The organism is Streptomyces sp. GMY02, from assembly GCF_019056675.1.
Classification (GTDB): Bacteria; Actinomycetota; Actinomycetes; order Streptomycetales; family Streptomycetaceae; genus Streptomyces; species Streptomyces odonnellii.
In genome coordinates, this window is the sequence record NZ_CP077658.1 from 5,463,889 (window position 1) to 5,521,001 (window position 57,113).

The following is a 57,113-nucleotide window of genomic DNA, read 5'->3' on the forward strand; positions in this document are numbered from 1 at the left end:
AGGCAGCCGAGTGTCCACGCGTCGTCGTAGGTGAACTGACGGAGCGTCAGGCGAGCCTCCTGTGCTTCCAGCTCGGCGACGGTCGGAGCGGAGGCCGGGGTCTGAGTCGGGGCCGGGGCCGGGGCTTGAGCCGGACCCGCGCCCGAAGCCGGACCCGCGCCCGAAGCCGGGGCCGCGCCCGAAGCCGGGGCCGCGCCCGAAGCCGGTACCGAGGACGCGGCGCTCATGACTCGGTCTCCAGGGTGATAACCGTGCCCTCCTGGGCCGAGCGCCGCGCCGCCTCCAGGACCTCCAGCGTCGCCGCCGCCTCGTACGCCGTCACCGGAGGCGCGATGCCCTTGCGCAGCGCGGTGGCGATGCCCGCGTAGTACGCCGGGTAGTCGCCCGGTTCGGTCTCCACCGGGTGGCCGCCACCGGTCAGCGGCGACTCGCCCGCGCCGATCCGCCCCCACAGGGACTCGGGCTCCACTCCCCAGCCCGCCGCCGTGCCCGGCCGCTTGCCCTCGCGCAGGTCCGCCTCCTGCGGGTCGAGACCGTGCTTCACATACCCCGCCGTCGAGCCGAGTACCCGGAAGCGCGGGCCGAGCTGGGCCGCCGTGGCGCTGACGTACAGATGCGAGCGGACACCGTTCGTGTGGGTGACCGCGATGAACGTGTCGTCGTCGGTCGCGGCGCCGGGACGGCGTACGTCCAGCTCCGCGTACACCCGCTCCGCCGGGCCGAACAGGACCAGCGCCTGGTCGACGACATGGCTGCCCAGGTCGTACAGCAGTCCGCCGATCTCCTCCGCCGCGCCCGACTCGCGCCAGCCGCCCTTCAGTTGCGGGCGCCACCGCTCGAAGCGGGACTCGAAACGCTGCACGTCCCCGAGCCGGCCGGTGTCGATGAGCCGGGCGAGTGTGAGGAAGTCGTTGTCCCAGCGGCGGTTGTGGAAGACCGAGAGCAGCAGCCCGCGCGCCTCGGCGAGCGCGGCCAGCTCGCGCGCCTCGGCCGCGCTGCCCGCGACCGGCTTGTCCACGACCACCGACAGCCCGGCCTTGAGGGCGGTCGTCGCGAGCGGCACATGCGTCTTGTTGGGGGAGGCGATGACGATCAGGTCGAGCTCGTTCGCGCGCTCCCACAGCTCGACCGGCGACGTGGCGAACCGTACGTCCGGGAACTCTGCGCGCGCCTGCTCCCGGCGCTCCGGGCTCCCGGTGACGACGGTGTCGAGGACGAGCCCGTCCGTGGCGGCGATCAGCGGGGCGTGGAAGACGGAGCCCGCGAGGCCGTAGCCCACGAGTCCGACGCGCAGCGGGGTGCCGGTACGGGGGCCGGTGCGGGTACCAGTCAAGGTCATGGCACCACTTAAGCAACGGCGTTGCCAAAGTGCAACCACGAGGGACAATGGCGGACGTGGAGAAAAGAAACGGGGATGTCACGGGAGTAGCCAGGGGTGACGCGGCCGTCACCAACGGTGGAGCTACCGGCGGTACGGCTACGGGCCGTGCGGCTACCGACGGTACGGTCACCGGCGGTGCAGGCACCGGTGGCGCGGTCACCGGCGGCACGCTCGCGGGCGGTGTCGGCACCGGCGGTACGGTCACCGGCGGGGTCGGCGCCGGCGGCGCGGTCGGCGGGACCGCGGGTGCCGGGGCCAATCTGCCGGTACTGCGCAGCTACAACGCGGCTCTGGTCCTCGACCTGCTGCGCGCGGCGGGCGACGCGGGGATCAGCCGGCTGGAACTCGCCGAGCGGACCGGCCTCACCCCGCAGGCGGTCAGCAAGATCACGGCCCGGCTGCGCACGGAGGGCATGGCCACGGAGGCCGGCCGCCGCGCCTCCACGGGCGGCAAGCCCAGAACCGTACTGCGGCTGGTCCCCTCCGCCGCCTCCGCGGTCGGCCTGCATCTGGACCGCGACGAACTGACGGCCGTTCTGGTGGACCTGTCCGGTGCCCTGGTCGCGGTACGCACGGTCCCGCTCGACCTCGGAGCGGGCGCGGCACAGGTCGTCGAGACGGCGGCGATCCAGGTCGACGCGGTCCGCGCGGAAGCGCTGCGCGCGGCGAGGGCACGGGCGGGCGGGCGGCTCGACATGCCGGTCGGCGCCGGGCGCGTGGGTGTCACCCCCGGTACCGGGACCGCCGTTGCCCCCAACCCTGGGACCGCTGTTGCCCCCGGCGCCGCGGCTTCCATACGGGCCGGGATCTCCGCGCAAGCGGGGGTACGGCCGGGGATACGGGCGGACTTGGTGGCCGATGGGTGCGACGGCTCGCGGGATGTGCTCGGCGTCGGGGTCGCCATGCCCGGCCCGCTCGACCACCGGGCCGGGGTGCCCGGACGGGTCACCGGGTTTCCGGAGTGGGAGGGGTTTCCGCTGCGCGAGGCGCTCGCCGCGCGGCTTCAGCTTCCCGTCGTCCTCGACAAGGACACCAACGCCGCCGCCCTCGGTCTGGCCCTGCGCGGGGCCGGCGACTCCTTCGCGTATCTCCATCTCGGTACGGGCCTGGGCGCCGGGCTCGTGCTCGGCGGCGCGCTGCACCGCGGGGCCCGCACCGGGGCCGGGGAGTTCGGGCACCAGGTCATCCAGCTCGACGGCCCCCGCTGCGACTGCGGCAACCGCGGCTGCATCGAGGCGCTCTGTCTCGCCGCTCTCGCCCGTGGCGATCTGCCGGAGGCGGCCCGGGTGCTGGGCGCGGGCGCGGCGAACCTCGTCGGCCTGCTCGACATCGACCGTGTCCTGCTCGGCGGCCGTACGATCGCCGCGCACGAGGCGTGTTTCGTACGGGGAGTCGGCGCGGTCGTCGCGGAACGCTCCAGAGGTACGGTCATCCCCGTCACCGCGGCCGGGGGCGGGCCGCACCCGGTCGCCGAGGGCGCCGCGCAACTCGTCCTCGCGCCGGTCTTCGGCCATCGGCGGGAGTCGGAATTGGGATGATGCTGGGCTGATGGGGTGTGTTCATGTGATTTTTCGGCCGCTCGGGGTCGTGGTGCTCCGGACGGACCGCGGTCGCATGGCAGCTTCGACGGGGGCTCGGGTCGTGTCCTGTCCGGGGCGGCCCGGGCACCCGGGCATGTCCCCGACCACACGCCGAGAAACCCCGACCGCATCCCCGCGATCCCCGACCGCATTCCCGAGCACGCCAACGCGCCCCGCGAGCAGCAAAGGCCACGCCACCCATGCGACTGCGTCACGCCCTCGCCACCGGAATCACCGTGGCCACGACGACGATCGCGCCGATGACGGCCCACGCGCTGCCCGCCCCCGTACAAGCCGTACAAGCCGTGCAAGCTGTGTCGCTGCTCGCGCCCGTACCGGCCGTGTCGCTGGTCGCGCCCGGGACGCGGGCCGTGTCGGTGCCCGTCGCTGCCGGTCCCCGGTGCGGCAAGCTCTCCGACCCCGAGTTCCCGATCACCTCACGGATCCTCGGCGGCCCCGACGCCTACCGGCCCGGTGGCGCCGCCGGCACCTGGGCGCTCGAACTCACCAACACCACAGCCCGGATGTGCCGCGACATCCACCCCGTCCTCGTCCTCGTCGACCGGCACCGTGCGCTCACCGCCTCCCAGCTCACCCTGGAGATGACCGATGGCGAGGGGCGCTGGCACGCCCTGCCGCTGGAGAAGACCGAGCGGGACGAGATCATCGGCGTACTCGACGACGGTTCGCCGGGCTTCGCCGTACCGGCGGGCCATACCGTCACCGTCCACGCGCGGCTCGCGTTCGCCGCGAACACCGAGCCCAACAAGGTCATGATCACCGCCGCGGCCGTCCAGCGGCGGGGCCGGGACGGCGACTGGGTCGGGGAGTCCGACGCGTACCGCCTGGCCGTCCGCAAGCCCGAGGGCAAGGGCATCAGCGGTGACGGATCCACCAAGGGCACCGGTACGCGGACACCCGCTCCCGCTGTCGGCCACTCCCACCCCGGCGAACGGCTGCCCGGGACCGGTCAACTCGCCCGCGCGGGACTGGAGGGCGACCTCGTCGGCCGTACGGCGGCGGTGGCCGCGCTGCTGATCGGCGGAGCCCTCTTGGTCGTCGGTGCCCGACGACTCCGTACCGACCCTACCGAGCGGCACTGACAATCAAGCGGCACTGCCCCACCGAGCGCCGCATACCTGCCGTACGAATGCCGTACGAGCCGGGAACCCGTCTGCGGTCACCGCTGTACACCCTCGTTACGCTGGGCGTGTCGGACCACGCAATATTGGCCACCCCAGAGCGGAGAACAATCCAGTGGCAGAGCGCAAGCCGATCGAGTCCTGGCTCACCGACATGGACGGCGTGCTCATTCACGAAGGGGTACCGATCCCCGGCGCCGCCGAGTTCATGAAGCGACTGAAGGAGTCGGGCAAGCCGTTCCTCGTCCTCACCAACAACTCCATCTACACCCCGCGCGATCTCCAGGCCCGGCTCGCCCGGATGGGGCTCGACGTGCCCGTGGACAACATCTGGACCTCGGCGCTCGCCACCGCCAGATTCCTGGAGGACCAGCGGCCCGGCGGTACGGCGTATGTCATCGGCGAGGCGGGACTGACCACCGCGCTGCACGACATCGGCTACATACTCACCGACCACGAGCCGGACTATGTGGTGCTCGGTGAGACGCGTACCTACAGCTTCGAGGCGCTGACCAGGGCGATCCGGCTGATCAACGGCGGAGCGCGGTTCATCTGCACCAACCCCGACGAGACCGGCCCCTCGACCGAGGGCCCGCTGCCCGCGACCGGCGCCGTGGCCGCGCTGATCACCAAGGCGACCGGCAAGGACCCGTACTTCGCCGGCAAGCCCAACCCGCTGATGATGCGGACGGGGCTCAACGCGATCGGCGCGCACTCCGAGACCAGCGCGATGATCGGCGACCGGATGGACACCGACGTCCTCGCCGGTCTGGAGGCGGGGATGGAGACCTTCCTGGTGCTGAGCGGACTGACCGCGCCCGGCGACATCGACCGCTATCCCTTCCGGCCGTCCACGGTCGTTGACTCGATCGCCGATCTGGTCGATCGCATCTGAGCACGTCAGCGGGGAAGTGGCCGACGGGCGGCGCGCGCTGCGGATGCGGACGGCCCGGGGACGCGTGAGTCTCTGAGATGTCGGAGTGGAGCGTCGGCGTCAGGAGGTCCACGATGCGTCCAGGGTTGCTCGCTCTCCGTGCCGTGGGTGCGGCCGCCGTGGTGGTGGCCGTGCCGGTCCTCGTCACCGGCGCCGGCGGCGCCGTCCAGGACCATGACTCCGTACGAGGAACTCTGACCCCGTCGGCCGTGACCCTCGGCGGAGTAGCCGGGCCCGGGGCGGGCCACTGTACGGGCGGTACGGCGACGGCTCACGGATCCTGCCCGGGGCAGCACCGCCCCGGAGACCTGCCCACGCCGTTCGGTCCGGTGCAGATCGGCAGCGGCGGCCCGGGAGCGGACGGTCCGGCGGCGGACGGCCCCGGGAGCGCGGCACGCCCCGAACACCCCGCCGCCGCCGACGAAGTGCGGGACGAATCCGCCGGGCCCGGCGCCCCGCAGGCCGTGGTCGGCCTGGTCCTCGCGGGCGTCGCCGCGGTCGCGGTGGCCTTCCGGGGCGCCCGGCGGCGGCGCAACGCCCGCGACCCGGACCTGGAACCGGACGCGAGCCACGACCGGCGTCCCTGATCCGACGCGGCTGTCGTCACAGCTCGCCCACGAAGCCGCACGATCCGCCGGGCGGATCGGACCGCTGTGCCAGGATTGGCGGTGGCCGGTCCCGACCGGCGGGCAGGGGAGGTCCGGAGGCGCGGGGGGTGCGCGCTCCGGATGACGGTGCGTCAAGGGGGAGTGGATGTACGGCAGTTATTCCGGCCGGGGCGCGCGCGTCCGCGCGGTGCTGAGGGCGGGCGCGGTGGGGGCGTCGGCGGGTGCGGTGCTGCTCGTCGCGGGCTGTTCGTCCGGCGACGGCGGCGGTGCGGACCGCGGTGACGGCGGTACGGAGGTGCCGCCGATCGGCCAGCGCCCCAAGGCGGAGGCACCGTACTGGGTCAACCCCGACGGCACGGCGGCCCGGCAGGCCGCCGGGTACGCCGACCGGGGCGAGACCGTGAACGCCGGGCTGATCAGGAAGATCGCCGAACAGCCGGTCGCCGAGTGGATCGGCCCCGACACCCCCCGGACTCAGGCCAAAGGTTTCACCGAGGCGGCGGCGAAGGCCGACCGGGACGCCCTGCTGGTCCTCTACAACATCCCGCACCGCGACTGCGGCCAGTTCTCCAAGGGCGGCGCCTCGGACGGCAACGCGTACCGGGCCTGGGTCGACGAGGTCGCCCAGGGCATAGGCGACCGCCGCGCCACCGTGATCCTGGAGCCCGACGCCGTACTGCACCTGGTGGACGGCTGCACCCCGGAGGCGTACCACGAGGAGCGGTACGACCTGCTCAAGGGCGCCGTCGAGCGGCTCAAGCGGCAGCCCGCCACCTCGGTCTACGTGGACGCGGGCAACGCGGGCTGGCAGTCGCCCGACGCGCTCTTCGAACCGCTCCAGCGCGCGGGCATCGCCGCTGCGGACGGCTTCGCGGTCAATGTCTCCAACTTCTACCCGACGGACGCGAGCGCGGACTTCGGCAGGCGGCTCTCCGAGAAGGTCGGCGGCAAGCCGTTCGTGATCGACACCAGCCGCAACGGCAACGGCCCGTACACCGGCGGCGATCCGGGCGAGACCTGGTGCAACCCGCCGGGCCGCGCCCTCGGTGAGGCGCCGACCACCGACACCGGCGACCCGCTGGTCACGGCGTATCTGTGGGTGAAGCGGCCCGGGGAGTCGGACGGCGACTGCAAGGGCGGCCCCAAGGCGGGCGAGTGGTATGCGGAGTACGCCCTGGAACTGGCGCGGAACACGAAGTAGCGCGGCTACGGGATCTCCACCCACACGCCCTCGGACGGCGTGCCCTTCGTGTCCGTGACGAACAGCATGTACCAGCCCGACGGCACCAGCGCCCTGTTCTTCGGGACCGTGACCTCGATACCGTCCGCCGTCTTCTTCAAGTCCAGTGCCACCGAACGCTGTTCGACATCGGTGACATGTGTGACCGCGCTGGGCCGCATCAGCTTCGCCGAGGCGACCGCCCCCGGATCCGCCGTTCTGAACTCCGCCGTCCCGCCCCGCTTCACACTCTTCGGCCCGCCCGAGAGCACCGGCCGCTCGTCCCGGAAGAGATACGGCGGCGTATAGATCTCGATGCGCTGCTCGAAGACGCCCGGCCTGGTGTTGGCCTGGTCCGAGTAGAGCGGGTCCGAGCCGAACACCATGACCCGGCCGTCGGGCAGCAGGACCGAGCCCGAGTGGTAGTTGCGGCCCACCGCCGGATCGGCGACCCGGTCGTACGACGCCGACTCCGGGTCGTACAGCCGTGCCTGGAGGACGTCCGAGCCGCCGCGCCCCCGGTAGTCCTCGGAGCCGCCGGTGATCAGTACGGAGTCGTCGGGCAGCAGCGAGGCGCTCGGATAGCGGGTGCCCTTCTCCAGCTCCGGGCCGTCCGTGAAGCGCGGGTCGCGGGCCTTGAGGTCGACCAGCCGGGACTTCTCGCTGGACTTCTCGGACTCGCCGACCCCGCCCCCGCCGATGACCATGAACTTCTGGTCCTGGGCGGGCGGCAGCATGACCGTCGCCGAGGTCTCCATCCGGTCGGGATCGCTCAGCCCCGGAATCTTCTGGAATTTGTTCGTCTTCAGATCCCAAATGCCCGGATCACGGCCGACATCGGCCGGGCCGTAGCCGGCGTTCGAGCCGCTGTAGAAGAGCTTGCCGTTGTCCAGAAGGAAGATCGCCGGATAGGTGGGGAACTTCCTGATGATTCCGGTGTACTCCCACGACTTTGACTTCGGGTCGTAGATCTCGTCCTTGCCGGGGACTATCTGGCCGATCTCGTCGAGACCCGACAGTGCCAGTACCTTGCCGTCCTCAAGGGTGGTCAGCGTCGGATACCAGCGGGCTTCGTTCATCGGGTCGACGGTGATGTACTTCTCCGCCAGCGGATCGAACTCGTAGGCTTCCTTGATGCCCTGGAAGTCCTTCTTGTCGAGCGCGAGTTTCTGCGCGATGCCATAGACATTGCGGGCGTCGGAGCCCTTCATGCCCTGCACCCGGTAATTGTCCTCGGTGCCGGTCTCGTATTTCTTGCCGGACTGGCGCGCCTCGACATAGATACGGCCCAGACCCGCCTCGGTCCGCAGGAAGGCGCCGGTCTCCGGATCGAAGATCTTCTTGGCCTTCTCGACCAGAACGGGGTCCTTGGAGACAAAGGTCCTGCCGTTCTCCTTGCCCGTGAACATCGTGCCCGCGGGCAGGGTGACCGGCTTGTCCGGGTCCTCGTTGTGGACGATCATCAGGCCGCCGGCCTTGGTGACATCGCCCTTGAGCTTCTCGTACCGCTTGGTGCCGCCCGCCACCAGCAGGTTCCCGTCCGGCAGTTGGGTGTGCCCGGAGCAGAACATGTCCTTGGGCGTCGGGATTTTCTTGTACGTATTGGCCTTCGGATCCCAGAGGATCGACTCGAACTTCCCCGCGTCGAAGTTCTTCTGATTGTTGCCGGAGCCCGCGATCAGCAGCACCTTCCCGGTGTGCAGCAGGGCGGCGTGGATCGAGTTGATCCGGAACTCGGACGGGATGTCGAGAAAGTCCCAGTGCCCGTTCTCGGCCTTGTACTCCGGCCGGTTGATCGTGTACTCGTGGTATTTGGCCGAGCCGAACCGGTAGAGCGCGGGACCGTTCACCCCGGCCACCGCGACCACCACCGCGGCGCCTATCGCAATACGGCGGGCGCGGTTTCTGCGGTGGTTCTGCCGGACGGGAATGGCGCTCATTTCTTACGTCCCCCAAGGGAAATCTGCATGGTCTGATCAGTGGCCACGGGCGGGCCCGCGGGCTGCTGCGGTACGGAGGGAGCCGCGCCCCCGGTCGCCGTGTCCCCGGACGGAGCACTGGCGTCACCGCGCCCCCGCCTCCGCCGCTTCTTCCTGTCCTGGCGCATCCCCCAGCGCCAGGCGAAGATCGGCGCCGCCGTGATGAGCATCGCCAGCGACGCCCAGGTGATCATCGCCGGATGGTCGTGCCCGAAGTAGAAGGAGGAGGCCAGCGATCCGCCGAAGACCAGGATGAAGAAGAGATGGATCCGGAAGGTCCCGAACAGCGTGTCGGGGCTGGACGAGTCGCCCTTGGGCGTCACCACGAAACCGCTCTTGCGGCGCAGTACGGCGTCCATCAGCGAGCGCGCGTAGATCGGCGCGGACAGCGCGGACATCACCATGCCGGCCAGCCCGCCGGACCCCTCGGGCTCGTGCGGCGAGACGTTGTGGCGGCGGTTCCAGATGTAGAGCCCGATCTGGAGGGCCGAGGCGTTCCCGTACAGCATCATCCAGATCGCCGGGTCGATCTGCACACCGGAGGCGCCCATGCCCAGGAACAGGGCGCAGCTCAGGGCCGCCAGGATCCAGTTGAGGGCCGACATCGGGTAGAAGATGATCATCATGGTGTAGTTGAAGAGCTTGCCGGGCGGCAGCGTGCCGTACCCACGCCAGTACTGCTTGAGGATCGTCTCGTACGTACCGCGCGACCAGCGGAGCTGCTGGGTGAAGAAGTCGGTCCAGGCGGTCGGGCCCTCGCCGACGGCCAGTACGTCCGGGGTGTAGACCGAGCGCCATTTGTTGCCGGTGCGCGGGTTCCTGGCGCGGTGCATCTCGAAGCCCGTCGCCATGTCCTCGGTGATCGAGTCGTACAGACCGCCGATCTGCTTCAGCGCGCTGATCCGTACGGCGTTGCTCGTACCGACGAACATGGGCGCGCCGTAGCGGTTGCCCGCGCGCTGGATCAGGGCGTGGAAGAGGAACTGCTGCGACTCGGCGGCCTTGGTGACGAAGGTGTCGTAATTGCCGTACACCTGGGGGCCGATGACAAAGCCGACATCCGGATCGCGGAAGTAACCGAGCATCCGCTCCAGATAGTTGGGCATCGGTACGTGGTCGGTGTCGACGGAGGCGAAGAAGTCGTACGCGTCGCCGTGCGCGTCGAGCCAGGCGTTGTAGTTGCCGTGCTTGGTCTTCGCGCGGTGCGCGCCCTTGGGCTGGTTCCACTTCGCGATGCCCTTGCGGGAGAAGTGGTGCACCCCGAGGCGGGCGCAGACCTCCTTGACCGCCGGGTCGTCGCCCTCATCGAGCAGCCAGACGTGCAGCGGTCCGCGGTGCCGGATCCTGACCGCCGCCTCCAGGGTCTTGGTGACCATGGCGAGGGGTTCCTTGCCCGGGACGAAGGAGGTGAGGAAGGCGACGCGGGTGCCGGTCTCCGGTATGACGGGGACGGGATCGCGCGCCACCAGGGTGGCGTGGGCGTTCGAGAGGACATTCATCGTGCGGAACAGCTCGATCAGTCCGATCGAGACGAGCATCACGATGTCGAGGACGAGAAGGGTGTCGTTCTTGAGGTTCGGATCGCGCTCGGTCCAGTGCTGAGGCTGCATCAGCCAGACGAAGAGCCCGAGCGAGAGCAGCGGCGCGGCGCCGAGCAGCAGGGCGGCCCGGACACGGTGCGGCTCCTGCGAGAGCAGCGAGCGGTAGCGGACGGTGTACGGCTTGTCCGGGTCGGGCCGGGTGAGCGGTCCCGCGAGCCGGCTGTAGTGCTCGTAGTCGTACTTGGGGAGCGCGGGCTTCCTGGACCAGGGGCGCTGGCCGCCGCTTCTGAGATGGGAGGGGATCCGGAGCTGGGTGGTCCGGGACGCGTCGTTCTGCTGCGCGCCCTCTGGCGTCGACGTCATGAGTCATCCCCCCGCGAGCACGGTCGCTGCGTGATCGGTACCGACGGTTTCGTCCGGAACGGTCCCCCTCGACCACCGGCCCCGGGCGCGGCAGCCGCGGCCCCGCACTCAAGGACAGAGAACGGCGGCCGTCCGGTTGCACCCGCCCGTGGAGGCATCCCCCTGGGCCCTGTCCAACTGCTCGGGCCGCGTACCTCATTGGCGTCGACGCGCCGGCGTCGACGCGTTCTGAACAGGTTGGCCGACCTGACTCGGGACCGCAAGGAAGAAATATTCCGATTGTCTGTTGTGTACGCGATGTGGGCGGTCAGTGTGACGGATGTGGCGGCGGTGTGGTGGCCGGGCGCATGGCCCCTGCGCCGGCCGGAGATGCGTGAAGCCCCCTCGCTCGGTGCGAGGGGGCTTCCGTATGCGCGTGCGCCGCCAGGGACTCGAACCCCGGACCCGCTGATTAAGAGTCAGCTGCTCTAACCAACTGAGCTAGCGGCGCCTGCTGACCTGGAGGACTCTACCGGATCCGCGGAGGTGGTCCTGGCCATTTGATGGCTGTTACGGCCTGTCGGATTGTCCTTTCTTTCCCTTGATCCGTCAAAATGCGACTTGTCCAGATACCTGAGACACTGGCGCGCCCATCGTGCCGGAAAGATCGCGATGAGTGTGGAGGGGATCGCATGACCGTCCCGGTCTTCGAGGAGTACGAGCCCGCCGCCGACTGTTCCTGTGCCGGCTGCGCCGAACGGCGACGCGACCTGGCGAGGGGCGTACCGGTACGCGCGGGCGGCCATCCGGCCGCACGCGGCGCCCGGCGGGCGCTGGTCCTGGCGACGGCGGGCGTGGCCCTCGGGACGGCGGGGACGGGTACGGAAGCGGCGTGGGCGGCGGGACATGTGGGAGGTGTGACGGCGGCTGCGGAGGTTGTCGCCGGTACGGCGCCGGGGATGGCTGCGGGGGTGGCGTCCGGGGTGGCCGCCGGGATGGCGCCGGAAGTGACGCCCGGGGCGGTTGCAGGGAAGGCGCTCGGGGTGCCGGCGGGGGTGGCTGTGGGGAAGGTGTCCGGGGTGGCCGCCGGGTCGGAGCCCGGGACGCCGCAGGGCGGGAGCGCCCCGCTCTACGGGCGGCCGCTGCCCGGCCCCGGTTCCCACCGGTCCCACGGCGCCCTGCGCAGATCCACCCGGGCCGACATCATCAACCGCGCCAAGCGCTGGGCGAACGCGCAGGTGCCGTACAGCATGGCGAAGTTCTGGTCGGACGGGTACCGCCAGGACTGCTCCGGCTATGTCTCGATGGCCTGGAACCTCCCGGGCAGCGAATGGACGGGGACGCTGGCGCGGTACGGCGTACGGATCGATCACGACGAGCTCCAGCCCGGCGACATGCTGCTCTTCCACAATCCGGCCAACCCGCAGAAGGGGTCGCACGTCACGATCTTCGGTGGCTGGACCGACTACACCCGCTCCCACTATCTGGCGTACGAACAGGCCCAGCCGCACGCCCGCTCGCAGTCCACGCCTCTCGCGTACTGGAGCAACTCCGGCCGTTATGTCCCGTACCGCTACCGGGGGCTGGCCGGGAGCGGCGACGGCAAGGGGCCGGGGGCGAGTGCCGGGACCGGGGCGACGGCGGTGTATCCGGGGACCGGGTCGTTCCGGCCGGGCGCGGTGAACGCGCACGTCAGACGGCTCGGCCGGATGCTGATCGCGCGCGGGGGCGGGCGCTACTACCGGGAGGGCGCCGGGCCCCGGTGGAGCGAGTCGGACCGGCGGGCCACCCAGGCGTTCCAGCGCGCGCAGGGCTGGCGCGGCGCCGAGGCGGACGGGCTGCCGGGCCCGGCGACCTGGCGGTATCTCGTACGGGGCCTGGGCAAGGACATCCCGGCCGGTGGGGGCAAGGGCGGCGGTGCGCCGGCGAAGGCGGGCAGGCCCGGGACGTCCGGGGAGGCCGTGCCGTACCCGGGCGCCCGGCACTTCCGTCCCGGCAGCACCAGCGTGTACGTCGAGCGGCTCGGCAAGCAGCTCGTGAAGAAGGGCTTCGGCAAGCACTACACCTCGGGCCCCGGGCGCGGCTGGACCGAGGCCGACCGGCGCAATGTCGAGGCGTTCCAGCGCGCCCAGGGGTGGCGCGGCGCCGAGGCCGACGGCTATCCCGGCCCGCAGACCTGGCGGCGACTCTTCGCATGACGGAGGCACGGATGACGACGACGACCTCGCACCCGAACGACGAAGGGCCGGCCCCCGCGCCGCCCCCGCCGGACGGCGACCACCCGCCCGAGGCCGCCCCGCCGCCGGCGGGCCCGCCGGTCGAACCGGCCCACCGCTCGGCCCGCTCCCTGTTCGGCGCGGAGGTATGGACCCCGACGCGGACGCTCCGGGGGGACCGGGCGGAGGACGGCGCGGGCGCGTGGGCGGACAGGACCGCGGAGCCGCCGGGGTCGACGGAGACGACGCTGCCGATCGAGATGCAGGGTGCGGCCGGGGCCGATGGTGTGGTTGACGAGACCGGCGCCTTCGACGTGACGGGCCTGACGTCCGCGACCGATACGACGGGTACGGGTACGTCAGGCATGTCCGGCTGGGCCGCTGTGTCGGGCCGGGACGGCGGGCCGGGGCGCAAGGGCATGGGCGTGGCCGGTCCGGCGGACCGGATCGGCATGACCGGCCGAGCGGGCACGGCCGACACGGCCGGTGTGCCGGGCTCCGCCGGGCCAACTGGCCGCACGGGCCTGAACGGTGGCTCCGCTCCCAGGGGCGGTACGGGCACGACCGGCCCGGACGGCCTGACCGGCGCGGGTGGCGCGTCGGGCCCGGCGGGGTTCGACGGCCGGGGCCGGTCAGGGACGGCAGGTCCGGCAGACCGGCCCGGCCCGGCCGACGTGACGGACCGGAACGGCAGGCCCGTTCCCGGCAACGTTACGGGCGCGACTGATCCGGACGGCCTCATCGGCTCGACCGCTTCAACACACCTGATTGACGCGGGTGGTGCGCCCGGCAGGGGCCGCCTGTCCGACGGGACGAGTTCGACCGACGCGGTCGGCGCGAGTGGCGCGGCCGGACCGATGGGCTTGAACGGCTCACCCGAGATGGCCGACCCAACGAGCGTGACCCATGAGGGCGGTGGGACGGACGAGAACGGACCATCCGGCTGGCTCAGCTCGACCAAGACCGACGGCGCCCGGTCCTCCGGCTGGACCGGCCCGACCGGTCTCCATGGCGCAGGACCAAGCGGCTCGACCGGCGGGCCCGTTGCGTCCGGCTCGGCCGGCTCAAACGGCGTTACGAGAACGACGGACCCGGTCGGCCTGACGGGGCCAACTCATGTGGCTGGTTCGCCGGGCGTGCCTGACGCGAGCGGCGTGTCAGGGCTCACGGGCAGTACGGGTATGCCCGGTCCGGTCGACTCGACCGGCGGGGGCGGCGCGCGTGATGCGACTGGCGCTGATGGCCCAGGGCGCGGCGCGGGGAGCGTGCGTGGCGTGAGCGGTGGGTCCGGGTTCGCGGGCAGTGCGGGTACGGCTGGTCGGGTCGGCTCGGCTGGCGGCGGGGTGCGTGGCGCGTCCGGGGCCGACGGCGTGCATGGCGCCTTCGGTGCCGACGGCCCAGGGCCGTCCGGCCTGACCGATGCAACCGGCTGGCCGGGCCCGGCCGATACGGCCGACTCTGGCGGCCAGGCCGACGCCACCGGTCCGTTCGGCGCCACCGGTCCGTTCGGCCGGAACGGCGTGTCTGCGCCGGTCGGCGCAACCGGCCGGCCTGGCTCGGCCGACTCGGTCGGCTTGACCGGATGCATTGGCATGGTCGACTCTGCCGGTCCAAGCGGCCGGGCCAAGTCGGCCAACTCGGCCGGCTTGACCGGTCGCACCAGCACGGTCGACCCCGCCGGTCCGAACGGCCGGGCCGACTCGACCGGCTCTGTCGGTGCGACCGGCTTGGCCAGTCGCACTGGTACCGGCATCGGCACCGTCGACCCCTCCGGCCCGAACGGGACAGCAGGACATGACGGTCAGGGCGGCGGTGCGGCGGACACGACCGGTGCGGACGGCCTGAGCGGCCTCACCGGCCCCGGCCTCACCGGTCCCGGCCTCACCGGTCCCGGCCTCACCGGTCCCGGCCTCGCCGGCCCCGGTCCCGTCGGCTCCGCCGACCCCGTTGAACCCGCTCACCGTTGGAGCCCCCTCATCGTCGGGGAGTCCACCCACGAGATCCCCGTACATCTCCTGTTCCGCGACGAGACGGCCGCAGACGACCCCAAGTCCCCCGGCACCGGGCGGCGCTGGGGGACCGGGGAGCAGCCGCGGGTCAGGCGGGTGCCGCCAGCCGTGCCCGTCGTACCGTTGCGGCCTCCGCCGCCCGTGGATCCCAAGCTGGCCGAGCGGCCCGGGCCCGCGCTGCCCGGGTGGGCCGCCGTGCTCGTCGGGGTGCTCGCGCTGGTCGCGTGCGCGGCGGTCGTGTGGTGGTCCGGGGCCGTTCCGGAGGCCGTGACCGGACCGCTCGGGCTGGGGTCGAACCCCGACCGCGGCATCGGGATCGGCCAGTGGGCCCTGCTCGCGCTCGGCGGGACCGTCACCCTCTTCGCCTTCGGCGGGCTGGGCCGCGGCCGGGTCGGTCATGCCTGGGTGCTCACCCTGTTCGGCGAGTACCGGGGCAGTGTGCGCCGTACCGGACTGGTCTGGGTGAGCCCGCTGCTGCTGCGCCGACGGGTGGACGTACGGCTGCGGCACTGGCGCAGCGAGCCGATGCCCGCGGTCGACTCGAACGGCACCGCGCTGTTCGTGGTCGTGCTGGTCATCTGGCGGGTCAGGGACACCGTACGCGCGGCCCTCGGCGTACAAAACCACGAGCAGTATCTGCGCGAGCAGGTCGAGGCGGCGATGGCACGGGTGCTCTCCCAGCTTCCCGCCGACACCTTCCACGACGAGGCCCCCACCCTGCGCAACGCGGAGGCGGTCGGCGACGCGCTGACCCGGATGCTCTCGGCGGAGTGCCGGCCCGTCGGTATCGATGTGTTCTCCGCGCAGCCGACCCGGATCGAGTACGCGCCGGAGATCGCCGCCGCGATGCAGCGAAGCCGGATCGCAGCGATCGACGCCAAGCACCGGGACAGCGTGCTGACTTCCGTGGTGGACGCGGTGGACGACACGGTGCACCGGCTGACCGCCCGCGGACTGGTCGAACTGGACGATTACGAGCGCAAGGTGCTGGTCAAGGACCTCACCGTGGCTTTCTACACCGGGCGGCAAGGCACCCCGGAGAGGCTGTAATTGGTCTGGACCTGGCTCGTACTTGTTATGGACACGGTCAAGTTCCGTTAATACTCTAGAGCTTGGTCTAGACCGCAGACTGTTCCCCCCTGCACGCGTGCAGTACGGCTCACCGAACTCCCCACGTTCTCTGGAGCGAAGCATGCGAAAGAAGATAGGCGCGGCCGTTGTCGGCCTCGCCGTGGCGGGCGTGTCCCTGCTCGCCACCAGCAGCGCAAGCAGCCATGGCTACACGGACTCCCCCATCAGCCGTCAGAAGCTCTGTGCCAACGGCACGGTGACCAACTGCGGCAACATCCAGTGGGAGCCGCAGAGCGTCGAGGGGCCCAAGGGCTTCCCGAACGGCGGCCCCGCCGACGGCAAGATCTGCTCGGGCGGCCTCGGCCAGTTCGCGCAGCTCGACGACCCGCGTGGCGGCTCCTGGCCGACCACCAAGGTGAACGGCGGCCAGAGCTACAACTTCCGCTGGCAGTTCACCGCGCGGCACGCCACGACCGACTTCAAGTACTACATCACCAAGAACGGTTGGAACTCCTCCGCGCCGCTCACCCGCGCCGCCCTGGACACCCAGCCGTTCCTGACGGTGCCGTACAACAACCAGCAGCCGCCCGCGACGCTGTCGCACTCCGGCACGCTGCCTTCGAGGTCGGGCAAGCACATCATCCTGGCGGTGTGGACCATCGCCGACACGGGGAACGCGTTCTACGCGTGCTCCGACGTCCAGTTCTGAGCTGTTCGGCCCCGGACGCCAGGTTCTGAGCCGTTGGGCTTCAGGGCGTCCGGTTCCGAACAACATCCAGTTCTGACGCGTGGCCGGCCGCGGGCCGGCGTAGTCAGGCCGTAAGAACCTCGGGGGGCACGGCGCCCGCCCGGTCCGCCGCCGTGCGGTCCGCGCTCCCCGAGGCGCGTGTCGTCACCCCGTAGGGAGCGTACGTCCGCCTCGCCCCGCGCACCTCGGCGCGGGGTGCGCGGGCGCAGACCGGTCAGCCCGGGACGGAACCGTCAACTCGGAGCGTTCACAGGGGCGTTCGGTGTCACAGGGGTTTGCCCGCGCCGGGATTTGGGGGACCATTCCCGCGGCGGTCATCGCGCGTAGACCCGTGCGACAGCCGTGCCGTTCACGCTTGCGGCGCTCCATGCCACCCCGGGCAGGGAGCGTGTCCCCCCATACCGCACGGAGGTTGATCCGTCATGCGCAGACGTCTGGCTCTCCCGCTCGCCTCGGCCGTACTCGCCGTCGCCGCTTCCCTGCTGACGGCCACTTCGGCCACCGCCGCCCCGGCGGACAAGCCGCAGGTGCTCAGCAGTTGGACCCAGGAATCCGTGAACAGCTACAACTCCTTCATGGCCGCCCGCAACAACCAGGGCGCCTGGTCGGCGTACGGCTTCGACTGGTCCACGGACTACTGTTCCTCGTCGCCCGACAACCCCTTCGGCTTCCCCTTCCAGAACGCCTGCGTGCGCCACGACTTCGGCTACCGCAACTACAAGGCGGCCGGCACGTTCAGCGCCAACAAGGCCCGGATCGACTCCGCCTTCTACGCGGACCTCAAGCGTGTGTGCGCGAAGTACTCGGGTGCCACGAAGGTGTCCTGCGACGCCCTGGCGTGGACGTACTACCACGCGGTCGACATCTTCGGCGTGAGCCCCATGGTCGACGGCACCCGCTCGGTCGCCTGATCCCCGAGGCCGCTCGACCCCTGAGGCCGCTCGACCCCTGAGGCCGCTCGACCCCTGAGGTCGCTTGACTCCTGAGGTCGCCTGACACAGCAGCGGGGCCCGGCGCCGCGAAGGGCCCCGCTGCTGTGTTGCTCAAGCGGTCCGGCGGGGGTCAGCCCGTGATGATGGCCGGGTCGCTGACGCCGGGGGTGCCGGTTTCCACGTGGCCGGCGAGGCGGCGCAGGTAGCCCTTGTCCTTGTCGGAGACCACCGTCAGGTCGTACCAGCGCTTGGTGCCGTCGAGCTCCACCCGGTGCACGACACGTCCGCCCGCGGGCACCTTGACGGTCGTGCTCCTGCCGCCGTACGCGTTGGTGATCGTCAGACGGCGGTCGGCCTTGGCCGCGTTCGTCAGGGTCAGCACCACGGCCGCGGAGCCGGACTTCTTGTCCGGGCCGTGGTGGGACCCGTGGCCGTCGCGGGTGCCGGGGGCCTCGTGGCGGGCCGTCACCTCGGGGCCGGCGGTGGTGCCGGAGCCCTGGAACGTACGGAGGAAGCCGTTGGGCCCGAACACGGACAGGTCGTACGAGCCCTGCGAGTACTGCGTGTTCCAGGTGTCGGAGAGCTGCTGTCCGGCCCCGGTGGTGTAGGTCCACGGGCCGTCGGTGCGGTTCGCCGAGGTCACCGTGAAGCACACGCCCGCGGAGGCACCGCCGCTGAAGGTGAGCGTGAAACGCCCGGTCGAGGGGGTCGAGGCGCCGTCGGCGAAGGGCGCGTAGGGGAGCGGGCGCGCGGGGCGGTAACCCTTCTCCTGCTTGGGCAGGACGCCGTGCTCGGGCGGGACGGGCCGGTAGCTGGGGTGGCGCTCGTGGTCCGTCGGCTCGTACGCGTCGGTGTCCGGCAGCGGGGTGTGCCTGGTGTCCTTGAGACCGAAGTCGAAGGCGGAGGTCAGATCGCCGCAGACGGCACGGCGCCAGGGCGAGATGTTCGGCTCGCGCACCCCGAAACGGCGCTCCATGAAGCGGATGACGGAGGTGTGGTCGAAGACCTCGGAGCAGACATAACCGCCGGTGCTCCAGGGGGAGACGACCAGCATGGGCACCCGCTGGCCCAGGCCGTAGGGCCCGGCGGCGTGGCGGCTGTCGCCCTTGAAGTGGTCGAGCGAGGTGTCGACCGTGGAGGCGCCCTGCGCGGCGGAGGCCGGGGGGAAGGGCGGTGCGACGTGGTCGAAGTAGCCGTCGTTCTCGTCGTAGGTGATGAAGAGCGCCGTCCTGCTCCACACCTCGGGGTTGGAGGTGAGCGCGTCCAGCACCTGCGAGATGTACCAAGCGCCGTAGTTCGCGGGCCAGTTGGGGTGCTCGGAGAAGGCCTCGGGCGCGGCGATCCAGGAGATACGGGGAAGCTTCCCGGCCTTCACGTCGGCCTTGAGGATGTCGAAGAAGCCGTCGCCGTTCTTCGCGTTCGTGCCCGTACGGGCCTTCTCGTACAGCGCGTCGCCGGGCTTGGCGTTGCGGTACTTGTTGAAGTAGAGCAGGGAGTTGTCGCCGTAGTTGCCGCGGTAGGCGTCGTCGATCCAGCCCCAGCCGCCGGCCGCGTCGAGCCCGTCGCCCGTGTCCTGGTAGATCTTCCAGGAGACACCGGCCTCTTCGAGGCGCTCCGGGTAGGTCGTCCAGTCGTATCCCAGCTCGTCGTTGCCGAGGACGGGTCCGCCGCCCTTGCCGTCGTTGCCGGTGTGGCCGGTCCACATGTAGTAGCGGTTGGGGTCGGTGGCACCGATGAACGAGCAGTGGTACGCGTCGCACACGGTGAAGGCGTCGGCGAGGGCGTAGTGGAACGGGATGTCCTGACGCTTCAGATACGCCATCGTCCCCGGTGACTTGGCCGGGATCCACTGGTCGTACCGGCCCTGGTTCCAGGCCTGGTGGCCGCCCGCCCAGTCGTGGTCGAGCCCGGCGATGAACTGCATGCCGAGGTCCTCGGCATCCGGGTGGAACGGCAGGATGTCCTTGGTGCCGTCGGACTGGTGCCAGACCGACTTCACGCCGGCCGGGGTCATCGGCCGGGGGTCACCGAATCCGCGTACGCCCTTGAGCGAACCGAAGTAGTGGTCGAAGGAGCGGTTCTCCTGCATCAGCACGACGATGTGCTCGACGTCGTTGATGGTGCCGGACCGGCGTCCGGCCGGGATGGCGGCGGCGCGGGCGATGCTGTCGGACAGCGCGGAGAAACCCGCGGTCGCGCCTGCTATCTGGAGGAAGCGGCGCCGGTTGAGTTCGGGCATGAGCGTAGGACCTGCCTGTTCGGGGGGTAACGGACGAAGCGACTACCTGCCAAGGTCACCGACCCAGGGGGAACGACCGGCACCGCCCACTTGGCGCCGCGCGGTACAGGACACGTACAGCGGCCCCCGGACAGGCCCCGCGGCCGGACTTGTGCCACCCTTTCGCGCAGTCCCGTATGGGGTCTCGTGCGCGGTTTCGTACGGGGTTCCACGCGCGGTCCAGAAACGCGAAAGGGCGTTCTCGGAAGTCGAGAACGCCCAGGTCAGTGACCTATTCGCCGGTGCGCCGCCAGGGACTCGAACCCCGGACCCGCTGATTAAGAGTCAGCTGCTCTAACCAACTGAGCTAGCGGCGCCTGCTGACTCGAAAATAATACCCGGTGCTCAGGAGTGCTCCGGACCACGCGCCGAGGGGCCGGACACGGCCTAGAGCGTCAGGGACAGGGCCATCGGGGCCGCCCGGCGGTTCAGGGTCTCGGCCGCCGCGCGCAGGCGGTGCGCGTATTCGACCGGGAGCGAGAGGGCCAGGCAGCCCACCGTGGAGCCCGCGGTCAGCGGGACCGCGGCGCAGACCGTGCCGACCGCGTACTCCTGGAGGTCGAGTACGGGGACGGTCGGCGGGCGGCTGTCCAGGCGGGAGAACAGCAGGCGCTCGCTGGTGATCGTCCGCGAGGTGAACCGGGCGATCCTGTGGCGCGCGAGATGCTCCCGGCGGCCGTTCCGGTCGAGCTGGGTCAGCAGGCACTTGCCGATCGCGCTGGCGTGGGCGGTGGAGCGGAAGTCGACCCACTCGTGGACCGCGGGCGTCAGCGGCCCCTCGGCGATCTGGGTGACCCTGATCTCGCCGTCGATGTAGCGGCTGAGATAGACCGCCGCGCCGACCGAGTCACGCAGCTCGTCGAGGCCCCGCTGGAGCCTGGCCTCCAGGGCGCGGCGCCGGGCGGATCCCGGTCCGAGCAGCGCCGGCGCGTTCCCGAGCACATAGGCGCCGTCCGCGAGCCGCTCCACGTACCCCTCGCGGCACAGCAGTGTGAGCAGGGGTACGAGATGTCCGGGCGGCAGCCCGCTGTCCCGGGCGATCCGGTCCTCGGTCACCCCGCCGCCGTACTTGGACACGGCTTCCAGGACGCGCAGGACGTACCGCACCGAGTGGAACGGCGTGGTCGGCTCCGGCTTCAGCACCGCCGTTCCCCCCTGACAGGTTGTGACCGCAAGCTCACCGCGTACCACGATAACCGCGAACGGCCCGGTACGGGGCGGCCGATGCCAGGCTGCGGACGGCCGGGGCCAGTGAGGCCGATGAGCGGGAAGCGGCTGAGGTCAGAGCACCGCGCCAAGGAACTCACGCGTCCTCTCGTGCTCCGGCGCCGAGAAGATCCGCTCCGGCGGACCGGACTCGATGACCTTGCCCGAGTCGAACATCAGGACCTCGTCCGAGATGTCCCGGGCGAAGTTCATCTCATGGGTCACACAGAGCATGGTGATGTCCGTGGTGCGGACGATGTCCCGCAGGACGTCGAGCACTCCGGCCACCAGTTCGGGGTCGAGCGCCGAGGTCACCTCGTCCAGCAGCAGGATCTTCGGCCGCATCGCCAGCGCGCGGGCGATCGCCACCCGCTGCTGCTGGCCGCCCGAGAGCTGTGACGGCTTCGCGCCGCGGCGGTCGCCGAGACCGACCAGGTCGAGCAGTTCACGGCCGCGCGCCTCCGCGTCGTCCCTGCTCAGCCCGAGCACCCGGACCGGTGCCTCGGTGACATTGCGCAGCACACTCATGTTCGGGAAGAGATTGAACTGCTGGAACACCATGCCGATGTTCTTGCGTATCTCGCGGACTTCCTTGGGGCCCGCAGGAAAGAGCTGGTCGCCGCTGACGGTGATGGTGCCCTCGTCGGGCCGTACCAGGGTCATCAGCAGCCGCAGAATCGTGGTCTTGCCGGAGCCGGACGGGCCGATCAGGGTGACATGTTTTCCCGGCCGGACCGAGAAGCAGAGATTGTCGAGCACGGTGTTTCTGCCGAATCTCTTGGTGACCTTGTCGAAACGGATCAGTTCATCGGCATCCGTGCTCGTGTTTGTGCTCGCGTCTGTTTGTGTGTTCGTGTTCGCGGGTGGAAAGTCAGCGGACAAGACGGCGCTCCAGGGCTCGCATCAGAAGTGAAGCCGGATAGGCGATGAGAATGAAGGCGATACCGACCACGGTCAGCGGTTCGGTGTACTGGAAGGTGGCCGCGCTCTCCAGCCGGGACTGCTGGAGCATTTCCAGCACACTGATCCCGGCGAGCAGCGGGGTGTCCTTCAGCATCGATATGACGTAGTTCCCCAGCGCCGGCACGATCCTGCGGATCGCCTGCGGCAGGATCACCGCGGTCCAGGTCCTGCCCAGCGGCAGACTGAGCGCCGTCGCCGCTTCCCACTGTCCGGCGGGTACGGCGTCGATTCCGGCCCGGTAGACCTGCGCGGTGTACGTCGAGTAGTGCAGCCCGATCGCCAGGGTGCCGGTGGCGAGTCCGGAGAACTGGACTCCCCACTCGGGCAGGACGAAGAAGAAGAAAAAGAGCTGCACCAGCAGCGGGGTGTTCCGGATGAATTCGGTGACGGCCTGGACCGGCCACCGTACGAGGCGGGTGCCGGACCGGAATCCGATCGCCCAGACCAGCCCCAGGGAGAAGGAGAGGAGCGAGCCGAGCACCAGCACCTGGAGGGTGAGGAGCAGACCGTCCCAGAAACGTGGCATGAAGTCCGCGACGGCGGACCAGTCCCAGCCGTTCACCGGGCACCTCCGGCGGTCGTGGTGATACCGATACCGGCCTTGGTCTTCCGTTCCAGCGCCCGCATTCCCCGGGTGAGCAGAAAGGCGAGTACGAAATAGATCACCAGGGTCACCGAATAGATCTGCGCGCTTTCCTGGGTGGCCAGCCGGACCAGATAGGCGGCGAACGACACATCGGCCACCCCGAGCAGTGAGACCAGCGCGGTGCCCTTCAGCAGTTCGATGAGGAGATTGCAGAACGGCGGGATCATCTCGGGCACCGCCTGCGGCAGCATGATCAGCCGAAGCCGCTGCCAGGGCGTGAAGTTGAGCGCGATGCCCGCCTCGCGCTGGGCCGGAGCGACCGAGTTGAGCGCGCCGCGCACGACTTCGGCGCCGTACGCCCCGTACGACAGGCCCAGCGCCAGCACCGCCGCCCACGTCGGGACCAGCGCCCAGCCGAACAGGCTCGGCATCACGAAGAACAGCCAGAACATCAGCACCAGCGCCGAAGTGCCCCGGAAGATCTCGGTGTAGAGGCCCGCGAGAAAGCGGACGGTACGCGAGCGGTGGGTACGGGCCGCGCCGACGGCGAAGGCCACGGCGGTGGCCAGTGCTGCGCTGTACAGGGTGAGTTGTACGGTGATCCAGATGCCGGGCAGCACCCAGTGCGTCCAGAGGCCGGCCGTCATGCGCACAGCTCCTTGGCCGTCAGGGTGGTCATCTCCGACTCGGTGAAGCCGAACGGCCGGAGAATTCGGAACAGTTCGCCGCTCTTCTTCATGGCGTGGATCTCGGTGTTGAAGGCATCGCGGAGTTCCGTATCGGTGGGCCGGAAGGCGAATCCGCCGCCGTCGATCTTCTTCTCGCCGTCCACGACCGGCGCGAACGGTTCGGTCGCCTCGGCCTTGCGGCTCTTCCGCACCACACCGCGCCCGGTGAGCGCCGTGCCCGCGAAGACATCGACCCGGCCGGATTCGACCGCGTTCAGCCCGGCCACCGGATCCTGGAGAATCACGATCTCCTTCTCCGGCACTCCGGCGGATATCGCGTAGTCGATCTCGGCATAGCCGGTGCCGGTGGCGAATTTCGCTTTGGTCCGCACGACGTCCTGGTACGAACGGAGCCCCTTGGGATTTCCCTTGAGCACAATGAACGAGTCGAGCATCTGGTATTCCGGGTCGGCGAAGATGACCTGGTCGCAGCGCTCCTTGTTGATGTACATCCCGGCCGACACCACATCGAACTGCTGGGAGTTGAGCCCGGGAATCAGCGAGGAGAAATCGGTGGCGACGGGCTGGACACCGCCGACGCCGAGGCGTTTGAAGATCACTTTGGCGAGTTCCACGGCCTCGCCCGTGAACTCGCCGTTCTGGTCGATGAATCCGTACGGCGCCTCGCCCGCGATACCGAGCCGCACGGTGCGCTGTGATTTCAGCCGGGCGAGGGTGTCGCCGGTGGGGATTTTGGCGCAGCCGGCGGTGCCGAACGCCCCCGTGGCGCCCAGAACCGCCGTGCCCATCAGCAGGGAACGGCGTCTCAGGAGTCCTGAGAAGGTGTTTTCCGGTGGTGAAGCCATGGCCGCGCGGCTACCCCGGTCCACCCCGGTTATGCGTAGGGGTTCCGGCACTCTTGCCTCAGAGGTCCCATTGGACCCAGTGGTCCCGGCGCATGAACCCAGTGGTATCGGCGCTGCGGTGGTCTTGACTCGGTCGGCCCGACGAGGACGATGAGGACATGACCGACCGATTTGTGACTGTGTCACTGGACAAGCGCGGAGTGGAATGCACCGCGAAACTCCTGGACGACCGGGCCCCGGTCACCTGTGCGGCGGTGTGGGAGGCCCTGCCGCTGGGCTCGGACGTCTATCACGCGAAATACGCCCGCAATGAGATCTACGCGCTGTTCCCGGCCTTCGCCGCCGAGGAACCGCCGCTGGAGAATCCGACCGTCACCCCCATCCCGGGCGATCTCTGCTATTTCACCTTCTCCGAGACGGAGCTGGGCACGGCGTCGTACGGCTATGACGAACAGGCCGTACGGGGACGCCGTACCGTCGTGGATCTCGCCCTCTTCTACGAGCGCAACAATCTGCTGATCAACGGGGACATGGGGTGGATCCCCGGCATCGTCTGGGGCTCGGTGGTCGACGGCCTCGACCGGATGGCCGAGGCCTGCCAGGACCTGTGGCGTGCGGGCGCCATCGGCGAGACGCTGAGCTTCCGCCGCGCGTAGCTCGGCGCATCAGGGGTGGGGTGTAACGCCCCCGCCCCAGCGCCCCGTGCCGGGCTCAGATCCCCGTGCCCGGCGCCGGGATCCGGGCCGCTCCCGACTCGTACAGCGCGTGCGCCGCGCGCATCACCAGCGCGTCCGCGTGCCGGGCGGCGACAAGCTGGATCCCGATCGGCAGCCCGTCCTCGTCCACCCCGCACGGCACGCTCGCGGCGGGCTGCTGCGTCAGATTGAACGGGTACGTGAAGGGCGTCCACCCCGTCCAGCGGCGCAGCCCCGAGCGTGCCGGGGTCTCGGCCCCCGCCTCGAACGCGGTGATCGGCAGCGTGGGCGTGACCAGCAGGTCGTACGACTCGTGGAACCGGCCGAGCCGCCGCCCCAGCTCCATCCGTACGTCCACCGCGGCCAGATAGTCCACCGCGCTGTACCGCGCGCCGAGCGCCCGGATCTCCCGCAGCCCGGGGTCGAGAAGCTGCCGCTGGTGCTCGTTGAGCGGCTGCACCAGCCGGGCCGCGCCGCTGAACCACAGGGTGTGGAAGGCCTCCACCGGATCGGTGATGTCCGGGTCGGCCTCCTCGATGTACGCGCCCAGCTCGGCGAGCCGGCCCACCGCGCCCCGTACGGCCGAGGCCACCGCCGGGCGCACCGCCACCTGACCGCCGAAGGAGGGGGAGTACGCGATCCGCAGCCCGCGCACCCCCTCGCCCAGCGAGCCGCTCACCGCCGGCGCGGGGGCGAGCTGCGACCAGTCACGCCAGTCCGGGCCGCTGATCACATCCAGCAGCAGGGCGGCGTCCGCCGCGTCCCGGGTCATCGGCCCGGCGTGCGCCAGCGTGCCGAACGGGCTGGACGGATAGAGCGGCACCCGGCCATAGGTCGGCTTGAGCCCGAAGATCCCGCAGAAGGAGGCCGGGATACGGACCGAGCCGCCGCCGTCCGTACCGATCGACAGTGGCGCCGCGCCCAGCGCCACAGCCGCCGCGCTGCCGCCGCTGGAGCCGCCCGCCGTACGCGTGCGGTCGTACGGATTACGGGTCACCCCGGACAGCGGCGAGTCCGTGACGCCCTTCCAGCCGAACTCCGGCGTGGTCGTCTTGCCGACGAGTACGGCGCCGTGCTCCCGCAGCCGCGCCACCGCCGGGGCGTCCTCCTCCCACGCCCCCTCGGCCCGTACGGTCCGCGAACCGCGCAGGGTCGGGCCGCCGCGCTGGAGGAAGACGTCCTTCACCGAGACCGGCACCCCGTCGAGCAGCCCCTGCGGCTCCTTCTTGCGCCAGCGCGCGGCCGACTCCTCCGCCTGGCCGAGCGCCGCCTCGGTGTCCACCCGGACGAAGGCGTTGACCAGCGGCTGGACCTCCTCGATCCGCTCCAGCACCGCACGGGTCGCGTCGACGGGCGAGAAGTCGCCCTGCTCGTAGCCGGCCAGGAGCTGCCGCGCGGTCAGGCCGGTGAGGTCCGACGCCGACGCCGCGGACGGGTCCGGCAGGTCGGTCCGGTGCGTGTGATCAGTCATGCATGGGGACGTACCCACGTTTCTTGTCGACCACGTTCGGGAGGGGCTTTCCGGCCGCCCAAAGTTCATACAATTCCACGAACTGTGCGCCCAGCCGGTCCCGCCAGCCGACCGTGTCACCGCTCATATGAGGCGAGACGATCAGGCCCGGGACGTCCCACAGCGGGCTCTCCGGGTCCAGCGGCTCACTCTCGAAGACATCGAGCGCGGCGCCCGCGATCCAGCGTTTCGACACCGCCGCGATCAGATCGTTCTCCACCACGAGCTGTCCCCGCCCCACATTGATGAAGCGGGCGGAGGGCTGCATCAGACCGAAGAGCCGGGCGTCGAACATGCCGCGGGTCGTGTCCGTCAGCGGCGCCGCGCCGATCACCCAGTCGGCCCTGGACACCAGCCGGTCGAGCTGGTCGGGCCCGTACACCCCCGGCCGCGCCGTACGGCCCGTGACGGCCACCGTCACCCCCAGCGCGCGCAGCGTCCCGGCGACGGCCCGGCCGATCGGCCCCGCGCCGATCACCACGGCCCTGCTCTCCGCGACCCGCAGCCCCTCGCGGTGGCGCCAGCGGCGCTGGCGCTGGAGTTCCAGGGTCCCCGGCAGATCCTTCGCCATGGCGAGCACCAGCCCGGCCACATACTCGGCGATCGGCTCCTCGAAGATGCCCCGGGCATTGGTCACGACGGTGTCGGCGGCGATCAGCTCGGGGCAGAGCAGCCGGTCCACCCCCGCGCTCGCGGTGTGCACCCAGCGGGGCCGCGGGCCCTCTCCGGGCCAGGCGTTCCGTACCGCGTCGGACGTGAAGTCCCAGACCAGCAGCACATCGGCGGCCGGGAGGCGGTCCGCGAGACCGGCCTCGTCGGTGTGCTGGATCCGGGCCTTCCCGGTGAGCCGGCCGAGGCGCGGCGGAGGGTCCGCGTCCAGCACGAGGAGGGCGGGGGCTGGCATTGCTGGCATGGGGAGGGGCCCTTCTGCCGGAGCCGGTCGGACGGTCGGTTGCCGCGGGTGGATTTCAGCCCTGGAAATTCCGTGCAACGTCTGAGATGTGCGGATTGACCACGCTTGCACCTGGCTCTTACCGTCGTCAATAACAGGCTAAGGGGGCCCGGACTTGCACGTGTCTTTTCTCGGAGGACCGCAGCCACAGCGTGGAGTGGGTGTGGTCGCTCCTTTCGACTTCGCCCTGGACCGCGAACTGTGGCGCTGGGTCCCGGACGACATCTCGCTGCGGGTCACGAGGACGCCGTACGTACCCGTCGAGGTCTCCCTGGACCTGGCCAGGCTGGTCAGCGAGCACGAGACGCTCGGTGAAGCGGTGCGGGCGCTCGGCGCGTCCGAGCCCGAGGTCATCGCGTACGCCTGCACCTCGGGCAGTTTTGTCGGCGGCCCGGCCGGCGAGCGCGCCATGTGCGAGGCGATGACCCGCGCCGGCGAGGTGCCCTCGCTCACCACCACCGGGGCCCTCATCGAGGCCGTCGAGGAACTGGGTGTGAACAGGATCGCGCTGGTCACGCCCTATACGGAGTCGGTCACCCAGGCGCTGGAGGACTATCTGGCGGAGGTCGGGGTAACCGTGACCGGACGCGCCTTTCTGGGGCTGACACGGCACATTTGGAAGGTGCCCTACCGCTCGGTCGTGGACATGGCGCGAGAGGCGGTCGTCGGATCGGCGGACGCGCTTTTCATAAGCTGTACGAATCTGCCTACGTACGACGCGATCCCACAGTTGGAGGCGGAGCTGCGGATGCCGGTGCTGTCCGCCAACCAGGTCACCATGTGGGCGGCGCTCCGCAGGCTCGGGGCGCGTGCGGTCGGCCCGTACCAGGGGCTGCTGCTCGACCGGAGCCCGGCGGGCGAGGCGCGCCAGGCGGACGAGGCCCGTGCGGTACGGGAGGAGATGCGGGAGATACGGCAGGAGGTGGCGGAGGCGCAGGGAGCGCGCGAGGTGGCAGCGGTCGGGCCGGTCGTGCCCGTCGTCCCGCCCGTGGTGCCCGCCGGGCCGGCGGCGCCCCTGCCGGAGGTTCCCCCGATACCGCCGACAGCACCGGAGCCGCCGCTGACGGCGTCGGAAGGGCCCTCGGAGCCGCTGCCGGACGAGTGACCAGTGAGGAAGGCTGGAGATGACCACCGTCGGATTCCTTTACCCCGGACACTCCGCCGAGGACGACTATCCGCGCATGGAGGCGCTGTTCGGCATCGACATCCGGCTGGCGGTCGTCCATACGGACATCGGTGAGGACGCCCACCGCGTCGACGCCCTGATCGAGATGGGCTCCGCGGACCGGCTGGCGCGGGGGGTGGAGGAGCTGCGGCTGGCGGGCGCGCAGTCCGTCGTCTGGGCCTGTACGAGCGGCAGCTTCGTGTACGGGTGGGAGGGCGCCCATGAACAGACGCGCGCCCTGGCCAGAGCCGCCGGGCTGCCCGCGTCGAGTACGTCGTTCGCCTTCGCCCATGCCGTACGGGCGCTGGGCGCGGAGCGGGTCGCCATCGCGGCCACCTATCCGGAGGATGTCACCGCCTGCTTCACGGCCTTCCTGAAGTCGGCCGGGATCGAAGTCGTCGCGGACCGCGCCAGCGGGATCATCACCGCCGCCGAGGTCGGCACCTGGGGCCGGGACCAGGTGCTGGAACTGGCGCACGCGGGCGACCATCCGGACGCGCAGGTCGTACTCGTCCCGGACACGGCCCTGCACACGGCGGCCTTTGTACCCGAGCTGGAGGAGGCACTCGGCAAGCCGGTGCTGACCGCGAACCAGGTGTCGGTCTGGGAAGGGCTGCGGCTGGCGCAGCGCAAGGTGTGGCTGCCGAGACTGGGCACACTGTTCGGAAGCCGGGACTGAAGCCGGGACCAGCGCAGCCCCGCGGCCCGTCCGGCGCTTGAGGACAGGGCGGCTCGGCCCGTCCGGCGATCGAGGGCGCGACCAACCCCGGCGGGGAATAAACGGAGAGCACCTCCCGTTCTGGCTGCGCACGCGTGTACGCACTTCAGCGCAGGAGGGTCTTGACCGGTGGACGACCACGACACGAGCCGAGGCACGACGGACGGGACCGAGGGCACGACGGACGGGATCCGGGGCACCGTGCGGGGCACCGCCCCCGTACCCCTCTCCGTACTGGACCTGGTCACGGTGGGTACGGGATCCACCGCCGCCCGGTCGCTCCGTACGAGCGTCGAGCTGGCGCGGCTCGCCGAGCGCAGGGGCTACCACCGGCACTGGGTCGCCGAGCACCACTCGATGCCGGGGGTCGCCTCCTCCTCCCCGGCCGTGATCCTCGCCCATCTCGCCGCCCACACCGAGCGCATCCGTCTCGGCTCCGGCGGCGTCATGCTGCCCAACCACGCGCCGCTGGTGATCGCCGAGCAGTTCGGCACGCTGGAGGCGCTCGCGCCCGGCCGGATCGATCTGGGCCTCGGGCGCGCGCCGGGCACCGACGGGGCGACGGCGGCGGCGCTGCGCCGCTCCGACCGGCTCAACGAGGGCGCCGACGACTTTCCGCAGCAGCTCTCCGAGCTGACCCGGTTCCTGGACGACGACTTCCCCGACGCCCATCCGTACTCCCGGATCCACGCGGTCCCCGGCCCGGTCCAGGGCCCCGCCGCCCGGCCGCCCGTCTGGCTGCTCGGCTCGTCCGGCTTCAGCGCGCGGCTGGCCGCGATGCTGGGGCTGCCGTTCGCCTTCGCCCACCACTTCTCGGCGCAGAACACCATCCCCGCGCTCGACATCTACCGCGAGAACTTCCGCCCCTCCGAGGTGCTCGACGAGCCGTACGCCCTGATCGGGGTCGCGGCGCTGGCCTCCGATGATGAGCGCGAGGCGCGCCGCCAGGTCCTCACCGGGGCGCTCTCCATGGTCCGGCTGCGCACCGGCCGGCCGGGGCTCGTCCCGACGCCGGAGGAGGCGGAGGCGTACCAGTTCAGCTCGCTGGAGCAGGAGTTCGTGAACACCTGGCTCACCAATATCGTGCACGGCACCCCGGACGCGGTACGCGACGGTCTCAACGACCTCCAGAAGCGCACGGGCGCCGACGAGCTGATGATCACAGCCAATGCCCATGGCGGCGAGGCGCGGCTGCGGAGCTACGAACTCATCGCGGACGCGTACGGCCTGACCGGCTGACGGGCAGGACCGCCCCGCCTGCCGCCTGCCGCCTGCCGCCTGCCGCCTGCCGCCTGCCGCCTGCCGTTGGGTGGCGGGTGACGGGGGTCACACTTTCTGCGCGTACGTCACACTCCGGGAGCCCCCAGGGCTCTCGGGATGTGGCACAGGGAACGCGAGCAGGAGGAGTGATCAATGTCCGGCACCGGCACCGGCGCGCCGCGCGGCTCGGCGGAGGGCGCCGAAGCCTCACGAAGCGACGCGGGGGAGGCTTCGGAGGCGGCTGACGCGGCGGGCGCGGCGGGCGCGGCCGACGCGGCGACCCAGGTCTTCCTGGACCATCGCGAGCTGCTCTTCTCCCTCGTCTACAACATGCTGGGCAGCGTCGCCGACACCGAGGACGTCCTCCAGGACACCTGGCTGGCGTGGGCGGCCAGGAACCGGGAACAGTCCGGTGCGCCGATCACCCACCAACGCGCCTATCTGGTGCGGATCGCTGTCAACGGCGCGCTGGCGCGCCGGGCGAGTGTGAGCCGCCGCCGCGAGGAGTACGTCGGGCCCTGGCTGCCCGAACCCCTGCTCACCGCCCCCGGCACCGTCCCGCTCACCGCGGGCGCCTCCGGTGCCCCGGGCGGCCCGGGCGGCGACGACACGGGGGACGCCTCGGGCGCGGTCGTGCGTGCCGAGGCGGTGTCGATCGCGCTGCTGGTGGTGCTGGAGACGCTGACCCCGCTGGAGCGCGCGGTGTTCGTGCTGCACGAGGTGTTCGGCTACCCCCACACCGAGATCGCCGGGATCCTCGACCGCGCCCCGGCGGCGGTCCGCCAGCTCGCCCACCGCGCCCGCGAGCACGTCCAGTCCCGCCGCCCCCGCCACCGGACCGAGCCCCGGGTACGGCGGGAGGCCACCGAGCGGTTCCTCGCCGCCGCGCTCGGCGGCGATCTGGACGCGCTCCTGCGGGTCCTGGCCCCCGACGTGACCATGTGGACCGATGGCGGCGGCCGGGTCAGGCAGACCGTCCAGCGCCCGCTGCACGGCCGCGACAAGGTCGCCCGCATGATCGCCGGCGTGGCCGGCCGTACCCCCGAGAACCTCGACGTCCGCTACCGGACGGTCAACGGCGATCCCACCGCGGTGCTGTTCGCCGACGACGAGCCCTTCGCGGTCATGGTCATCGGCCTGGCCCCGGAAGGCGACCAGGTCACCGAGATCTACACCGTGACCAACCCGGACAAGCTCAAGCACATCGACTGAGCGGGCCGCTTCACCGGCTGAGCAGGCCACTTGAGCGTGTCACCGACGCGTGTCACCGCTGTATGTGCCGTGAGCGCGCCGACCGTACGCACGGACCGCAGTCGCCCACACGGTCCCGCACTCGCGCACACGGTCCGCGACCCGCGCGCGGACGCAGACCGCACCCGCACACCCAGACCCAGACCCACCGCATCCACCGACGAGAGGCAATCCCACCATGATCATGGTCACCGGAGCCACCGGGAACCTCGGCCGCCCGCTCCTCGCGGAACTGGCCGCGAAGGGCGTGAAGGTACGCGCCCTGACCCGTACCCCCGGCACCGTACGACTGCCCGCCGGGGCCGAACCCTGCGACAGCGCGGCCCCCGACTTCGACGGCGTGACCGCGCTCGTCCTCAACCTCGCCGCCCTCCCCGGCGGCCCTGGCCCCCTGCTCGCCGCCGCGAAGGCCGCCGGAGTACGGCGTGTGGTCACCCTCTCCTCGCTGGTCGTCACGGAGGACAGGTCCGCGGGCGAGGGCAGCGCCGCCGCGGTCCACCGCGAACTGGAGGCGGCGGTCGAGGCGGCGGTCCCCGAGTGGACCCATCTGCGCCCCGGCGGCTTCGCCTCCAACGCCCTCCAGTGGAAGGGGCAGCTCGCGGCGGGCGATGTGGTGCGCGGTCCGTACGCGGGTGCCTCGACCGCGCCGATCGACGAGGCGGACCTGGCGGCGGTCGCCGTACGCGCTCTGCTCGGCGACGGACTGCTGGGCCAGGCACTGCCGTTGACCGGACCCGAGGGCCTCACCACCGCGCGGCAGGTGGAGATCCTCGGCGAGGCGCTGTCGCGTCCGCTGCGGTACGAGGAGATACCGCCGGAGGCGGCGAAGCGGGCAATGCTCGCACACAACCCCTGGGTGGACGAGGCGGCGGCCGACTCGCTGCTGGGCTATCTCGCGACGACCGTGGGCGGGCCCGCGGTGGTGACCGGTGAGGTGGCGCGCGTACTGGGCCGCCCCGCCCGTACGTACGCCCAGTGGACGGCCGAGCACGCCGCCAAATTCCTCAACTGACCCGGGAGCGGCTCATGTTCATCGCCTTTGTGGTGGTCACGGCCGTGACGGCCGCCGCCAATGTCTTCTCCGCCGTGTGCGACTTCGTACGGTACGAGCGGGTGGCCGTCGGCATGGACGCGGCGGGGGTGCCGCGCTCGTGGATGCCCGCGCTGGGCGTGCCCAAGGCGGCGGCCGTGCTGGGGCTGCTGGCCGGCTTCTGGATTCCGGCGCTCGGTGTCGCCGCGGCGGGCGGGCTGGTGCTGTTCTTCGTGCTGGCCGTAGCGGTCCATCTGCGGGTACGGGACTACTCGTTCGGCTTCCAGTACCCGTTCCTGGTGCTGTCCGCCGCGACCCTCGCCCTGGGACTCGCGGTCTGAAACGGCAGGCGGCCCGGCCTCTTCGGCCGGGCTGGCGCGCGGCTCAGCCGGCCGGCTGAGCGGTCGCGGCGATCATCTCCGCGATCCGTTCCGGCGCCACCGGGCGGGAGAAGAGCCAGCCCTGCCCGGTGTCGCAGCCGATCCGCTGAAGCCGCGCCGCCTGCCCCGAGGTCTCCACGCACTCCGCGGTCACCGTCAGCCCCAGCCGGTGCGCGAGCTGGACCAGCGCCTCGACGATCGTCTCGTCCGCGGGATTCGGATGGACCCCGTCGTCGTACCGGAACCCGCGCACGAACGAGCCGTCCAGCTTGAGCACCGAGACCGGCAGCCTGCTGAGATACGCCAGGTTGGAATAGCCGGTGCCGAAGTCGTCGATGGCGATCCGTACGCCCATGTCGCTCAGCGCCTGGAGCGCCTGGAGGGGCCGGCCCGCCGAGCCCATCACCGCCGACTCGGTCAGCTCCAGTTGCAGCAGATGCGGTACGAGACCGGTCTCCGCGAGGATCTCCGCCACATCCGCGACCAGATCCGAGTCCCAGACCTGGCGCACGGCGACATTGACGCTCACGAACAGCGGCCGGGCGCCGGGGTGGTCGAGCTGCCACCGCCGGGCCTGGCGGCAGGCCGTACGGAGCACCCACCGCCCGAGCTGGACGATCGAGCCGTCCTCCTCGGCGATACCGACGAACCGATTCGGCGAGAGCGTCCCGAACTGCGGGTGATTCCAGCGCACCAGCGCCTCCACCCCTCGTACGGTCCCGTCGGCCATGCCCACCAGCGGCTGGTACTGGAGCACGAACTCCTCGCGCTCGACGGCGGGGCGCAGCCGCGAGGTCAGCGCCTGCCGGGTCATCCGGTGCGCGTTGCGCTCCGGGTCGAAGAGGGTCCAGCGGGCCTTGCCGTCGGCCTTCGCCCAGTACAGCGTGGTGTCCGCGGCCTGCATCAGACCGGTCGGGGTGGTGCCCTGCGCAGCGCGCTCCACGACCCCGATCGAGGCCGAGACCGAGAGCCGCTGCCCGGCCAGGTCGAAGGGGCGCTGGAGGGCGGTGAGCACGGAGCGCGCGAGATCGGCGAGCTGTTCCGTACCGGTGGAGTCCTCGACCAGGATCGCGAACTCGTCGCCGCCGAGCCGGGCGACCAGGTGGCCGCCGCTGCGCGTGTATCCGTCCTGGTCGGCGCATTCGGTGAGACGGGTGGCGACGGCGGCGAGCAGCCGGTCGCCGGTGCGGTGGCCGAGGGTGTCGTTGACGGCCTTGAAGCCGTCGAGATCGAGATAGCAGAGGCCGATCCGCCCTGTTCTGCCATCGCCCCTGGTATCGCCGTAGGCGCCGCTGCGGGCATACGCTCCGGTGCTGTACGTGCCCGTGCCGTACATGCCGCCGCCGTACGGTCCCGTGCCGTACGAGGAGGCGTCGAGCGCCGAGGTCTCCAGCGCGGACGCGAGGCGTTCGAAGAACAGGGTCCGGTTGGGGAGCCGCGTCACCGGGTCGTGCATCTGGAGATGGCGCAGCCGCGCCTGTAGCTCGCGCCGGTCGCTGATGTCGGTGATCGACAGCAGCGAGGTGCCGCTCTCCGGTACGGGCGCGACCGTGACCTCGGCCCACAGGGTCCGCCCGTCGGAGTGTTTGAGGCGGCGGGTGCAGCGGAAGCGGGAGCGGTGGGTGTCCAGCACCGCGCGGTAGGCGTGCCAGGTGCGGCTGTCCGAGGCGAGATCGACGAGATCGGCGGCGGACTGGTCGAGCAGCGCGGCGGCCTGGGTGCCGAGGAGGGCGGCGAGCGCGTCGTTGGCGCTGATGACGGTGCCGTTGTCGTCGAGGACGGCCATGGCGAGCTGGGCGGCGTGGAAGGCCCCGCGGTAGTCGCGCTCGTCGGCGTCGGCGTCAGTCTCGGCATCGGCGTGGGCGGGCCCGTGGCCGGTGCCGCCGGTGCCCGCTCCGCCGATGCCGGCTCCGCGGGCACCGGCCGGGCCCGTATCGGCTCTGCCGAGAGGATGACGCTCCGTCACCGACTGGGTGCTCGGAGGCCCGTCGCCGTCCTGCGGCACGACCGCCGTTCGGTGCGGCCCATGCGGCCCTTCGGAGGTTCCGCTCACGGCTCGCTCCCGCGGTGCAGTCGTGTCGTACAGAGTCGTACCGAGTGATCGGGACGGCCGGCCAGGGAAAGTGTGCCGATCATAGAGGGAGCCCGGGCGGCCATTCCAGCTCCGGTGCCCGCGACGGGAGCGTCGCGGGCGCCCGCCCCGCCGCCGGGCGATCGTTTCTGCCTGCCTGTGGCCCGGCCGGTCCGGGTGCTCACATCCCGTGACGTTCCGTGACCCGTCGGGGTGTCGTACGGAAGGCGTGACACTCCTCACCCGTGTGGGGCAGCGGAACAGGGCGTATCGTCCCAAAACGGCACAGGGTGGGTGAGGGATCCACCAATCCGGAGCCGGAGGTCGACGTGGAGCGTCCACAGCCACCGGGGGGAGTGGACCGGCCCCGCCTGCGCAGGACCGCGGCCGCCTTCACCTCCCTCACGGCGCTCGCCGCCACCTCCCTCGTCACGGGCCCCGCCGCCGACGCCGTCTCCGAGGGACCCTGCGCACTGCCCCGCAGTTCGGCCCACCACTCCGTCGGTCTGGACACCTGGAACGCCGCCTATCCGCGCCCGGACCGCCCCCTCGACGCGGTGATGGTCTTCCTCTCCTTCCCGGACTCCAAGAAGCTGCCCGATCCCGCGGAGCTGGTGGCCGATCACTTCCCGGCCACCAGCCGCTTCTACGAGCAGGCCTCGTACGGCAAGTTCACCCTGCGGCCGCACCCCAAGCTGCGCTGGGCCCGGATGCCGCACTCGTCGACCGCGTACGGGATGCGGCGCGACTGGGAGCCCGCGCGGCGCACGGCCTATCTGCGGGACGCGGTGGCCGCCGCCGATCCACTGGTCGACTTCTCCCGCTACGACGTCGTCTATCTGGTCGCCGACCCGGAGGCGCCCGGGGTCGACTCCGACGCCACGAAGGTGGTCAACTTCGAGCAGCCGATGCGCGCCGACGGTACGGAGATCAAGCGCATCGTCACCGTCTTCGAGCGCCATCCGCCGGACCGCAATGTGCTGGCCCATGAGACCGGGCATGTCTTCGATCTGCCGGACCTCTACCACCGGCCGGTGGACGGCAAGGGCGACTGGGACACCTATGTCGGCGACTGGGACGTGATGGGCAGCCAGTTCGGGATGTCCCCGGATCTCTTCGGCTGGCACAAGTGGAAGCTGGGCTGGCTGGACCGGAGCCAGGTGCGGTGCGTGGCCGCGTCCGGTACGAGCCTGCTCAGCCTGGAACCGGTCTCCGCCGCGCCGACCGTCGCCGGGAGCACGGGGACGAGGCTGGCGGTCGTCAGAACCGGCGACCGCTCGGCCCTGGTGATCGAGGCGCGCTCGGCGACCGGCAACGATCTCGACACCTGCACCGAGGGCGTGCTGATCTACCGGGTGCGCAGTGGCGCGGCCTCGGGCGGCGGTCCGGTCGAGGTGGTGGACGCGCATCCGGAGAGCCGGGCCTGCTGGGACCAGTCGGTGTACCCGCCGCTCGCGGACGCGCCGCTGGGGGTCGGCGAGACGTTCACGGTGCCGGGGGAGCGTACGAAGGTGGAGGTGGCGGACCGTACCCGCGGGGGCGCCTGGACGGTCAAGATCACCCCGGCGCCCTGACTGACACGGCACGGGCCTGGGGGCCCGCTGCTGATGCGGCCCGGCCACTCGCGCGGGGCACGGTGGCTCGCGCCGGGCGATGGCACGTACCTGGCACGGTGGCACGAAAGAGGCCCCTCACCGATGGCGAAGGGCCTCTTTCCGTCTGTGCGCCGCCAGGGACTCGAACCCCGGACCCGCTGATTAAGAGTCAGCTGCTCTAACCAACTGAGCTAGCGGCGCCTGCTGACGTCGTAGACCTTAGCACCCGGATCGGCGGGAGGAAAAATCGATATACCGGCACCGCTCCCGAGGCCGTTTCCGGTGGTCAGCAGCATGACTGGGGCAGTCTGTCCGGTGTGGCGCCGGTCCGGGGCCGGGGTATGGGGCCGGCCGCGGCGCGGGCCGCCCGCAGCGTCGCGCGCGCCGCCCGTACACAGGCCCAGAGCAGGACCTCGGGGCCCGGAAGCCAGGGGTGGCGGGTCTCGGGGGCGACCACCCAGTGCGGGCCGGAGGGGGCGCCGGGCTCCAGTGGCGGTACGGTCACGGCGTCGCCCACACCGTGGCAGAGCAGCGGCGGCGCCGTCTCGTGCCGGCCGCGGGCCCCCGTACCGTCCCACTGCTGCCAGGAGAGCAGGGACGGCAGCCTCTGCGCGGTGCCGGGCACGGCGAAGAGGAGCGTACGGCCGCGGTGCGCGGCGACCGGGCCCGAGCCGGGGCCCTCCGCCCAGAGCCGGTCCAGCATGCGCCGGCCGAAGACGCAGGGGACGCTCACCACATCGAAGGCGGAGCCGCAGGTGAGCACGGTGGGGGCGGTCGGCCGGGCGGCCCAGCGGGAGAGCGTGGTGCGGGGGGAGGGCGCGGCGGTGGCGAGCCAGTCGGCGCCGGCCGGGGTGATACGGGCGGCGGTGCGGTGCCGGTCCTCGGTGCTCCGTTCGCTCGCGCCGCCTCCGTCGCCGTCGGTGCCGTGGGTGCCGCCTTCGCCGCCGTCATGGAGGAGGGCGGCAAGGTCGGCGCGGCGTTCGTCGTCGCTCGCACCGGGGCTCGTACGGAGAGGGGTGCCGGGGCTCAGGGGGGCTGCGTCTCGTGGCCATGCGCTCATGACATCCAGGTCTACCGCCAGTAACCCCCGTACTCCAGAGAGTTCGCCGAAATTCCGGCAGCGAAGTCCGCGGAGGGGTAACCTGCCCCGCGGCATATGCCAGGGGGTTCCGCCGCTGGCCCGGGCCACGGGGTCCCGGACATCCTGTTGACCGGAGTTGCCGGCTCGGGCCATCCGCCGATCGCGGCCGCCGGCTCCGGTCATCCGTCAGACCGGGCCCATGCCCTCGCCGCGGAGCAGGTCGCGGCCGAACTCGACCATCTTCCTCGCGTAGTCCTCGGTCCACTCCGCGCGGCGCGCGATGTCCTCGGTCGTGAGCCGGTCGAAGCGGCGCGGATCGGCGAGCTGGGCGGCGGCCAGCGCCTGGAACTCGACCGCCCGGTCGGCCGCCGCGCGGAACGCGAGCGTCAGCTCGGTGGCCCTGGCCAGCAGCTCCGCGGGGTCGTCGAGCGACTCCAGATCGAAGAAGTGCTCGGGGTCGGCGACCGCCTCCGAGGGGTCGAAGAGCAGCGGTGCGGGCCGCAGCCGCCGCTCGCTCCGCTCGGGATCCGGCATCTTTCCTCCTGCTGCTCGTGCGTGTACAGGCCCCTGGCCACCGTCCATTGTCCCGCTCCGCGCAAGGGGGCCTTCCCGGCGCGCGCCACCCGGCGTACGAGCGGCTCGCGCGTCGGTCCGGGAAGGGCTTCCCGGACAGGACCTGGCGGCGCGGTTCAGGGGCGCCAGGGCACCCGGTGGTTCGACCAGCGCTCCCAGGTGGACTGCATCGCCTCCCAGCCGTCCGGGAACTTCACCGTCACCCCGAGCTGGACCGGCTCGGTCGACGGATGCTCGTCCAGCAGCTCCGCGACGCCCGCCCGGCAGACCACGACGCAGGCGTGCCGGTGGCGGGAGGCCAGCACACACAGCCGGCCCGTCTCCAGATGGAACGCGGTGGCGTCCGGACGGCCGGAGAGCGGGTGGAGCATGACCGTCACATCGAACTCGCGGCCCTGGAGCCGGTTCGCCGTGTCCACCGCCACTCCGGCCACGCCCAGCTCCGCGAGGGCGGCCCGCACCGCGGCGGCCTGGTCGCGGTGGGCCGTACCGACCGCGATCCGGTCGGCCGTCACCGGCATCGCGCCGGGGGCGCGCTCACTGACGGCCGCGCCCCCGCGGTCCAGCAGCCTGCGCACCACCAGGGCCACGGCCCGTACCGCCTCGGGGTCCGTACGGGGCGTGCGCCGCGCGGGCAGCTCCAGCAGCCCCCAGCCGGACTCGGCCGCCTCGTCCAGCACCCGGTCGGGCCCCGAGCCGTCCGACGCCACCCCGAAGGTGAGCCGCCGGTCGCCGTGGTCCGTACCGCTGCGGAAGGGCGTGTACGGATAGAACGCGGCCGACACCAGCGGCGCCGCCGACGCGGGCAGCCGCCACGAGACGGGCAGCCGGTGCTGGGGCAGGCCGGGGTTGTGCGCCAGGAGCGTGGAGACCGCGCTCGCCGACGGGTCGTACGACAGGCCGGCCCACTGGTCCGCGCCCACCACGCTGAACGGGTCGAGCTGGCCGGGATCACCGACGAACAGCGCGCGCTCGAAGAGCCCGGCGACGGCCAGCAGCGCGTCCGAGCGCATCTGGTAGGCCTCGTCGACGATGGCGTGCCGCCAGGGCTCCACGCCCTGCACATGGGCCCACTTCGCGGCCGTGGAGATCACGACGTCGAGGCCCGCGAGATCCGCCGCCTTCGCGGACTTGCGGACGTTCGGCAGCTCGTCCAGCGCCCGGTCGTACGGATCGGGGTCATTGCTGTGCAGCCGGCCGACCGGCAGCTCCGGCTCCTTCTCGGCGAGCCGGGCGACAAGATCGTCGACCTGTGCGTTGGTCTGCGCGACCACCATCAACGGCCGCCCCGCCGCGGCCAGTTCGCGCGCGGCCCGCACGACCAGCGTCGACTTGCCGGCGCCGGGCGGCGAGTCGACGACGACACCCCGGTGGGCGGCGCCCAGGGTGTCCCGCAGAATCGCGTCGGTGGCGCGCGCCGCGGCGGCGCCGGGATCGAAGGGCGAGCCGGCCGGTACGGGACGGGCCGCGGAGTGGGGTGTGGCCGGTGCGGTCATCGGGCGGCTCCTGGTGAGCGGGGCGCGGTGCCGGGACGGTTGCTGCGCGGTGCGTGGGGGCCGGTGCTCCGTAACGCGCGACGGCCGGGGCGGGTCACGGTCACAGGAAGTCCTCCTCGGTCACCGGGTCGGGAGCGTGCGCTGGGTCGGGAGCGTGCGCCGGAGCCGCCGTGCCGTCAGCGCCCGGAGTGCCCGCCGTGCCCGGCGGGCCGCCGTGCGTCCAGGGGGTCTGCTCGGGATCCGGCAGCTTCGGGCCGCCGCGCTGGTCGTGCTCGAACAGCGTCCAGGCGAGCCGGTCGCCCTTGTCCGGTACGGAGCCGGGCGCGGGCTCCTTGGCACGGCCCATCCGGTCGGTCAGCCGCAGCACGAGCACCCGCTCCCCGTCCTCGCCGTCCGGGGCGTTCTCGTACCGTACGAACTCCGCCGACTGCGGCCGGCCGTCCAGCGAGCGGAACACCTTCGTACGCTCGCCGAGATGCGGCCGGTCGTCGGTGCGGACCGTGACCAGCGGGCGGGGGCTCGGGCGTTTGCTCTCGCTGTACGCCATCACCACCTCCGTCACCTCCCCGACGAACGCCTCGCCGGAGAGCCTGCGCCCTGCCAGCACCAGCGGATCGTCCAGCGCCTCCGCCGCGTCGAGTTGCGCCTGCGCCGTCTCACGCGTGGCGAGTTTCTGCGCGGCCGTCACGGCGTCGTCACGCCGGGGCTGCGGCGGCTCACCGGCGCGCACCCGGTCGCGATGGCCGGTGAACGACCAGCGGTCGCGCGTCCAGCGCTCCTCGACCCGCGCCCCCTCCGGCAGTTCGCGCAGCAGGTCGAGGCCGTGCCACACGGCGTCCCAGGTCGGCCGCATGACCCCGTGCAGCAGCGCGCGGATGTCCCGCTCGGCGGCCGTGAGCCGGGCGAGGCGCTCGTCCGCGTCGGGTCCGTCCTCGGCCGCCGCCAGCTCCTGGCGGGCCCGGTCATAGCGCTCGACCGCGGGCGCCAGCAGCTTGTTGTCGAATGCCGGGTCCGTCGCGGGCCCGGCCGGCGGGCACACCAACTGCCCGCCCCTGTCCCGCTCCACCTCCGCCCGCAACGCCGCCTCCGCGCCGGACAGCCCACCGGGCGGATCGATCCAGGCGAGCAGCGCGCCGAGGTGCTGGTCCTCCAGGCTCGACTGGCCGGTCGCCCAGTGGCGGTTGAGCAGATCGGTCGCCGCGAGCAGCAGCGAGGAGCCCGGCACCCGGGCGCGCTCGCCGTAGTGCGTGAGCCAGCGCCCCAGCAGGGGCACGCGCGGCGGCGCGGGATACGGGGTGTCCGGGTCCTCCTCCGCGGTGCGCCGGAACCGCATCGACCGCCCCAGCAGCCGTACGAAGTCGATCCCGGGCCGGCTCGGCACGACGATCTGCGGCGCGTCCACGCACAGCTCGACCTCGGCCTTGACCCGCTTCCCGGTCTCCGGGTCGGTCTCGCTCCGCTCGGCGGGCTCGACGACATCGGCGTACGCGTCGAGATACGGCAGCACGGCCTCGGCCAGCTCGGCGAGGAACGTGAACCGCAGATCGCGGTCGCGCGGCTGCGCGACCGTCAGCAGCCGGGGCGCGTCCCGATCCGTCCCGACCAGCGCCCCGAGCGGCGCGCCCGCCTCGCCCGCGGTGGTCAGCGGTACGAGCACCAGCGGCCGGTCCGAGATCCGCCGGTGCCGTACGGTCGCGAGCGGCCCGGCCCGCCCGCTCGCCATGGCCTCCAGCCGTGCGAGCGTACTGATCAGCGACATCAGCCCACCCCTCGCTCCGGCGCCCCCGCGCCGGCCGGGGCGTCCGCGCCGACGAGCGCCCCCGCGCCGGTCAGGGTCTCCACGCCGGCCAGGGCCTCCGCCCGCAGCGCCGCCGCTCTCCGGAGCGCCACCACGGCCGGGTCGGCCGGATCCCCGGTGTCCCCGTGTGCCGCCGACAGCACCGCCGTCACCGTTGTCAGCGCGCCCAGTTCGCCCCGTACGCTCCGGCCCAGCGCCTCCACCGCGCCGCTCTCCCGCGCGCGGTCGCGGCAGTGGAAGGACAGCTCGCAGGCGGACAGGCACTCCGGGGCATAGGCCGCCGGGACCGCCTCGACCGCGCTGGTCAGCTCGGCGTCCGAGCAGCGGGTGACGTCGAAGGTGGTGCCCTCGGGGAGCGCGGACGCGATGTCCTCGATCCGGGTCAGCCGGGTGAGCTGACGGCGCGTCACCGAAAGCTGTTTGCGTATGTCGACGACGGACGCGGTCGGCAGGTTCGAGAAGTCCTTCGGGCACACCAGCAGCACCCGGTCGCCCACCTCCGCCCCCGGCGTACGGCCCGCGACCCGCTCCAGCGCCAGGACGTACACCGCGGCCTGCCGCGCCGCCGCGCCCACCTTCGCCGCGTCGGCAGAACCGTCGATCATCGGGAAGGACTTGATCTCCACAACCGTCCACCGCCCGTCCGGCCGCACCACCACCGCGTCCGGCTCCAGATACGCGGGCGAGCCCGCCACGTCGAGGGCCAGCAGCGGATGGTCGAGCAGAGCCCAGCCCCCGGACTCCGTGGCCTCGCGCAGCGCCAGCGCCGTACGGGCCGTACGCCCCTCCGGTCCCGCCGCCGACAGATCCGGTACGGACACCTCGCCCGGCGCGGGCGGCGGTGCCTCGCCGCCGAGCCGCTCCGCCAGCAGCCGCAGCAGCTCCGTACCCCCGTCGGCCTTGACCTTCGCCTCGAACGCGTTCCCCCGCATGAACGCGAACTGCGACTGCCCGAACGGCGCGGGGGAGCCCAGCGCCTTCGCGAGCGCCTTCTTGTCGACACCCGCCCCGTCCAGCAGCGCCCGCCGCTTGCAGCCGGGGTTGGCCGCGAGGGCCGCCAGCGCGCGGGCGTCGAGCGGATGGGGCGCGACGGAGGGGCCGCGCAGCTCAGCGAGCCGTCGCCGGAGTGTCGTCTGCGGAGGAGGTGCCGGGGGTGCTGCCGCGGGTCCGCCGCCCAGGGAATCGCTCACCCGCGGAAGTCTCGCATCCGCCACTGACAATCGGCGATGCGTGAGACCGCGGCGGTGACTCCGGTGACTTCGGGGGCGTCTGCGCGGGCACGGTGAACAGCCGTGACAGGGCAGGCCGAGGCCCGTACCGTACGGGCATCGCGGCCCGTACGCGGTCCCGTGCCCGGTCCGCCACCCGCAGCGCCGGCCCCGTCAGCAGCGCCCCCGCCGCCATCACCACCGCCCCCGCGACCGCGTCCAGGAAGTAGTGGTTGGCCGTCCCCATCACCACCACGGTGATGACGACCGGATACGCCGCCCCCAGCCGGCGCACCAGCGGGGTACGGGCGTGCCGCCACAGCAGTACCCCGCACCACAGGGCCCAGCCGACATGCAGGCTCGGCATCGCCGCGAACTGGTTGGTCATCTCGCCCAGACCGCGCGGCGCGCTCGCCTCGTCGCCCCACCACCCGTACTCGCTGAAGTGCGCCATGGTGTCGACGAAGCCGTGCCGGGCCGCCAGCAGCCGGGGCGGGCAGGTGGGCAGCAGGGTGAAGCCGGCCAGCCCGAGGAGGGTGGCGAGCATCAGCCAGTTCCGCGCGGCCCGGTAGAACGCGGCCCGGTGGCGGAACATCCACACGAGTACGGCCGGGGTCACCAGATAGTGCAGCGAGGCGTAGATGAAATCGGCGGGCACACCCAGCGCGGGCGTGCCGGTGAAGAGCCGGTTGAGCGGGTGCTCGGCGTTGAGACGCAGCGCCTTCTCTATTCGGAGGATCGCCAGGCCATGGGCGACGGCTGTCGACTCGTCGCCGCGCGCCAGCAGCCGGCCCGCCGAGTACGCGGCGTAGACGAGGACGACCAGCGCCAGCTCGGCCCACCAGCGCGGCCGGGCGGCCGGCCGCTGCCCCGTCTGCGCCGAACCCGCGCCGGCCGCTCTCGCGGATACGCCGTCGCGGGCGCTGGCTCTGGCGCTGGCGGCGGCGCTGCGTGGCATTCTGGCGCTCTCCATCGTGATTTCATGCGGGCTTTGGACGATGTTCAACCGTACGGCGTACGTCACCGCATTCCCCGGCCGGGTGTATCCCCGGACTGTCGTTCGGGGGCATCTCCGGCCAACGCCGCCCAACGGAGAGATGGACGCCCGTATCACCCGGGAGGTTGCCCGTCGTTCAAGTACGCGATGATGGAGCGGCACCCGTTGTGAACCTCAGGGAGAGCCCATGGCAGCGCGCATCCTCCTCGCCCGGCACGGCCAGACGGCCTGGTCGCTTTCCGGCCGTCACACGGGCAGGACGGACATCCCCCTGCTCGACGAAGGCCGCAGGGGCGCCAAACTGCTGGGCGAACGGCTGCGCCAGGCGCCCTGGTCGGGTCTCGCGGACGCGGAGATCCGTACCAGCCCGCTGTCCCGCGCGAGCGAGACCTGCGCGCTGGCGGGCTTCGGCGAGCGGGCCGAGGAGTGGGACGCGCTGATGGAGTTCGACTACGGCGCGTACGAGGGCATGACACCGGCCCAGATCAAGGCGGACCGCCCGGACTGGTTCATCTGGCGCGACGGCGTGCCCGGCGGCGAGAGCCTGGCGCAGGTCTCCGCCCGCGCGGACGAGGCCATAGCGTGGGCGCGCTCGGCCGACCGGGACGTGCTGTTCTTCGCCCATGGCCACATCCTGCGCGCGATAGGCGCGCGCTGGCTGGGCGAGGACATCGCGTTCGCGGCGCGCGTCCGGCTCGACCCCACCTCGGTGTCGGTGCTGGGGTGGGCGTACGGACTCCCGGCCATCGAGGTCTGGAACGACACGGCGCACCTGGCGGAGTGAGCCGGGGGCGATGGCCCGTGCTACGTACGGGCGTTCGTCGCCGCGTGCCGCTCCAGGAAGGCCCGTACCTCCGGCAGCCGCCGCTGCGGCAGCAGCACCCGGGCCGTGCCCGCGAGCTTGGTGTGGATACGGGACGACTGCACCCCGTCCAGCAGGTCCAGCACCTGCCCGCCGGCCACCGCCGCCTCGTCCGGCGAGCCCGCACGGGCCAGGTCGGTGGCGAGCTCGACCCGGTAGAGGGCGAGGTTGCGGGCGAAGTGCGGGTCCTGGAGGACGGTCGCGCGGTACGCGTGCCGGGCCGCCCGCGCCCAGTCGCCCAGCGCCGCGTGGCAGAGCGCCTCCTGCGCCTCCAGTTCGGGTTCGCCGAAGAAGGACATCCACTCGGGGTCCGTCTCCGAGGAGCCGCGCCCGAAGAGGTCGTGCGCCCGGGACAGCGCCCGTTCGCAGCCCGTACGGTCGCCGAGCCCGGCCCAGCCGCCGGCCTCCCGCAGCGCGAGCAGCGACAGCAGCCGTGGCGAGGCGAGCTGCCGGGCCGCCCGGGCGCCGGCCTGCGCGGCACGCACGGCCTCGTGGTGCCGGCCCGAATCCCTTGCCAGGAACGACATGTTGCAGAAGGCGTGCGCCTCCAGCGCGGCATCGGCCGCGACCCGCGCGGTCGCCAGCGCCTCCCCGTAGTGCGAGCGCGCGTCGTAGAACCGGCCGGAGTCATGGGCCAGCCAGCCCACCGAGATCGACAGCTCACCCGCGCCCGCGTGCAGCCGGCCCGCGGTGGACTGCCGGGTGGCCGTGCCCGCGTCGAGCAGGGCGTACGCGGCGCGCAGCGGGCGGGCGGCCTGCCGGTAGAGGCCGTCGGCGCCGTACCGGTCGTCGAGCAGCCGGATCCGGCGTACGGCCTCCTCGACGGCGTCCACCTCGGCGTCGCCGACGCGGCGGGGGGCGGGAACGGCCACGGCGGGCGTACCGCCGAGACCGAGGGTCGCGGCCATCACCGTGACGGGACCGCTCGTCATGAATGCGCGACGCAGCACATCGCTCTCCTCGCTGGTGTCGCCGGTATTGCCTTCGCCGCTGTCGCGTGTGCCGTTCGCGCCGACGAACGGCGGGGGCGGCGGGGGAGCCGGAGGGGCTGCGCCGCGGTCTTGGCAGCCGTGAGCCTGGCGGCTCTGCCACGTACCTGTTCGCGTGCGCTGAAGCCCAGGTCCTGGAGGGTCAGCCCGGGGAACATGTGCAGGAAGACGCGTTCGTACGCGTAGTTGGGGCAGCGGATCTCGCCGGCCTCGACCCGGCCCACGTAGCGCGCGTCGCAGGCGACCTGTTCGCCGATCTCGCGGGCGGCCCTGCGGACGGCGCCGGCGAACTCCGCCGGTGAGCGCTGTGCGCGCAGCCTGCGGAAGGCGTGGTTGGGAACCGCCCGGGACGACGCCATGCCGAGCCCTCTCCTCCTGCCGGTCACCTCCGGCGGAGCATGAACGTACCGGTTGTGATGGGTCGTACACACAGGGTTTATTGACAAAGGGGATATCTCGCCCCTGATCTGCTATGAACTGCCATCCTTTGAGGCGGCGCGGCGCCGTAGCCGTTGACGCCGCGCGGCGTTGAACCCCCTGGAGGCGCTCACGGCGTCTGCGCTCGACGAGGAGGGGTTCCCTTGTTGGAGTCTCAGCACACGACCGGCCAGGAGTACGGCGCGCGTCCCGAGGACGCGGGACAGCCCTGCGACCTGGTGACCGTTCCGGCCCGGCAGGGGCTCGAAGCGGTGGACATCCTGCGGCGCGGGTCGGCGCCCGCGGTGGGGCCGGTGCTCCATGACGCGCCCTGCGACACCCTGGGCTTTCTGGTGCCGCCGGGCACGGCGGCGGGCTGGGACATGCCGGGCAGCGCGTGTACGCAGACGCATGGGCAGGGCCCGTGCACACAGACGGAACCCCCGGTCACGGGCTCGGGCTGGCTGCTGCCCCCGGACGCAACGGGCCCGGTCACGGACCCGGCGGTACTGAGGGAGGCCCTGGGCCAGGCGGCCCGCCTGATCGAAGCGGTGGACAGATGCGGCTAGCGCCCCCTTTTTGGAGGCTCGGTTCGCCTCCGGGCGCCTCAAGACCCTGTCGACGGTCGACCGTGCTCGCCCCCTCGTACCTCGGGGCCTGCGCGCGCTCTCCCTTTCGACAGCGCCCGGCGCCCTTCGGCTCACTCGCCGGCGGCCGTGCGGGGCCGGAACATGGCCGTACCCCAGGCGGTCGGGGCGGGCCTCGCGCCCCGGGGGCGAACCGAGCCTGAAAAAAGGGGGCCGAACCGGGCCCGGAAATAGAATGGCCTGGTGGCGAGGAACAAGAGGGGCGCGGCGGAAGCCGTCATCGTGGCGGCCGTCGACGGCGGCACCGCCGAGCTCATACCCGACCGCGACCGCCCCCGCGCCTGGTCCCTGCTGATCGACGGCGCCCCGCAGTCCCACGTCGACCTCGACGACCCGATGTATCTCTCCTTCGCGTACCAGCGCAGGCTCGGCCATGTCGCCGATCTTGTCGCGCCCGCCGGCCGGCCCCTCCAGGTCGTGCACCTCGGCGGCGGTGCCTTCACGCTCGCGCGCTATGTCGCCGCGACCCGGCCCCGTTCCAGCCAGCAGATCGTCGAGGTGGACGCGGCGCTCGTACAGTTCGTTCGCGAGCGGCTGCCGCTGGATCCCGCCGCGCGGATACGGGTCCGCTCGGCCGACGCCAGGGCGGGGCTCGGCAAGGTGCCGGACGGGTGGGCGGATCTGGTGATCGCGGATGTGTTCGGCGGCGCGCGCACGCCCGCGCATCTCACCAGCGCGGAGTTCCTGGCGGACGTATGGAGGGCCCTGCGGCCGGGTGGCCGCTATGCCGCGAACCTCGCCGACGGGCCGCCCCTCGCCCATCTCCGCGGCCAGATCGCCACCGCCGCGACCGCCTTCGAGCACCTCGCGCTCGCCGCCGATCCGGCGGTCCTGCGCGGTCGCCGCTTCGGCAACGCGATCCTGCTCGCCTCCGACGACGCGCTTCCTGTCGCCGAACTGACCCGCCGCGTGGCCGGCGACCCCCACCCGGGCCGCGTCGAACACGGCCGCGCCCTACGGGACTTCACGGGCGGAGCCCCGCCCGTCACCGACGCGAGTGCCAAACCGTCCCCACTGCCCCCGCCGGACGCGTTCACCGGCTGACCGCCGGCCGGACCGTACTGTGCCCCCAGCCGTCGTGCGGCCGGGGGCACCACCGCTCAAGCCGACGCCCGAAGGTCAGCAGGGGCGGATGTAGTACACGGGAGACCAGGACGCGGTGCCGGTGTCCTTGGCGGTGTTCGACCAGCGCTGGGTCCCGTCGGAGTTGTAGAACCTGGCGACGGTGCCCGAGGTCTGGTCGTTGTTGAACGTGCCGTCGCCGATACCCCAGAACTCGTAGTAGCCGCAGTCGTAGTAGTCGTAGTAGTCACCCAGGCCGTCCTGGATGCACAGCCATCCGTGGCTACAAGATGGGGCCGCCGCAGTTCGGGGCGTGGTTCCCGGCACGGCGACGGTTAGGGTGCCGCCCGGGATCCGCACCTTGTTGGCGCTGATCTGCTCCGTGCCCGGGTGGGTGTCCACATACCTGTCGATCTTCTGCTGAAGCTTGGACGCCTCCACGGCGGGCGCGGCCGACGCGCTGCCCACCGCGAGCTGCCCCAGGACCAGTGCCATGGCCGCGACAGCGATCGCCAGAATCCTGCGTGGTGACATGTTCACGTTCCCCCCTTTTTTTGTTCCGTTTGTCAGGGCGCCGCCCGGTCGGGAGCGGTGCCCTGGAAAGCGCTTGCCATCATGCTGGGCGACGGCATGACCGTGAAGGGGGTGATTCGGCCAGACGGTGATTTGGCCAGACATCGCACTAATGGTGACGGCAACGCCTCAACGGTCGTCGAACTGGACCATTGGCGGATGATCGTTCCAGGTGCAGAAGACCGAGACCTCACGGCCGTCCCGGGTGAACGTCACACGGATCCAGTACGGCTGCGTCCAGACCTGCATCTGCCAGCCCGCGTCCGGGGTCGCGGAGACCAGTTCGGCGGAGACCGGGCCCATGTCGAAGGCGACCCGGCCGCCGTCGACCGTATAGCTCTTGACCTCGCCGGAGGCGGGCGGTTCCGAGGCGCCCGTGCTCGGCTCGGGGGCGCCCTGGGAGGGGTACGGCGCGGGCGGGTCGCTGTGGGTCGCGGTCTCCGCCGGGGTGGGGGTCACCGTCTCCGCCGTGCGCGGCTTCGCCCGGGGGCTGGGGGCCGCGGACGGGCTCGGGGGCCGTCGCGTCGACGAGACGAGCGGACTGGGCGGCCGCGCCGTCGAGTTGGCCGAGCTGTCCGTGGGGAGCGCGAGCGCCCGCGGCGGGTCGTATGCCGTACCGGTCATGACCGTACGGACGCCCCACCACGAGAGCGTGACCGCCGCCCCGGTGGCGAGCGACCAGGCCATCGCGTGTACGAGTCCTCTGCGCATCCCGGCCATGGTGCCGCACCCGCAACACCCGCGCCACACCCGCCCCGTTGGCCCCGACCGGCCTCCCCGCATCCCCCGGATGGCGTACGGTGCGGCCCATGCCCAGTGTGCTCGTGGTCGAGGACGACCAGTTCGTGCGCTCCGCCCTCATCAGGCACTTGACCGAGGCCTCCCACACCGTACGGAGCGTCGGTACGGCCCTGGAGGCGCTGCGCGAAGTGGCCCATTTCCGCTTCGATGTGGTCATTCTCGATCTTGGACTGCCTGATCTCGACGGATCCGAGGCGCTGAAAATGCTGCGCGGGATCACCGACGTACCGGTGATCATCGCCACCGCGCGGGACGACGAGGCCGAGATCGTACGGCTGCTCAACGACGGCGCCGACGACTACCTCACCAAACCGTTCTCGGTGGAGCATCTCTCCGCCAGGATGGCGGCCGTGCTGCGCCGCTCGCGCGCAGGTGCCGAGGAGGCCACGCCCTCCAGGGTGATCCGGGTCGGCGGGCTCTCCATCGACCCGCTGCGCCGCCAGGCCGAGCTGGACGGGTACCGACTCGACCTGACCCGGCGGGAGTTCGATCTGCTGACCTTTCTCGCCGGGCGCCCGGGAGTGGTCGTACCGCGCAAGGAACTGCTCGCCGAGGTGTGGCAGCAGTCGTACGGCGACGACCAGACCATCGATGTCCATCTCTCCTGGCTGCGCCGCAAGCTGGGGGAGACGGCGGCCAGGCCGCGCTATCTGCACACGCTGCGGGGCGTCGGTGTGAAGCTGGAGCCGCCCGCGCCCGGGGCGCCGCCCCGCCAGGGGCCGCCGGCATGAGATGGGCCCTGGTCAAGGTGGCCGTGGCGGTCACCGTGATGGTCGTCGTGGCGTTCGCCGTACCGCTGGGCCTGGTCATCAAGGAGATGGCCAGGGACCGCGCCTTCACCAACGCCGAACGGCAGGCCGCCGCCATCGGCCCCACCCTCTCCATCACCACCGACCGCGCGGAGCTGGAACGGGCCGTCGCCTCCACCCAGGCCGGTGCGTACGGACGGATGGCGGTGCATGTCCCGGCGGTCGACGATCCGGCCGGCACGGGTACGGGCGCCGGTACGGGTACGGACACGAGCACCGGTACGGACACAAGCACCGGCGCGGGGACGGGTACGGAAGGCCTGCCGCTGGAGATCGGTACGCGCCGGGCGGCCGAGAAGGACCTCCGCACCGTCCAGCGCATCGGCCGTGCCTCCATCGCCGAAGTCCCCGGCGGTTTCGCGCTGCTCCAGCCGACCGCGCTCAGCCAGGCGCGCATCGCGATCGTCGAGATCTTCGTCCCCGACGACGAGGTCTCCAACGGTGTCACCACCGCCTGGGTGGTGCTCGCGGGCGTCGGTCTCGCCCTGGTCGTCGGTTCCGTGGCGGTTGCCGACCGGCTCGGGCTGCGGATGGTCGAGCCCGCGCAGCGCCTCGCGCACGCGGCGCACGCCCTGGGCGAGGGCAAGCTCGGCGCGCGGGTCCCGGAGGAGGGGCCGACCGAACTGCGGTCCGCGGCCGTCGCGTTCAACTCGATGGCCGACCAGGTCGTTCAACTTCTCGCCAACGAGCGGGAACTCGCCGCCGACCTCTCCCACCGGCTGCGCACCCCGCTCACCGTGCTGCGCCTCAACGCCGCCTCGCTGGGGGAGGGGCCGGCCGCCGACCAGACCCGGTCCGCGGTCGCCCAGTTGGAGCGCGAGGTGGACACGATCATCCGTACGGCCCGGGAGGCCAAGCCGCAGACGGTGGCGGCGGGCCCGGCCGGTGGCTGTGACGTCTCCGAAGTCGTACGGGAACGGATGGACTTCTGGTCCGCGCTGGCCGAGGACGAGGGCCGTACGGCACGGGTCGCGGGCATCGGCGGCCCCGTGCGCATCCCGGTGGTCCGGGCCGAACTGGCCGCCGCGCTCGACGCGTTGCTCGGCAACGTCTTCCGCCACACGCCCGAGGGCACGGCCTTCGCGGTCGATGTGCACAACGGCGAGGACGCGGTGATTGTGCTGGTCTCGGACGCGGGCCCGGGCATCGCCGACCCGCGCGCCGCGCTCGCCCGCGGCAACAGCGGCGGCCGGGACGGCTCGACCGGCCTCGGCCTGGACATCGTGCGCAGGGTCGCCGAGTCGACGGGCGGGGACGTACGGATCGGACGCTCGGTCCTCGGCGGCACCGAGGTCCGTATCTGGATAGGCCTGGACGGCTGGCGCTCCCCCGGTGAACCCCGGGGCCACCGTCTGCGCCGCCGCAGACGCGGAGCGGCGGACCGCAGGGCCGCGGAGGTCTGAGGAGGTCCAGAGAAGGTCTGAGGAGGTCCGAGGCGGTCGGAGGGGGCGTTCCGATCGCCGGCCGGACCTTTAATCGGCTCCGATGCGTGCCTTAAGCGTGCCCTAAGAACCGCGACCTCTGTCCCGTACGGCCCATTTGTCCGTACCGTGGCGGCTAGTGTCGAACCGCAGTCGGACAGACCCGGTGAACCAAAAGGGCCGCCCCCCACCGGCCTCCCCCGCGCCCCGGCCGGATCCCCCCATCCGGCCGGGGCACGCCGTAAGGCCGCCCCACGGGCGAGGTCAGCCGACCGGGACCTCCGGGAGTACGCCCGTACCGGCCAGGCGCGCGTACCACAGGGCGCTGGACTTCGGGGTGCGGCGCTGCGTCTCGTAGTCCACGTGCACCGCGCCGAAGCGCTTGCCGTAGCCGTACGACCACTCGAAGTTGTCCAGCAGCGACCAGAGGAAGTAGCCCCGTACGTCCGCGCCGTCGTCGATCGCGCGCCGGACCGCCGCGAGATGACCGTGCAGATAGCGGATCCGGTCCGGGTCGTGGACCGCGCCGTCGGCGTCCGGCTGGTCCGCGTACGCCGCGCCGTTCTCGGTGATCATCAGCGGCAGCCCCGGCGCCTCGCGCGTGTACCGGAGGAGCAGGTCGTACAGCCCGCTCGGATCCACCGACCAGCCCATCTCGGTGAGTTCACCGGGCGGCTGGTGGAAGGCCACCGAGTCGGCGCCCGGCCAGGGGGAGTGCTCGCTCGCGCGCTGCCCGTCGCGGCGGGCGGCGGGCCCGTCCGTGGCGGCCGAGACGACCGTGGGCGCGTAGTAGTTGATGCCCAGCGAGTCCAGCGGCTGCCGGGCCGTCGCCGTGTCCCCGTCCTGGACGAACGCCCAGTCCGTGATCCGCGCCGTGTCCGCGAAGAGATCCTCCGGGTACGCGCCGCGCAGCATCGGCCCCGTGAAGATCCGGTTCGCGAGCGCGTCGATACGGCGGCGCGCGTCCAGGTCCGCGGGCGACTGCGTACGGGCCCGTACCGCCGACGGGTTGAGGCTCACCGAGATCCGGCCGCGCGCGGGAATCACCGAGCGCAGCGCCTGCGCGGCCAGACCGTGCCCCAGGTTGAGATGGTGCGCGGCGCTCAGCGCGAGCGACGGGCTCGTACGGCCCGGGGCGTGCTCCCCGGACGCGTACCCCAGGAAAGCCGTGCACCAGGGCTCGTTGAGGGTGATCCAGCGCTCCACCCGGTCGCCCAGCGCCTCGCCCACGCACCGCGCGTACTCCGCGAAGCGGTACGCCGTCTCACGCCGGGGCCAGCCGCCCGCCGCCTCCAGATCCTGCGGCAGATCCCAGTGGTAGAGCGTGAGGACGGGCTCGATGCCGTGCGCGAGCAGATCGTCGACCAGCTCCCGGTAGAAGTCGAGACCGCGCTGGATGACCGGGCCGCGCCCGGTGGGCTGGACACGCGGCCAGGAGACCGAGAAACGGTACGCGTTCACCCCCAGGTCCGCCATCAGCCGGACGTCCTCGGCCCTGCGGTGGAAGTGGTCGACGGCGACATCCCCGGTGTGACCCTTCTCGACCTTGCCGGGGGTGTGGCTGAAGGTGTCCCAGATGGAGGGAGTGCGCCCGTTCTCCCGGGCCGCGCCCTCGATCTGGTACGCGGCGGTGGCGGTGCCCCACAGGAAGCCGGGCGGAAAGGTGTCTGACATGTGCAGCTCCCGTTGACCGTAGATGTGAGGGACGAGGTACGGAGGCGCCGGCGGCGGCAGAGACCGGGCTCCGCCCGAAGCCGGGCCCGGACCGCGCCGCCCTCCCGGCGCGGTCCCCACGCGTCAGCCCCTGGCCAGGTGTCAGCCCTTGACCGCGCCCTGCATGATCCCGCCGACGATGTGCCTGCCGAACAGCACGAACGCGATCAGCAGCGGCAGCGTACCCAGCAGCGCCCCGGCCATGATCACCGACTGGTCGGGGATATAACCGCGGCCGAGCCCGGTCAGCGCCACCTGCACCGTCGGACTGCCGTTCTGGGTCAGGGCGATGATCGGCCAGAAGAAATCGTTCCAGGCCATCACGAACGTCAGCATCCCCAGCACCGCCATCGCCGGCCGCGCCGCCGGGAAGACCACATGCCACACCACCCGCCAACTGCTCGCGCCGTCCACCCGCGCCGCCTCGATCAGCTCCGTGGGCAGCGCCCCGATCAGGTACTGCCGCATGAAGAACACCCCGAAGGCGCTCACCAGGGTGGGCAGGATGACGGACTGGAGCTGGTCGGTCCAGGACAGCTCGGCGATCAGCATGTACAGCGGTACGACACTGAGCTGCGGCGGCACCATCATCGTGCCGATCACCATCAGCAGAAGCAGGTTCTGGAACCGGAAGCGCAGCTTGGCGAAGGCGAACCCGGCGAGCGTGGAGAAGAGCACCGTACCCGTGGCGATGGCCCCGGCGACCACCGTCGTATTGAGCAGGGCCGTCCCCATGTTGGCGTCGGTCCAGGCGATCTCCAGATTTTTGAAGAGGTTTCCGCCGAACCAGAACGGCGGCGGCGTCTGGGCGAGCCGGGTGTTGTTGCGCGAGGCCGCGATCGCCGTCCACACCAGCGGGAAGAGCGAGCCGACGGTGAAGATGATCAGTACGGCGTAGGTGATCGGGCCGCCGTGGAGCTGTCGGCCCGCGCCGCGCTTCCTCGGCCGGGCGCCGTGCCCGCCGTCCGCCTCCGTGGGGCCGGGGACCGTATCGGTGAGTGTCTGCGAAGTCGTCGACATGGGTCCCCCTACGCGCTCTTGCGGAGACGGCGGCCGATGACCCAGTTCACCGCGCCGATGATCAGCAGGATCAGGAACATCGTCCAGGCGATCGCGGAGGCCCGGCCGAGATGCAGATTCACCCAGCCCTGTTCGTACAGATAGAGCCCGAGCGTCTGGAACTGGTGGCTGGCCCCGCCGGTCGCGCCCGCGCCGCCGTTGAACAGCAGCGGCTCACCGAAGAGCTGTGTCGCGCCGATCGTCGAGACCACACAGGTGAACAGGATCGTCGGCCGGAGCGAGGGCACGGTCACATGGATGAACTGCTGCCAGCGCGAGGCCCCGTCCAGGGCGGCCGACTCGTACAGATCGTTGGGGATGGCCTGCATCGCCGCCAGATAGATCAGGGCGTTGTAGCCCGTCCAGCGCCAGATGACGATGGTGGAGACCGCGAGCTGCGAGGTCCAGGTGCCGTTCTGCCAGTCGACCGGATCGATCCCGACGATCCCCAGCAGCCAGTTGATCATCCCGTAGTCGCGTCCGAAGAGCAGGACGAAGACCAGGGTCGCGGCGGCCACCGAGGTGGCGTACGGGGTGAGGACCGCGACCCGGAAGAACATCGAGCCGCGCAGCCGGTAGTTGAGCAGATGTGCGATGCCCAGCGCGATCAGAAGCTGCGGGACGGTCGAGAGCAGCCCGATGGTGACGGTGTTCTGGAGGGCGTTCCAGAAGAACTCGTCACTGAGCAGCCGCGAGAAGTTCCGCAGGCCCACCCACTCCATGTCGGTGGGCGCGGTCAGCTCCACCCGGTGCAGCGAGGCCCAGCCGGTGTAGAGCAGCGGGAAGAGGCCGAAGGCCAGGAAGAAGACGAAGAAGGGGGCGACGAAGGCGTACGGACTCCATCGCACATCGCGGCGGTACCAGCGGCTGCGCCGCTCCCGGCGGCGCTCCTGGCGTGCCTCGTGAGCCGGATCGTGGACCGTGTCCTGTCCGCGGCCCCGGCGCTGCCCGGACTGCGCGGCGGCGCTCCGTACGCCCGTACCGGCGCCACCATTGCCGTCGTCCTGCGCCGGGGCCGCGCCCTCCTCCTCGGAGGGCGCGGCGGCACGTGCGTCACTGGACATCGTCACTGGTCCAGCGCGTTGTCGATCGCCTTCACGGCGGCGTTCCAGCCGTCCTTGGAGGACGTGCCCTTCTGGTCGACCTGGAGCATGCCGATGTCGGCCAGGTTCTGCGCGATGATCAGGTCCTTGGGACCGACGATCTGGACCGGTACGCCCTTGGCGGCCGTCGAGAAGATCTGGCCGATGGGGGCGTTGTCGAAGTACGGGTGCTTGGCGTCGGAGACGGCCGGCAGCGAGTACGCGGCCTGTGAACTCGGGAAGCTGCCACGCTTGGCGAAGAGCGTGGCCTGCTGTTCGGGTGCGGTCAGCCAGGCGACCAGTTTGGCCGCGGCTTCCTTGTTCTTGCTCGCTTCGGGCACCGTCAGGAAGGAACCGCCCCAGTTGCTGGGCTTGGGCGCGGCGGCCACGTCCCACTTGCCCTTGCCGGCCTCACCGCCCTTGTCCTGGATGTAACCGAGCATCCAGGCCGGGCAGGAGACGGTGGCGAAGGTGCCGTTGGCGAAGCCCTGGTCCCAGCCGGGGGTGAACTGCTGGAGCTTGGCGGTCAGTCCGGCGCTCGCGAACTCCGCGGCGGTGTCCCAGGCCTCGCGCACGGCCGGGTTGGACTTGTAGATGACCTTGCCGTCCTTGTCGTAGAACCGGTTGGCGTTGCTGCCGGTGATGGCGGCCATCACCCCGCTCGCCGAGTCCACGAAGGCCTTGCCCTTGGGGGCCTTGGCCTTGAACTGCTTCCCGGTTTCCAGGAACTTCTGCCAGTCGCCCGCCCACAGCTTGCCGACCTCCTCGCGGTCGGTGGGCAGTCCGGCCGCCTGGAAGAGGTCCTTGCGGTAGCAGATGCCCTGCGGGCCGATGTCGGTGCCGAGCGCGATGGTCTTGCCGGCCGTGGTGGTGGCCTGCGACCACTTCCAGGGCAGGAAGCTGTCCTTCTGCACGCCCGCGGTCTTGCCGAGGTCCACCAGCTTGTCGCCCTGGGTGGCCGTGATCTCGGCGATGTTGTTGACCTCGATGGCCTGGATGTCGGCGAGTCCGCTGCCGCTGCCCAGGTGGGTGAGGAGCTGCGGGTAGTAGTTCTCGTTGCGCTCGATCGAGGTCTGCTTGATGACCACGTCCTTGTTGAGCTTCATGTACTGGTCGTAGAGCCCGGCCTCCTGGAGACCGAAGGCCCCGAAGACCCCCACCGTGATAGTGGTCTTGCCCTTGCCGCCTTCGCCGCCGCCCGGCGCGCTGCCGGAGGGTTCTTCGCTGTCCTGGGCACAGCCGGACAGAATGCCGGCGAGCGCGGCGACGGCCGCGAGGACCACCACCCGGCGGGACGAGCGGGTACGTGTGCGCATTACGTCCTCCTAATGCACCGACGTGTCCGGCTCCGGCCAACTGCTGAGTGCGGCTCGGCGGTTGGGAGGGGGTCCGGTGCGGTCGGGATACGTGCGGGGCATGAATGGGTCAGGTACGGTGGGAGCGCTCCCATGTGTGATGTGTTGAAGCGTCGCGGGTCCCCGTAGGGGTGTCAAGGGACCGGGCGGCGCGAGGTGGCTCGTTTATGGGTTTGTTGGATTACGCCGTGGGGCGGGGGCCGGATTCGTCGGGGGAGGTGGGGATGGTGGACCGGGAAGCCCGGAGCGGCCACGAGGCCGGCGGGACCGGCGG

Annotated in this window: 48 protein-coding genes, 3 tRNA genes and 1 pseudogene (2 of these 52 only partly in view); 23 read left to right on the top strand and 29 right to left on the bottom strand. The window is 71.7% G+C overall.

The window, feature by feature from the left end; all coding sequences use genetic code 11:
- Together KQY30_RS23140 and KQY30_RS23145 are read right to left on the bottom strand one after the other, a co-directional pair.
- Positions 1–71, bottom strand: partial view of a heme-degrading domain-containing protein gene (locus tag KQY30_RS23140; RefSeq protein ID WP_254407665.1) — the start only. The gene continues 367 nt to the left of window position 1, outside the view; 71 of the gene's 438 nt are visible here — the first part of the coding sequence; the start codon lies at positions 69–71; its stop codon lies off the left edge, out of view.
- A gap of 152 nt (positions 72–223) precedes the next feature.
- Positions 224–1,339, bottom strand: coding sequence for a Gfo/Idh/MocA family oxidoreductase (locus tag KQY30_RS23145; protein WP_217308472.1), 1,116 nt, complete (start codon positions 1,337–1,339; stop codon positions 224–226).
- A 311-nt stretch (positions 1,340–1,650) separates the two neighbouring features.
- Between KQY30_RS23145 and KQY30_RS23150 the strand changes: the two genes are divergently transcribed.
- The 5 genes from KQY30_RS23150 (at position 1,651) to KQY30_RS23170 (ending at position 6,846) form a co-directional block, all read left to right on the top strand.
- The gene (locus KQY30_RS23150; protein WP_254407666.1) at positions 1,651–2,919 is read left to right on the top strand and encodes an ROK family transcriptional regulator; all 1,269 of its coding nucleotides are present in this window, start codon (positions 1,651–1,653) and stop codon (positions 2,917–2,919) included.
- A gap of 242 nt (positions 2,920–3,161) precedes the next feature.
- On the top strand, positions 3,162–4,064 hold the full coding sequence (locus tag KQY30_RS23155) for a hypothetical protein (protein WP_217308474.1): 903 nt from the start codon (positions 3,162–3,164) through the stop codon (positions 4,062–4,064).
- Positions 4,065–4,218: 154 nt separating this feature from the next.
- A complete protein-coding gene (locus KQY30_RS23160) occupies positions 4,219–4,998 on the top strand; it encodes an HAD-IIA family hydrolase (protein ID WP_046499241.1) in 780 nt (259 codons plus the stop codon).
- Between the two features lie 113 nt (positions 4,999–5,111).
- Positions 5,112–5,624 carry a hypothetical protein gene (locus KQY30_RS23165; protein WP_217311543.1) on the top strand — a complete coding sequence of 171 codons (513 nt, stop codon included), beginning with the start codon at positions 5,112–5,114 and terminating at the stop codon, positions 5,622–5,624.
- Positions 5,625–5,790: 166 nt separating this feature from the next.
- Positions 5,791–6,846 (top strand): glycoside hydrolase family 6 protein, encoded by a 1,056-nt coding sequence (locus tag KQY30_RS23170; protein WP_217308475.1) that lies wholly within the window; start codon positions 5,791–5,793, stop codon positions 6,844–6,846.
- A gap of 5 nt (positions 6,847–6,851) precedes the next feature.
- Here the strand turns inward: KQY30_RS23170 and KQY30_RS23175 are convergent, their stop codons facing one another.
- The 3 genes from KQY30_RS23175 to KQY30_RS23185 form a co-directional block, all read right to left on the bottom strand.
- Positions 6,852–8,804 (bottom strand): galactose oxidase-like domain-containing protein, encoded by a 1,953-nt coding sequence (locus KQY30_RS23175; protein WP_217308476.1) that lies wholly within the window; start codon positions 8,802–8,804, stop codon positions 6,852–6,854.
- Entirely contained in the window at positions 8,801–10,747 is a 1,947-nt protein-coding gene (locus KQY30_RS23180; RefSeq protein WP_217308477.1) for a glycosyltransferase, read from the bottom strand. The genes KQY30_RS23175 and KQY30_RS23180 overlap by 4 nt, the downstream gene beginning before the upstream one ends.
- Before the next feature lie 416 nt (positions 10,748–11,163).
- Positions 11,164–11,237 (bottom strand) — tRNA-Lys (locus tag KQY30_RS23185).
- A gap of 181 nt (positions 11,238–11,418) precedes the next feature.
- On the opposite strand from KQY30_RS23185, the gene KQY30_RS23190 reads away from it, so the two are divergent.
- The 4 genes from KQY30_RS23190 (at position 11,419) to KQY30_RS23205 (ending at position 17,681) form a co-directional block, all read left to right on the top strand.
- Positions 11,419–12,924, top strand: a complete 1,506-nt coding sequence (locus KQY30_RS23190) for a peptidoglycan-binding protein (RefSeq protein WP_217308478.1) — start codon at positions 11,419–11,421, stop codon at positions 12,922–12,924.
- A 1,745-nt stretch (positions 12,925–14,669) separates the two neighbouring features.
- Positions 14,670–16,001 (top strand): SPFH domain-containing protein, encoded by a 1,332-nt coding sequence (locus KQY30_RS23195; RefSeq protein ID WP_254407291.1) that lies wholly within the window; start codon positions 14,670–14,672, stop codon positions 15,999–16,001.
- Positions 16,002–16,143: 142 nt separating this feature from the next.
- Entirely contained in the window at positions 16,144–16,731 is a 588-nt protein-coding gene (locus tag KQY30_RS23200) for a lytic polysaccharide monooxygenase (protein ID WP_046503996.1), read from the top strand.
- Positions 16,732–17,192: 461 nt separating this feature from the next.
- Positions 17,193–17,681 (top strand): phospholipase, encoded by a 489-nt coding sequence (locus KQY30_RS23205; protein ID WP_217308479.1) that lies wholly within the window; start codon positions 17,193–17,195, stop codon positions 17,679–17,681.
- 151 nt (positions 17,682–17,832) lie between these two features.
- On the opposite strand, the gene KQY30_RS23210 is transcribed toward KQY30_RS23205, so the two are convergent.
- The 7 genes from KQY30_RS23210 to ehuB form a co-directional block, all read right to left on the bottom strand.
- On the bottom strand, positions 17,833–19,941 hold the full coding sequence (locus KQY30_RS23210; protein WP_217308480.1) for a phosphocholine-specific phospholipase C: 2,109 nt from the start codon (positions 19,939–19,941) through the stop codon (positions 17,833–17,835).
- Positions 19,942–20,223: 282 nt separating this feature from the next.
- Positions 20,224–20,297, bottom strand: a tRNA-Lys gene (locus KQY30_RS23215).
- Between the two features lie 70 nt (positions 20,298–20,367).
- On the bottom strand, positions 20,368–21,120 hold the full coding sequence (locus KQY30_RS23220) for an IclR family transcriptional regulator (RefSeq protein ID WP_217311271.1): 753 nt from the start codon (positions 21,118–21,120) through the stop codon (positions 20,368–20,370).
- A gap of 141 nt (positions 21,121–21,261) precedes the next feature.
- On the bottom strand, positions 21,262–21,990 hold the full coding sequence (locus KQY30_RS23225) for an amino acid ABC transporter ATP-binding protein (RefSeq protein ID WP_254407667.1): 729 nt from the start codon (positions 21,988–21,990) through the stop codon (positions 21,262–21,264).
- A gap of 67 nt (positions 21,991–22,057) precedes the next feature.
- The gene (gene ehuD, locus KQY30_RS23230) at positions 22,058–22,675 is read right to left on the bottom strand and encodes an ectoine/hydroxyectoine ABC transporter permease subunit EhuD (protein WP_254407668.1); all 618 of its coding nucleotides are present in this window, start codon (positions 22,673–22,675) and stop codon (positions 22,058–22,060) included.
- Positions 22,676–22,707: 32 nt separating this feature from the next.
- Positions 22,708–23,382, bottom strand: a complete 675-nt coding sequence (ehuC, locus tag KQY30_RS23235) for an ectoine/hydroxyectoine ABC transporter permease subunit EhuC (RefSeq protein ID WP_217308483.1) — start codon at positions 23,380–23,382, stop codon at positions 22,708–22,710.
- Positions 23,379–24,269 carry an ectoine/hydroxyectoine ABC transporter substrate-binding protein EhuB gene (gene ehuB, locus KQY30_RS23240; protein ID WP_217308484.1) on the bottom strand — a complete coding sequence of 297 codons (891 nt, stop codon included), beginning with the start codon at positions 24,267–24,269 and terminating at the stop codon, positions 23,379–23,381. The genes ehuC and ehuB overlap by 4 nt, the downstream gene beginning before the upstream one ends.
- A gap of 158 nt (positions 24,270–24,427) precedes the next feature.
- On the opposite strand from ehuB, the gene KQY30_RS23245 reads away from it, so the two are divergent.
- A complete protein-coding gene (locus KQY30_RS23245; protein WP_046504012.1) occupies positions 24,428–24,925 on the top strand; it encodes a DUF3830 family protein in 498 nt (165 codons plus the stop codon).
- 55 nt (positions 24,926–24,980) lie between these two features.
- On the opposite strand, the gene KQY30_RS23250 is transcribed toward KQY30_RS23245, so the two are convergent.
- Both KQY30_RS23250 and KQY30_RS23255 read right to left on the bottom strand, forming a co-directional pair.
- On the bottom strand, positions 24,981–26,435 hold the full coding sequence (locus tag KQY30_RS23250; protein ID WP_217308485.1) for an amidase: 1,455 nt from the start codon (positions 26,433–26,435) through the stop codon (positions 24,981–24,983).
- Positions 26,428–27,378 carry a D-2-hydroxyacid dehydrogenase gene (locus KQY30_RS23255; protein ID WP_217311272.1) on the bottom strand — a complete coding sequence of 317 codons (951 nt, stop codon included), beginning with the start codon at positions 27,376–27,378 and terminating at the stop codon, positions 26,428–26,430. Before KQY30_RS23255 ends, KQY30_RS23250 begins: the two co-directional genes overlap by 8 nt.
- A 163-nt stretch (positions 27,379–27,541) precedes the next feature.
- Here KQY30_RS23255 and KQY30_RS23260 point away from each other — a divergent pair, with 163 nt between their 5' ends.
- From KQY30_RS23260 to KQY30_RS23285, 6 genes are all read left to right on the top strand, one after another.
- Entirely contained in the window at positions 27,542–28,531 is a 990-nt protein-coding gene (locus tag KQY30_RS23260) for a decarboxylase (protein WP_217308486.1), read from the top strand.
- Positions 28,532–28,550: 19 nt separating this feature from the next.
- Positions 28,551–29,270: an aspartate/glutamate racemase family protein gene (locus tag KQY30_RS23265; RefSeq protein WP_217308487.1), complete on the top strand. Its 720-nt coding sequence runs from the start codon at positions 28,551–28,553 to the stop codon at positions 29,268–29,270.
- Positions 29,271–29,438: 168 nt separating this feature from the next.
- Complete coding sequence (locus KQY30_RS23270) at positions 29,439–30,548, top strand: LLM class flavin-dependent oxidoreductase (protein ID WP_217308488.1); 1,110 nt, start codon at positions 29,439–29,441, stop codon at positions 30,546–30,548.
- 174 nt (positions 30,549–30,722) lie between these two features.
- Entirely contained in the window at positions 30,723–31,781 is a 1,059-nt protein-coding gene (sigJ, locus tag KQY30_RS23275; protein WP_217308489.1) for an RNA polymerase sigma factor SigJ, read from the top strand.
- Between the two features lie 217 nt (positions 31,782–31,998).
- Positions 31,999–32,832: an NAD(P)H-binding protein gene (locus tag KQY30_RS23280; RefSeq protein ID WP_217308490.1), complete on the top strand. Its 834-nt coding sequence runs from the start codon at positions 31,999–32,001 to the stop codon at positions 32,830–32,832.
- 14 nt (positions 32,833–32,846) lie between these two features.
- Positions 32,847–33,191 (top strand): DoxX family protein, encoded by a 345-nt coding sequence (locus tag KQY30_RS23285; RefSeq protein WP_217308491.1) that lies wholly within the window; start codon positions 32,847–32,849, stop codon positions 33,189–33,191.
- Between the two features lie 43 nt (positions 33,192–33,234).
- On the opposite strand, the gene KQY30_RS23290 is transcribed toward KQY30_RS23285, so the two are convergent.
- Positions 33,235–35,283, bottom strand: a complete 2,049-nt coding sequence (locus KQY30_RS23290) for a bifunctional diguanylate cyclase/phosphodiesterase (protein WP_302185333.1) — start codon at positions 35,281–35,283, stop codon at positions 33,235–33,237.
- Positions 35,284–35,630: 347 nt separating this feature from the next.
- Here KQY30_RS23290 and KQY30_RS23295 point away from each other — a divergent pair, with 347 nt between their 5' ends.
- Positions 35,631–36,875 (top strand): M6 family metalloprotease domain-containing protein, encoded by a 1,245-nt coding sequence (locus KQY30_RS23295; RefSeq protein WP_217311274.1) that lies wholly within the window; start codon positions 35,631–35,633, stop codon positions 36,873–36,875.
- 148 nt (positions 36,876–37,023) lie between these two features.
- Here the strand turns inward: KQY30_RS23295 and KQY30_RS23300 are convergent.
- From KQY30_RS23300 to KQY30_RS23330, 7 genes are all read right to left on the bottom strand, one after another.
- Positions 37,024–37,097, bottom strand: a tRNA-Lys gene (locus KQY30_RS23300).
- 85 nt (positions 37,098–37,182) lie between these two features.
- Positions 37,183–37,752: a bifunctional DNA primase/polymerase gene (locus KQY30_RS23305; protein WP_254407670.1), complete on the bottom strand. Its 570-nt coding sequence runs from the start codon at positions 37,750–37,752 to the stop codon at positions 37,183–37,185.
- 411 nt (positions 37,753–38,163) lie between these two features.
- The gene (locus KQY30_RS23310; RefSeq protein ID WP_217308493.1) at positions 38,164–38,511 is read right to left on the bottom strand and encodes a hypothetical protein; all 348 of its coding nucleotides are present in this window, start codon (positions 38,509–38,511) and stop codon (positions 38,164–38,166) included.
- 155 nt (positions 38,512–38,666) lie between these two features.
- Positions 38,667–40,046 carry an AAA domain-containing protein gene (locus KQY30_RS23315; protein ID WP_217308494.1) on the bottom strand — a complete coding sequence of 460 codons (1,380 nt, stop codon included), beginning with the start codon at positions 40,044–40,046 and terminating at the stop codon, positions 38,667–38,669.
- A gap of 100 nt (positions 40,047–40,146) precedes the next feature.
- Entirely contained in the window at positions 40,147–41,805 is a 1,659-nt protein-coding gene (locus KQY30_RS23320; protein ID WP_217308495.1) for a hypothetical protein, read from the bottom strand.
- The gene (locus KQY30_RS23325) at positions 41,805–43,022 is read right to left on the bottom strand and encodes a hypothetical protein (protein ID WP_254407671.1); all 1,218 of its coding nucleotides are present in this window, start codon (positions 43,020–43,022) and stop codon (positions 41,805–41,807) included. Before KQY30_RS23325 ends, KQY30_RS23320 begins: the two co-directional genes overlap by 1 nt.
- Positions 42,952–44,010: a phosphatase PAP2 family protein gene (locus tag KQY30_RS23330; RefSeq protein ID WP_217308496.1), complete on the bottom strand. Its 1,059-nt coding sequence runs from the start codon at positions 44,008–44,010 to the stop codon at positions 42,952–42,954. Before KQY30_RS23330 ends, KQY30_RS23325 begins: the two co-directional genes overlap by 71 nt.
- A 226-nt stretch (positions 44,011–44,236) precedes the next feature.
- Here KQY30_RS23330 and KQY30_RS23335 point away from each other — a divergent pair, with 226 nt between their 5' ends.
- Positions 44,237–44,833: a histidine phosphatase family protein gene (locus tag KQY30_RS23335; protein ID WP_217308497.1), complete on the top strand. Its 597-nt coding sequence runs from the start codon at positions 44,237–44,239 to the stop codon at positions 44,831–44,833.
- Positions 44,834–44,853: 20 nt separating this feature from the next.
- Here the strand turns inward: KQY30_RS23335 and KQY30_RS23340 are convergent.
- A pseudogene (locus tag KQY30_RS23340) lies at positions 44,854–46,259 on the bottom strand (tetratricopeptide repeat protein).
- A gap of 225 nt (positions 46,260–46,484) precedes the next feature.
- Between KQY30_RS23340 and KQY30_RS23345 the strand changes: the two are divergent.
- Positions 46,485–46,886, top strand: coding sequence for a hypothetical protein (locus KQY30_RS23345; RefSeq protein WP_217311275.1), 402 nt, complete (start codon positions 46,485–46,487; stop codon positions 46,884–46,886).
- Between the two features lie 261 nt (positions 46,887–47,147).
- Positions 47,148–48,008, top strand: coding sequence for a spermidine synthase (locus tag KQY30_RS23350; protein ID WP_217308498.1), 861 nt, complete (start codon positions 47,148–47,150; stop codon positions 48,006–48,008).
- 75 nt (positions 48,009–48,083) lie between these two features.
- On the opposite strand, the gene KQY30_RS23355 is transcribed toward KQY30_RS23350, so the two are convergent.
- Together KQY30_RS23355 and KQY30_RS23360 are read right to left on the bottom strand one after the other, a co-directional pair.
- Entirely contained in the window at positions 48,084–48,560 is a 477-nt protein-coding gene (locus KQY30_RS23355; protein ID WP_217311276.1) for a hypothetical protein, read from the bottom strand.
- Between the two features lie 168 nt (positions 48,561–48,728).
- A complete protein-coding gene (locus KQY30_RS23360) occupies positions 48,729–49,310 on the bottom strand; it encodes a hypothetical protein (protein WP_217308499.1) in 582 nt (193 codons plus the stop codon).
- 98 nt (positions 49,311–49,408) lie between these two features.
- Between KQY30_RS23360 and KQY30_RS23365 the strand changes: the two genes are divergently transcribed.
- Together KQY30_RS23365 and KQY30_RS23370 are read left to right on the top strand one after the other, a co-directional pair.
- Positions 49,409–50,131: a response regulator transcription factor gene (locus KQY30_RS23365; RefSeq protein ID WP_217308500.1), complete on the top strand. Its 723-nt coding sequence runs from the start codon at positions 49,409–49,411 to the stop codon at positions 50,129–50,131.
- Positions 50,128–51,612 (top strand): HAMP domain-containing sensor histidine kinase, encoded by a 1,485-nt coding sequence (locus KQY30_RS23370; protein ID WP_217308501.1) that lies wholly within the window; start codon positions 50,128–50,130, stop codon positions 51,610–51,612. The genes KQY30_RS23365 and KQY30_RS23370 overlap by 4 nt, the downstream gene beginning before the upstream one ends.
- Before the next feature lie 282 nt (positions 51,613–51,894).
- On the opposite strand, the gene KQY30_RS23375 is transcribed toward KQY30_RS23370, so the two are convergent.
- The 4 genes from KQY30_RS23375 to KQY30_RS23390 form a co-directional block, all read right to left on the bottom strand.
- Positions 51,895–53,304 carry a GH1 family beta-glucosidase gene (locus KQY30_RS23375; RefSeq protein WP_217308502.1) on the bottom strand — a complete coding sequence of 470 codons (1,410 nt, stop codon included), beginning with the start codon at positions 53,302–53,304 and terminating at the stop codon, positions 51,895–51,897.
- A gap of 141 nt (positions 53,305–53,445) precedes the next feature.
- On the bottom strand, positions 53,446–54,363 hold the full coding sequence (locus KQY30_RS23380; RefSeq protein WP_217308503.1) for a carbohydrate ABC transporter permease: 918 nt from the start codon (positions 54,361–54,363) through the stop codon (positions 53,446–53,448).
- Positions 54,364–54,371: 8 nt separating this feature from the next.
- The gene (locus tag KQY30_RS23385) at positions 54,372–55,466 is read right to left on the bottom strand and encodes a carbohydrate ABC transporter permease (RefSeq protein ID WP_217308504.1); all 1,095 of its coding nucleotides are present in this window, start codon (positions 55,464–55,466) and stop codon (positions 54,372–54,374) included.
- Between the two features lie 2 nt (positions 55,467–55,468).
- Positions 55,469–56,800, bottom strand: coding sequence for an extracellular solute-binding protein (locus KQY30_RS23390; protein WP_217308505.1), 1,332 nt, complete (start codon positions 56,798–56,800; stop codon positions 55,469–55,471).
- Between the two features lie 263 nt (positions 56,801–57,063).
- On the opposite strand from KQY30_RS23390, the gene KQY30_RS23395 reads away from it, so the two are divergent.
- On the top strand, positions 57,064–57,113 hold the start of the coding sequence (locus tag KQY30_RS23395) for a LacI family DNA-binding transcriptional regulator (RefSeq protein ID WP_217308506.1). Its footprint extends 1,102 nt past the window's final position; the window shows 50 of its 1,152 coding nt (coding positions 1–50); the start codon lies at positions 57,064–57,066; its stop codon lies beyond the right edge, outside the window.

Coding starts and splice junctions, on each gene's coding strand:
- KQY30_RS23145 (WP_217308472.1), bottom strand. CDS start 1,339: ATGACCTTGACTGGTACCCGCACCGGCCCCCGTACCGGCACCCCGCTG.
- KQY30_RS23155 (WP_217308474.1), top strand. CDS start 3,162: ATGCGACTGCGTCACGCCCTCGCCACCGGAATCACCGTGGCCACGACG.
- KQY30_RS23165 (WP_217311543.1), top strand. CDS start 5,112: ATGCGTCCAGGGTTGCTCGCTCTCCGTGCCGTGGGTGCGGCCGCCGTG.
- KQY30_RS23170 (WP_217308475.1), top strand. CDS start 5,791: ATGTACGGCAGTTATTCCGGCCGGGGCGCGCGCGTCCGCGCGGTGCTG.
- KQY30_RS23175 (WP_217308476.1), bottom strand. CDS start 8,804: ATGAGCGCCATTCCCGTCCGGCAGAACCACCGCAGAAACCGCGCCCGC.
- KQY30_RS23180 (WP_217308477.1), bottom strand. CDS start 10,747: ATGACGTCGACGCCAGAGGGCGCGCAGCAGAACGACGCGTCCCGGACC.
- KQY30_RS23190 (WP_217308478.1), top strand. CDS start 11,419: ATGACCGTCCCGGTCTTCGAGGAGTACGAGCCCGCCGCCGACTGTTCC.
- KQY30_RS23200 (WP_046503996.1), top strand. CDS start 16,144: ATGCGAAAGAAGATAGGCGCGGCCGTTGTCGGCCTCGCCGTGGCGGGC.
- KQY30_RS23205 (WP_217308479.1), top strand. CDS start 17,193: ATGCGCAGACGTCTGGCTCTCCCGCTCGCCTCGGCCGTACTCGCCGTC.
- KQY30_RS23210 (WP_217308480.1), bottom strand. CDS start 19,941: ATGCCCGAACTCAACCGGCGCCGCTTCCTCCAGATAGCAGGCGCGACC.
- ehuD (WP_254407668.1), bottom strand. CDS start 22,675: ATGCCACGTTTCTGGGACGGTCTGCTCCTCACCCTCCAGGTGCTGGTG.
- ehuC (WP_217308483.1), bottom strand. CDS start 23,382: ATGACGGCCGGCCTCTGGACGCACTGGGTGCTGCCCGGCATCTGGATC.
- ehuB (WP_217308484.1), bottom strand. CDS start 24,269: ATGGCTTCACCACCGGAAAACACCTTCTCAGGACTCCTGAGACGCCGT.
- KQY30_RS23245 (WP_046504012.1), top strand. CDS start 24,428: ATGACCGACCGATTTGTGACTGTGTCACTGGACAAGCGCGGAGTGGAA.
- KQY30_RS23250 (WP_217308485.1), bottom strand. CDS start 26,435: ATGACTGATCACACGCACCGGACCGACCTGCCGGACCCGTCCGCGGCG.
- KQY30_RS23255 (WP_217311272.1), bottom strand. CDS start 27,378: ATGCCAGCCCCCGCCCTCCTCGTGCTGGACGCGGACCCTCCGCCGCGC.
- KQY30_RS23265 (WP_217308487.1), top strand. CDS start 28,551: ATGACCACCGTCGGATTCCTTTACCCCGGACACTCCGCCGAGGACGAC.
- sigJ (WP_217308489.1), top strand. CDS start 30,723: ATGTCCGGCACCGGCACCGGCGCGCCGCGCGGCTCGGCGGAGGGCGCC.
- KQY30_RS23280 (WP_217308490.1), top strand. CDS start 31,999: ATGATCATGGTCACCGGAGCCACCGGGAACCTCGGCCGCCCGCTCCTC.
- KQY30_RS23285 (WP_217308491.1), top strand. CDS start 32,847: ATGTTCATCGCCTTTGTGGTGGTCACGGCCGTGACGGCCGCCGCCAAT.
- KQY30_RS23310 (WP_217308493.1), bottom strand. CDS start 38,511: ATGCCGGATCCCGAGCGGAGCGAGCGGCGGCTGCGGCCCGCACCGCTG.
- KQY30_RS23315 (WP_217308494.1), bottom strand. CDS start 40,046: ATGACCGCACCGGCCACACCCCACTCCGCGGCCCGTCCCGTACCGGCC.
- KQY30_RS23320 (WP_217308495.1), bottom strand. CDS start 41,805: ATGTCGCTGATCAGTACGCTCGCACGGCTGGAGGCCATGGCGAGCGGG.
- KQY30_RS23330 (WP_217308496.1), bottom strand. CDS start 44,010: ATGCCACGCAGCGCCGCCGCCAGCGCCAGAGCCAGCGCCCGCGACGGC.
- KQY30_RS23335 (WP_217308497.1), top strand. CDS start 44,237: ATGGCAGCGCGCATCCTCCTCGCCCGGCACGGCCAGACGGCCTGGTCG.
- KQY30_RS23355 (WP_217311276.1), bottom strand. CDS start 48,560: ATGTCACCACGCAGGATTCTGGCGATCGCTGTCGCGGCCATGGCACTG.
- KQY30_RS23360 (WP_217308499.1), bottom strand. CDS start 49,310: ATGCGCAGAGGACTCGTACACGCGATGGCCTGGTCGCTCGCCACCGGG.
- KQY30_RS23365 (WP_217308500.1), top strand. CDS start 49,409: ATGCCCAGTGTGCTCGTGGTCGAGGACGACCAGTTCGTGCGCTCCGCC.
- KQY30_RS23370 (WP_217308501.1), top strand. CDS start 50,128: ATGAGATGGGCCCTGGTCAAGGTGGCCGTGGCGGTCACCGTGATGGTC.
- KQY30_RS23375 (WP_217308502.1), bottom strand. CDS start 53,304: ATGTCAGACACCTTTCCGCCCGGCTTCCTGTGGGGCACCGCCACCGCC.
- KQY30_RS23380 (WP_217308503.1), bottom strand. CDS start 54,363: ATGTCGACGACTTCGCAGACACTCACCGATACGGTCCCCGGCCCCACG.
- KQY30_RS23385 (WP_217308504.1), bottom strand. CDS start 55,466: ATGTCCAGTGACGCACGTGCCGCCGCGCCCTCCGAGGAGGAGGGCGCG.
- KQY30_RS23390 (WP_217308505.1), bottom strand. CDS start 56,800: ATGCGCACACGTACCCGCTCGTCCCGCCGGGTGGTGGTCCTCGCGGCC.